This window comes from Streptomyces sp. 4F14 (assembly GCF_048159485.1).
Lineage (GTDB): Bacteria > Actinomycetota > Actinomycetes > Streptomycetales > Streptomycetaceae > Streptomyces.
This window is the reverse complement of the sequence record NZ_JBLRVY010000007.1, coordinates 170,148-226,177: the sequence shown is the minus strand read 5'-3', so window position 1 is coordinate 226,177 and position 56,030 is coordinate 170,148. Positions and strand designations below refer to the sequence as shown.

The window sequence follows — 56,030 nt, the reverse complement described above, 5'->3', positions numbered from 1 at the left end:
CTTGTTCCCCACCGCTCTGCTCACCGCTGTCGGACACGCCGGTCTCCGCGCCGGCACCCTGAACCCCAGCCACCTGCTCGCCGCTTCCCTCCACGCCCTGACCCCCCACGACCGCTCCCCCGAATCCCTCCGTACCGGCCCCGTGATACGCCCCGCTTTCAGGAACCCCCGCGTCCTGAACGCCAGGCACGCCCTGCGGGGAGTAGCCCGCGTGGACCGTCTCCACCACCGGCTCCGGCACCGGCGGTGCCACCTCGTTGCCCCAGGCGCTCTGCGCGCCCGGCATGAGGAGTTGGTCTTCGTCCTCGGCGGGGGTCTCGGAGAGGTAGGCGTACGCGGGGGGCGTGGGGACGCCCGGCTGCTCCACCGTGCCTGCGTTCTCCGGCAGCCCCTCGCCCGGGATCTGGCCGGTGTCGGTCATGCGTACCCCTCGCCCATCGGTTAGTGCTCCTTCGGCCGGCTCACCGGAACGGCGCGCCGTCCGCCCCGCTGTGAAGAACGAGCCTCGGCGCCCAGCGGCACGAACGACCCGCCCGAAAAAGCGACAAAGCCATTCAGTGGCATTGTCCCGGTCATGGTCGTGACGCGACAGGTCACCCCGCGACGCCCCGCTGTGGACTGCGCCACGTTGCGCGGCCCTCCGGTCCGTGTCGTACCGCACGTGTCCAAAGCGGACGCGCTTTCCGGACATTGGCTGATGAACTGCCGGGTGCCGGAAAGCGGTACGACGATCGGCCAGCCTACCGCGCGCAGTACGACAACAGGATCACAGCCCGCGATCCGGGAGGACCCCGCTGAGCAGGAACGCGACACTCCGGTGGCGCTCCGTCCAGGCCCGGGTGTCGAGTTGGACGGACTGCAGGAGGGCGCACTCGACGTGGTAGCCGTGCTCGGTCAGGTCACGGCCGACGCGTTCGGCGGCGTCGCGGGTGAGGGCGTGGGTGACGATGCGTTCGGGACGGCGGTCGGCGACGGCGGTGACGACGCCGGGGCCGCCCCCGCCGACGCGGACGACGTCGGGTTCCGGGAGGTTCTCCAGGACGTGGGGGGCGGTGCCCCGGACGATCTGGAGCTGGACGCCGAGGTGCCGGGCCGTCGCGTCGGTGCGGGCGCAGGCGTCGATGTCCTGGTCGACGGCGAGGACGGCGGCTCCGGTGCGGGCGGCCTCCGTGGCGAAGGCGCCGGTTCCGCAGCCGATGTCCCACACGAGGTCGCCCACCCGCGGGCCCAGGCGGGCGAGTTGGGCGGTGCGCAGCATCTGGGACTCGCCCTCGCCGCGGCCGTCGGCGTACGCGTGTCCGCGCGGCCCCGCGGCCGGGTCGCGGCCGGCGATCCACTCGCCCTGGCCGCCCGACGTGACGGGCCCGCCGATCGCGATCACGACGTTGGGGTCGCGCCAGCTGCGGTCGGCGGCCTTGTCGGACGACAGGACGCTCACGCGCTCGCGTTCGGTGCCGAGTTCCTCGCAGACGACGAACGTGCGGTGCACGCCCTCCAGGAGCAGGCCGAGTTCGGCGGGTCCGGCGCCGGGCGAGGTGAGGACGGCGACCTTGGTGTGGGCGCGGCAGACGTTCACCGCGCGGCGCAGGGTGCGGCGGTGGGCGACGACGACCTGGGCGTCGTCCCAGGGCATCCCAGCGCGCGCGAAGGCGGCGGCGACCGAGGAGACGGCGGGCACGACCTCGACCTCCAGGCCGAACTCCGGTGCGCGCAGGGTCCGTACGACGCCGAAGAAGCCGGGGTCGCCGTCGGCGAGGACGACGGCCGTGCCCCGGTGGTGGCCGGCGATGCGGCGGGCGGCGAGGGCGACGCTGCCGAGGCGGATGCGTTCGGCGCCGGGCGGCACCTCGGGGAGGGCCAGGTGGTGGGCGGCGCCCGCGACGAGGGTGGCACCGGCGAGAGCGGAACGCGCCGCCGAGTTCAGGGGCGAGCCGTCCCAGCCGATCACCGTGACGCGGTCGGCCATCGTCGTCAGTCTCCCGGGGATTCACGCAGGCAGCGGGCTCCGTGAGGGTACCTGGTCCCGCCTTGGCCGGGCGCCTGCCGGGATCAGTTCCAGTCCGCGTACGGCGCGTACCCGCCGCTCTCCGCGAGCTGCTCGCCCGCGCCCTCCAGGTCCTCGGGGAGGAGGCTCCAGACGATGTAGTCGGTGCGGGCCTCGGTCCAGGTGCCGTTCTCGGCGCGGACTCTGACTATGGAGGCGCCGCGCAGGACGCCCTCGCTGATGCAGCCGATCTTCTGGGCGACCTGCTGGGCGGCGGTGTTGTCGGCTGCGGTGCGCAGCTCGATGCGTTCGAGGCGCTGGTCGGTGAAGAGCCACTGGGCGGTGGCGAGGGCGGCTTCGGAGGCGTAGCCCTCACCGCGGGCCCAGGGGGCGATGATGTACGACATCTCCGTGGAGCGGACGTGCCAGTTCGTCTTCCTCAACTGGAGGACGCCGACGAGGCGTTGGGTGAGGAACTCGGTGACGGCGAAGTCGATGCCGTGTCCGGCGGCGCGTTCGGCGGGGGCTTGTTCGGTGATCCAGCGCAGGGCGTCGGCCTCGGCGAAGGGGTGGGCGACGGACGTCCAGGCCGTGACCTGCTCGTCGGCGGCCGTCTCGATCAGCGCGGGGACGTCGTCCTCGTCGAGGGGGCGCAGCACCAACCGCTCCGTGCTGATGGAGATGTTGGGGAAGGTGCTCGTCATTGCGCCGCTCCGTAACCTTCGGGAGAAACCTTGTGGGTTCCGCCGCTGAACTGCCCAGCATGCAGTATGCGGGCCGCGTGAAACACCACGGGGTCCGTACCCGTCAAGGTACGGACCCCCCGTGTCATCGACTCAGCCGGAGGTCACCGGCAGGACCGAGCCCTGGTACTTGTCCTTGAGGAACGTGTGCACTTCGGGTGAGGTCAGGAGCTTCGCGAGCTTCTGGACGCGCGGGTCCTTCTCGTTGCCGCGTTTCACGGCGAGGAGGTTGGCGTACGGGTTGTCCTGCGCGGACTCCAGGTACTTGGCGTCCCTGGCGGGGCTGAGGCCCGCGTCCTGGGCGTAGTTGTTGTTGATGACGGCGATGGTGACGTCGTCGAGGGAGCGCGGGAGCTGGGCGGGTTCCAGCTCCTTGATGACGAGTTTCCTCGGGTTCGCGGTGATGTCGGCCGGGGAGGCCGTCGTACCGGCGTCCGCCTTGAGGGTGATGAGCCCGGCGGAGGCGAGGAGTTTGAGGGCGCGGCCCTCGTTGGTGGTCTCGTTGGGGACGGCGACGGTGGCTCCGTCGGCGAGCTTCGAGATGTCCTGGATCTTCTTCGAGTAGACGCCCATGGGCGGCAGGTACGCCTTGACGACGGAGACCAGGTCGGTGCCCTTGGTCTTGTTGAACTCGTCCAGGAACGGCTGGTTCTGGTACAGGTTGGCGTCCAACGAGCCTTCCTGGAGCGCGGTGTTCGGCAGGACGTAGTCCGTGAACTCCCTGATCTCCAGCTTGAGGCCCGCCTTTTCGGCGAGGTTGTCCTTGATGTACGTCAGGACTTCCCCGGCGGGTACGGCGGTGGCGCCGACGACCAGACGATCGTCATCGGCGTCCGCCTTCTTGTCGGCACCACACGCCGTGAGGCCCAGCGCCAGGGCCGCCACCGTCACAACTGCCTTGCGCAGCATGTCTGTTCTCCCCTGATCGGGCTGGTCAGAAGGACGGGATGACGGAACCCTTGTACTTGTCCTCGATGAACTTCTTGACCTCGGGCGAGGTGAGCAGCTTGGCGAGCTTCTCGACCCGCGGGTCCTTCTCGTTGCCCTCCTTCACCGCGAGGAAGTTGCCGTACGGGCTGTCCTTGGCGGACTCCAGGACGATCGCGTCGGTGGCGGGCTTGAGGTCGGCGGCGATGGCGTAGTTGCCGTTGATGACGGCGGCGTCGACGTCGTCCAGGGAGCGCGCGGTCTGGGCGGCCTCGACCTCCTTGAACTTGAGGTTCTTGGGGTTCTTGGCGATGTCCTGCGGGGTCGCGTCGCTCGCCGCGCCGTCCTTGAGGGTGATGAGCCCGTTGGCGGCGAGGAGCTTGAGGGCACGCGCCTCGTTGACGGCGTCGTTGGGGACGGCGATCGTCGCACCGCTCTTCAGCTCGTCGGCCTTCTTGACCTTGTGGGAGTAGAGGCCGAGCGGCTCCAGGTGGACCGTGACGACGGGCACGATGTGGGTGCCGCGCTTCTTGTTGAAGTCGTCCAGGTACGGCTGGTTCTGGAAGTAGTTGGCGCCCACCGAGCCGTCCTCGGTCGCGGTGTTCGGGACGATGTAGTCCTGGAACTCCTTGACCTCCAGGTCGAGTCCGGCCTTCTTCGCGAGGTTGTCCTTGACGAAGTTGAGGATCTCGGCGTGGGGGACGGGGCTCGCGGCGACGACGAGCGGGCCGCTGTAGTCCTTGGACGAGGAGGCGTTGTCCTTGTCCGAACCGCAGGCGCTGAGCGCGAAGGTGAGCGCTCCGGCGGCGAGGACGGCGGTGGTGATTTTGGCGGTGTTACGCACGAAAAGTGCCTTTCCTGAGGGTGTGACGATCCCGCGAGGGGTGGTGCGGGAGGAATTGGGGGTGGGTCAGCCAGCCTTGCTCGGGGCCGGTGCCGCCTTCAGCAGCCGCAGCTTCGGCGCCGGTCCCGAGCGTCCGCCCCGCCGGTGCAGGGACCGCGCCGCGTAGTCGCCGGCGAACTGGATGAGGGAGATGACGACCGCGAGGATCGCGACGGTGAGCCACATCAGCTCGGTCTCGAAGCGCTGGTAGCCGTAGCGGATGGCGATGTCGCCGAGGCCGCCCGCGCCGACCGTCCCGGCCATCGCCGAGTACCCGATGAGGGCGACGATCGTGGTCGTCGTCGACGCGATCAGCGAGGGCAGCGACTCGGGCACGAGGACCTTGCGGACGATCGTCCAGGTGTTGCCGCCCATCGACTGCACGGCCTCCACGAGCCCGCCGTCCACCTCGCGGACGGCCGTCTCGACGAGGCGCGCGAAGAACGGGATGGCGCCGATCGCCAGGGGCACGATCGCCGCCTCGCGGCCGATCGTCGTACCCGTGATCGTGCGGGTGAAGTTCATCAGGGCGACCATCAGGATGATGAACGGCATCGAGCGGGCGACGTTCACGATCTGGCCGATGACCTTGTTCGCGACGACGTTCTGGAGGAGGCCGCCCCGGTCGGTGAGGACGAGGAGGATGCCGAGGGGGAGGCCGCCGACGACGGCGATGAGGGTGGACCAGCCGACCATGTAGAGGGTGTCCCAACACGCCTGCGACAGCAGGGGCTGCATCTCGGACCAGGTCACTGGGCACCGTCCTTCACCAGTACGGGCTCATCGCCCACCACGTCGATCTGAAGGCCCTGCTCGCGCAGGAACCCGATGGGCACCACGTTGTCCTCGTACCGGCCGGGCAGTTCGATGCGCATCCGGCCGACCTGGAGGCCGCCGACGGTGTCGATGGCCGCGCCCAGGATCGAGATGTCGATGTTGTAGGTCCGCGAGAGCTGCGAGATGACCGGCTGGGTGGCGGCCTCGCCCTGGAAGGTGACGTCGACGACGGTCCGCTCGTCGCCCGTCGGCTCGCCGCTCACCGGGAACAGCGCGGACGCCAGCTCCGAGCCCGGCGTCGCGAGGAGTTCGCTGACCGTGCCGGACTCGACGATCCGGCCGTTCTCCATCAGCGCGGCGGAGTCGCAGATCGACTTCACGACGTCCATCTCGTGCGTGATCAGCAGGACCGTCAGGCCGAGCTGGCGGTTCAGGTCGCGCAGGAGCTGGAGGATCGAGCGGGTCGTCTCCGGGTCGAGGGCGCTGGTCGCCTCGTCGGAGAGGAGCACCTTCGGGTCGCCGGCGAGGGCGCGGGCGATGCCGACGCGCTGCTTCTGGCCGCCGGAGAGCTGCGCCGGGTACGCCTTCGCCTTGTCGGCGAGCCCGACGAGGTCGAGGAGTTCGAGGGCCTTCGCCGCGCGCGCCCCGCCGCCCACGCCGAGGATCTCCAGCGGGAGTTCCACGTTGTCCTGGACGGTCCGCGAGGAGAGCAGGTTGAAGTGCTGGAACACCATGCCGATACGGCTGCGCGCCCGGCGCAGTTCCTTGCCGGCGCGGGGGCCGCGGCCCGCCAGCGCGGTGAGGTCCTGGCCGTCCACGGTGACCGTCCCGGCGGTGGGGCGCTCCAGGAGGTTCACGCAGCGGATCAGCGAGGACTTTCCGGCGCCGGACTGGCCGATGACGCCGTACACCTCGCCTTCGCGGACGTGCAGATCGACGCCGTCGAGGGCGGTGACCTCTCGGCCGCGGGTGCGGTAGACCTTGGTCAGGCCCGTTGTGGTGATCACTGGGGTTCCGTCACTGTCGAGTACGGGGCGTGGGTGTGCCCTCGTACGGGAGGGGGGCGGGCGCGCTCGGTCACGTACGGCTTGTTTCCGTACGGAGGTGGGGCGCGGCGGCGCGGCTCGCTTCAGGGGCGCGAGCGCAGGGGGATGGTGCGGGGGCCCTCTAGAAGGCGCGCATTCGACACAGACAACGAGCACCGGGCGTCATGGTCGCCTCGGTCGCAAGGGTGCGGCTGCTCGTCGTGGTCATGCGATCAGTAAAGCAGACGTATGGTGCCGACCGGGAGCGGGCTGTCCGGATGCTGGACGGACGTGGACACCTTGGGGGCAAGCCCGGCGTCCGGGGGCCGATACCGGCGTAATAGGGTCGCCGCATGCTTGTTGCCCTCACCGTGGTGACGTCCGTCGCCGCGCTGCTGCTCGCCGCGTGGTGCGGCTGGGCGGCGTACCGAGACCAGCCGACCAAGGACTGGCACTTCATCGGGATGGCCGTGGTGACGGTGCTGGCGGTCGTCCAGCTCGTCGTCGGGATCGTGCAGCTCGCGCGCGGGGACAAGCCGGATCAGGGGACGACGATCTTCGTCGCCTATCTGCTGGGGGCCTTCGCGTGTGTGCCCGCCGCCGCGTTCATGTCGCTGGCCGAGCGGACGCGGTGGGGATCGGTGACGGTCGCGGCGAGCGGCGTCGTGCTGGCGGTGCTGGAGGTGCGGCTCTATGACATCTGGGGAGGCTGAGGCGGTGGGCCGGCAGCGGTTGATCAGCGGGCCGGGGATGCTGCTCGTCTGGTTCTACGGGGTGATGGTCGTCGGCGCGGTGTCGCGGTCCGTGTACCAGATCGCCACGGAGTTCGACCGGGCGCCGCTCGCGTACTCGCTGTCCGCGCTCGCCGGGGTCGTGTACGGGTTCATCACGTACTCGCTCGTGCGGGGCGGGGAGACGGCCCGCAAGGCGGCGCAGGTGTGCTGCGCCGCCGAACTTGCGGGGGTGCTGATCGTGGGGACGTGGACGCTTCTGGATCAGGCCGCGTTTCCGGATTCGACCGTGTGGTCGGATTATGGGATGGGGTACGTGTTCATCCCGGTGCTGCTGCCGGTGTCCGCGCTGTACTGGCTGCGGAAAGCGCCATCTCAGAGGGGTGCTTGAGGTTTCGTCGCGAGTACCGGTTCGTTGTGGTTGCTCGCGCCCACGCGGCGGTAGCCGCAAATAGATACAGCCCCGCGCCCCTAAAAGACAAAAGACAACAGCATCCGCCCTCACGCCGTTTTGGCGTACTGGCCCGCCTGCTTCTCCAGCACGATCATCGGTACGCCGTCCGTGCCCTCTGACGTGCCTACCGTTTCGTAGCCCACCTTCCTGTACAGCCTCAGATTGCCCTCGCTGCGGTGGCCTGTGTGGAGGCGGAACTTCTTTGCGCCCCTCTCCTCTGCCAACGCTGCTTCCGCCGCTCGCAAGAGCCTCGCTCCGATGCCGTGGCCCTGGAGGCGGGGGTGGACGCAGAGTTTGCCGATCGAGGCCGCGCCGTCGTCCGTGATGTGGCCCCGGACGGAGCCGACCACCTCCTCGCCCAGGCGGGCTACGAAGACGCAGTCGGTGGTCAGCTCCTCGCGGACGGAGTCCAGGGACTGGACGAGCGGGTCGATGCGGTAGTTGCCGTACAGGGCGGCCTCACTCTGGAAACACAGGTACTGGAGCCGGAAGATCTGCTCGGCATCCTGCTCGGTCGCACCCGAGATGGTCACGCTCATGCCCATGTGCGCACGCCTCCCGCTCATCTGATCGTCGGTAGTTCTCCACTCCTATCCCCGCGCTCGCCGGGCCGCAACCTCCCGGACACTCAGTAGTCCTGTGACATACCCGACGTCACGCGTTGCGGAAGTCCTCGCGGGCGAGCAGGCCCGTGTCCGGGTTGTCGGTGAAGACGCCGTCGATGCCGGTCGCGAAGTACGTCCGGTACGCGCCGAAGACATCGCCGTACGCATCCGCGTCCGTGCCCTTGCGGTACTCCGCCGGGAGGAAGGGGTTCTCGTTGCGCATCGTGTAGGGGTGCAGGATCAGGCCGGCCTTGTGGGCGTCGCGCACCAGCGTCGTCGGCTTGGTCAGCCTGCCGTCCGCGTCCCTCGGGATGATCAGGTTGAGGGTCGGGCCGATGCCCTGCGCGTAGCCGGCGATCTCCTTGAGGCCCTTGGGGGTGATCAGGTCGTCGACCGTGCGCGGGTCGCCGGACTCGACGAAGTCCCACGGGCGGGTGCCCGCCGCGTCCAGAAGGACCACGAGGGGGTTGTCGACCAGCTTGTTCAGGCGCTGGATGCTGGTCGGCTCGAAGGACTGGAGGATCACCGGGGAGTCGCGGCGGTCCTTGCCGTGCTTGCGCAGGAGCTTCGCGACGCGCTCCTCCAGGCCGAGGCCCAGCTTGCGGAAGTACGTGGGGTGCTTGGTCTCCGGGTAGATCCAGACCTGCTTGCCGCGCTTACGGGTCTGCTCGTCCTGCCACCTGAGGACCTCCTCGAAGGTCGGGATCTCCCAGCGGCCGTCGTACAGCGTGTTGTGCGGGCGGTTGCCCGGGATGCGCTCGACCGCGCGCAGGCGCTTCAGCTCCGCCAGCGTGAAGTCCTCCGTGAACCAGCCGGTGACCGTGACGCCGTCCAGGACCTTCGTGCGCTTGCGGTCCTTGAACTCCGCGTGCGAGGCGACGTCCGTCGTGCCGCCGATCTCCGGCTCGTGGCGGCAGACGATGTGACCGTCCCTGGTGGGGACCAGGTCGCCCGCCTCGACGATGTCCGCGCCCAGGTCCAGGGCGAGCTGGTAGGAGCCGAAGGTGTGCTCCGGGCGGTAGCCGCTGGCACCCCGGTGACCGATGATCGTCGGGACGGGGAGGCTCTTGAGGCCGCCGCCGTGCCCCTTCGACCGGCCCTCGGCTCTCGCCGTACCCGCCGTGATGCCTACGACCGACCCCGTCGCGCCCAGTACCGCCGCGCCCAGCAGTGCGCGGCGGCCCGTTCCGCGTATGCCCTCGTCCTGCGTCGCCATGGACTCTCCCCTTGGTGTCGTCGGCTCGTGTGTGCGCGCTGATCGTAGGGGCGTGAACATGGCGACGGGGAGAACACGAACGGGTTTCGGAAGCGTCTCCCAGGTAAACCCGTGTCAACAGTGCGTAAGACCTCGGTGTCCCGATGTGCGTCACCCGGGTAGCCGAGAGTAACGTGCCTACCTGCACGGACTTATACACAATCCCTTGACATCGGAGGGCCCGTTGTCCCGCTTCTCGCTCCTCAAGGCAGTCCTCGGACCGGTCATGCGTCTGTGGTTCCGGCCGCAGGTGGAAGGAGTCGAGAACATCCCGGGGGACGGGCCTGTCATCCTCGCGGGGAATCACCTCACGTTCATCGACTCCATGATTCTGCCGCTGGTGTGCGACCGGCAGGTGTTCTTCATCGGGAAGGACGAGTACGTGACGGGGACGTCCCTCAAGGGGCGGCTCATGGCCTGGTTCTTCACCGGGGTCGGGATGATCCCCGTCGACCGGGACGGGGGGCGTGGGGGTGTCGCCGCGCTCATGACCGGGCGGCGGGTGCTGGAAGAGGGCAAGGTGTTCGGGATCTACCCCGAGGGGACCCGTTCTCCCGACGGGCGGTTGTACCGGGGGCGGACCGGGATCGCCCGGCTGACGCTGATGACCGGGGCGCCTGTCGTGCCGTTCGCGATGATCGGGACGGACAAGTTGCAGCCGGGGGGTGCGGGGATTCCTCGGCCGGGGAAGGTGACCGTGCGGTTCGGGGAGGCGATGGAGTTCTCCCGGTACGACGGGATGGGGCGGGATCGGTATGTGCTGCGGGCGGTGACGGATTCGGTGATGGCTGAGGTCATGCGGTTGTCGGGGCAGGAGTATGTGGACATGTACGCGACCAAGGCGAAAGCCGCTTGAGGTTGTTTGTCGGGCGCGGGTGCGTTGTGGTTGTTCGCGCCCGCGCGGCGGAGCCGCACATCGATACAGCCCCGCGCCCCTTAGGGACGGACAGGCACCCGCGTTTTTATGCGCCGTCCAGTTTTCTGCCCCTCAGCAACACCCACGCCGCTGCCGATGCCGCCAAGAGCACGGCTGCGCCCACTCCCGCCGCGATCGACAAGCCGTCGATGAACGCTTCCCTCGCTGACGTCAGGAGGGCCTGCGCCGTGTGCTCCGGGAGTGCTGCCGCCGTTTCCACCGCGCCTCCCAGGGATTCGTGTGCTGCCGCCGGGGTGCCTGCCGGGGCGTCGAAGCCTCTGTAGACGCCCGTCACGATCGAGCCCAACGCCGCGATGCCCAGGGCCGCGCCCAGTTCGTACGCCGTTTCCGAGACCGCCGATGCCGAGCCCGCTCGCTCCTTCGGGACCGAGGAGAGGATCACGTCCGCCGTCACCGTGAACGAGAAGCCCGCTCCTACGCCTACCACCAGCAGGGCTGCGCCCAGGAGGGGGTAGCCCGTGGACGTGTGCAGCTGGGTCAGGGCCGCCAAGCCCACCCCTATCGCCGCCAGGCCGCCCGAGACCACCGCGCGTACCGAGAAGCGGCGGGCCGCTCGGCCGGCGATCAGGCCCGCTGCCACCGCGCCGATCGCTGCGGGGAGTTCGGCGAGGCCCGCTTCCAACGGGCGGCGTTCCTGGACCAGTTGGAGGTACTGGGAGAGGAAGAAGACCACGCCCGAGAGGCCGAGGATCGTGAGGAGGTCGGCGAGGACCGCTCCGCTGAAGCCCCGGTCGCGGAACAGGTGCATGTCCAGCAGGGGGGTGGGGAGGGCGAGTTGGCGGCGTACGAAGGCGTACAGGGCCGCCGCGCCGAGGATGCCGACCGTCAGGGTCACCGGCGTCACGCCGTGGACCGCCGCCTCCTTCACGCCGTACACCACCGCGACCATGCCGACCAGGGAGAGCAGGACGCTCGGGAGGTCCCAGGGGCCGGGGTCGGGGTTGCGGGACTCGGGGAGAAGCTTTGCGCCGATGAGGACCAGGGCGGCCATCACGGGGAGGTTGATGAGGAAGACCGAGCCCCACCAGAAGTGTTCGAGGAGGAAGCCGCCGACGATCGGGCCGACCGCCGTACCGGCGGAGGCGGTTGCTCCCCAGATGCCGACCGCGAGGCTGCGTTCGCGGGGGTCGGGGAAGAGGTTGCGGATCAGCGCGAGGGTCGCGGGCATGAGGGTCGCGCCGGCGACGCCGAGGAGCGCGCGGGCCGCGATCATCAACTCCGGTGTCGTGGCATAGGCGTTGAGGATCGAGATCAGGCCGAACGCGGTCGCGCCGACGAGCAGGATGCGCTTGCGGCCGATGCGGTCGCCGAGGCTGCCCATCGAGACGAGCAGACCGGCGATGACGAAGGAGTAGACGTCGCCGATCCACAGCAGTTGGGTGCCGGACGGCTTGAGGTCCTCGCTGATGTACGGGGTCGCGAGGCCGAGGACGGTGGCGTCCACGGCCACCAGCAGCACGGCGAGTACGAGGACGGCGAGGCCGAGCCAGCGGCCCGGGCGGTTCACCGCCTCCGTCGTACCCGTCGTCTGCACGGTGCTGGTCATGATTCCTCTCTCCTTAGCGCGCCGCCGAGCAGCAGCTCGACGGTCATGTGGTGGAAGTCCTTGGGGGCGCCCTTTCCGCACTGGACGAGCCAGGCGGCGGACGCGAGCAGGCCGTACAGGGCCTCGGTGAGCCATACCGGGGTCAGGTCGATCCTGAACTCGCCGGCGAGCTGACCGCGTCTGAACAGCGCCGCGATCCGTTCGTCGAGCCGCGCCCAGCCCTCGTTGAGGCCCTCGGCCTCGAAGAGCTGGTTCTCCGTGTAGAGGAAGGCGATCAGCGCGGCGGCCGGTTCGAGTTCGCGGACCAGCCGGCGTACGGCGTCCTGTGCCGTGCCCTCGTCGAGGCGGGCCGCGTCGAGCGCGGTCTCGCACTCCTCGATGCCGAGCGCCTCCAGGGCGCGGATCAGCGCGTCCCGGCCCGCGAAGTGGCGGTGCAGGGTCGCTCTGCTGATGCCGGCCGCTTTCGCCACCTCGTCCATCGTGGCGGTGGATTTGCGGGTCAGGAGGGCTGCGGCGGTGCGCAGCACGTGGTCACGATCTACGGCCATGAGACGACCATAACCCATGTGAGACATCTTTGTCTCATCACGGGCGTGGGCGTCTTAGGACTCCCTGCTCGGGGAGAGTGTGGGTGCTAGTGCCAGGGCAGGGCGCTGCGGGTCGCCCAGTACGTCGCCGGGGTCTCCGCGAGGGTCGCCAGGGTCGCCTTCCGATCCTCGTCCAGGGTGATCGTCTCGGCCTTCAGGTTGGCCGTGAGCTGGGCGGTCGTCGCCGCGCCCGAGAGGGCGAAGCCGGTCCAGGGCTGGGCGAGGATCCAGGCCAGGGCGACCGCGTCCGGGCCCGTGCCGGTCTCCTCGGCGATCTTCCGTACGGCCGGTGGGGCCGTGTCGCCCGCGAGGCGGCCGTTCGCCATGCCCTCCTTCACGATCACCGTCAGGCCGGCGGCGTGCGCCTCCGCGAGGGCCGGGGCCGCCGAGGTCTCCAGGGCGTTGTACGTCGACTGGACCGTGCTGAACAGGGGGTTTCCGTCGACCGTGATGGCCAGGGCCGCCCTGATCGCGTCCGCCTGGGCGGGGCCGCTCGTCGAGAAGCCGACGGGGGTGCCGGACTCCGCGAGCCTCGCGTGCAGGGCCTTGTCCGTCAGCGCCGGGCTGTCCGGGGTGACCGAGTGGATCTGGTAGAGGTCCAGACGGTCGCCGAGCAGGGCCGCCGTCTCCGCGCGCTGGCGGTCGTACGTCGGGAGGGTGTGGTCCTTGACCTCGTGCTTCTCGGCGTTCGTCGTCCAGGCGGCGGTGTAGGTGTAGCCCCACTTGCTGCCTACCGCCACGTCGTCGATCGCCGGGTTCCTTCGCAGCCAGTCCGCGAGGAACTCCTCCGACCTGCCGTACGAGCGGGCCGCGTCCAGGTAGCGGATGCCCGCTGTGTGCGCTGCGGTGAGGAGTTCGTGGGTGCGGGTGCGCAGGGCGTCCACGCTCCGGTCCTCTCCCAGGTCGCGGTCCCGGCCGAGGTTGATGTAACCGGGGCGGCCCACTGCGGCCAGGCCGAGGCCCAGGCGGGGGGTGGGGAGGGCGGTGAGACGCATCAGGGGTCCTGTTCGCAGGGGGTCGCTTACCCCGCCAACGTAACCCGGGCCGTTACGAAGCGACCTCCCGGCTGTCGTCCAGGGCCTTGCGGGCGTACGCCACGTACCGCGCGAAAACCTCCGGGTGGGCGGCCCGGGTGATGTCCAGAACCGGGGAGTCGGCTCGGCGGACGCCCGGGAGGTAGGGCGAGGTACGGCAGCGGCCCGTCGTGCCGTCGGGGTCGACCAGCGCGAGGTATCCCGTGGGCAACTGCCGGGTGTGCCGGACCGTCATCCGTCCCAGGTGCCCCTCCGCCGCGAAGTCCGCCGCGACCCGGGAGAGTTGACGTGCCGCCTCGGCCGCGCGGGCGGGGAGAGCGGGGTCGCCGAGGCTGTCCGCGTATGCGGTGAGCAGCGGGGAGTCGGGGTCGGCGATGAGGTAGGTGATGTGCACGCCTCGGCGTAGCAACTGGCGTACGGGGTCGGTGAAGTCGCGTTCGGGGCGGGAGACGAAGTAGCCAGTGAGGCTGCGGAGGGTGACGCCCACTTCGATGATCTCGGTGCGGGCCTCGGCGATGAACGCGGTCTTCTCGGCGGGCGCCGGACGGCCGTGGGCGTGGACGCGCAGGCCGCCGGTGCCGCCCCGGGCGTCCAGGGCTGCTGTCAACTCCCGGAGGAATCCCTCGCGTTCGGCGTCCCTGAGGAACAGCTCGTAGTAGAAGGGAACGGCCACGCCCGCCGCCGCGAAGAGGGCGAGTTCGTTGAGGACGGACCAGCCGAAGCCGTCGCGACCGTTGGAGAGCAGGGCGAGGGAGAGGCCGGCGAGCAGGACGCAGAGAGCCAGGGCGACGCGGAATCTGCGGAGCAGGCCGCGCGTGCCGGGTGTGCTGGTGTCCATGAATCCCCCCGCCTCCCTGTCTGCCCGGGGAGGCGGGGGTTCATGTGATGCGGCTACTGCTTCTTGGCGTCGGCCCAGGTGTGCTGTTCCGCCACGTCCGTCTTCAGTTCCGCCAGCTGGATCGCCACCGCGCTGGGGGCCGTGCCGCCTCGGCCGTTGCGGGAGGAGAGGGCGCCGGGGACGTTGAGGACCGTGCGGACCTCGGGAGTGAGGTGGGGGGAGATCTTGGTGAATTCTTCGTCCGTGAGGTCGTCGAGTTCCTTCGACTGGGACTCGGCCACCTTGACGCATTCGCCCGCTACCTCGTGGGCCACGCGGAAGGGGACGCCCTGTTTGACCAGCCACTCGGCGATGTCCGTGGCCAAGGAGAAGCCTGCGGGGGCCAGGGCCTCCATGCGGTCGCGGTGGATGGTGAGGGTGGCGATCATGCCTGTGAATGCGGGGAGGAGGATCTCCAGTTGGTCGCAGGAGTCGAAGACCGGTTCCTTGTCTTCCTGGAGGTCGCGGTTGTAGGCCAACGGGAGGGCCTTCAGGGTGGCCAGGAGGCCCGTCAGGTTGCCGATCAGGCGGCCCGACTTGCCTCGTGCCAACTCCGCGATGTCGGGGTTCTTCTTCTGCGGCATGATCGACGAGCCTGTGGAGAACGCGTCGTGGAGGGTGACGAAGGAGAACTCCTTCGTGTTCCAGATGATGATCTCCTCGGCGATGCGGGAGAGGTTGACGCCGATCATCGCGGTGATGAAGGCGAACTCGGCGACGAAGTCGCGGGACGCCGTGCCGTCGATGGAGTTGCCGGCGCTGCCGTGCTCGAAGCCCAGGTCGGCGGCGACCGCCTCGGGGTCGAGGCCGAGGCTGCTGCCGGCGAGCGCGCCGGAGCCGTACGGGGAGACGGCCGTACGGGCATCCCACTGGCGGAGGCGTTCCGCGTCGCGGGTCAGGGGCTGGACGTGGGCCAGCAAGTGGTGGGCGAACAGGACGGGTTGGGCGTGCTGGAGGTGCGTACGGCCGGGCATCGCGACGTCCGGGTGGGCCTCCGCGAGGCCGATCAGCGCGTCCTGGAGGTCGGCGATGAGGCCGCCGAGGATGCGGGCGTGGTCGCGGAGGTACATGCGGAAGAGGGTCGCGACCTGGTCGTTGCGGGAGCGGCCCGCGCGGAGCTTGCCGCCGAGGTCGGGGCCGAGCCGCTCCAACAGGCCGCGCTCCAGGGCGGTGTGGACGTCCTCGTCGGCGATGGTGCCGACGAACTCACCGGACGCCACGTCGGCCTCCAGCTGGTCCAACCCGGCGATCATGCGCGTGAGTTCGTCCGCCGTGAGGAGGCCCGCCTTGTGCAGGACGCGCGCGTGGGCGCGGGAGCCGGCGATGTCGTAGGGCGCCAGACGCCAGTCGAAGTGGACCGACGCGGACAGCTTCGCCAGGGCCTCGGCGGGGCCGTCCGCGAAACGGCCGCCCCAGAGCCGTACGTCACCGCTGTTGCTGCTCACTGCACTTGCTCCTCAGAAGTCCGGATGTACGACCGCCTCCCCCACCGGACACCGGTCGGGGAGGCGGTCGCTGTCACGCTATCGGTTACGCGAGGTCGCGCTTGGCCGCGATCTTCGACGACAGGCTGTAGATGTCGATGAAGCCCTTCGCGGCGGCCTGGTCGAACGAGTCGCCGGTGTCGTACGTCGCCAGGTTGAAGTCGTAGAGCGAGGTGTCGGAGCGCCGGCCCGTGACGACCGCGCGGCCGCCGTGGAGGGTCATCCGGATGTCGCCGTTGACGTGCTGGCTGGCCTCGTCGATGAAGCCGTCGAGGGCGCGCTTGAGCGGGGAGAACCACTGGCCGTCGTAGACCAGTTCGCCCCAGCGCTGCTCGACCTGCCGCTTGTAGCGGGCGAGTTCGCGCTCGACGGTGACGTTCTCCAGCTCCTGGTGGGCCGTGATGAGGGCGATCGCGCCCGGGGCCTCGTACACCTCGCGGGACTTGATGCCGACGAGACGGTCCTCGACCATGTCGATCCGGCCGATGCCCTGGGCGCCGGCGCGCTCGTTGAGCTGCTGGATGGCCTGGAGGACGGTGACGGGCTTGCCGTCGATGGCGACCGGGACGCCCGCCTTGAACGAGATGATCACCTCGTCGGCGTCGCGGGCGACGGCCGGGTTCTGGGTGTACTCGTAGATGTCCTCGATCGGGGCGTTCCAGATGTCCTCCAGGAAGCCCGTCTCGACCGCGCGCCCGAAGACGTTCTGGTCGATGGAGTAGGGGGACTTCTTGGTGGTCGCGATCGGGAGGTTCTTCTCCTCGCAGAACGCGATGGCCTTGTCACGGGTCATCGCGTAGTCGCGGACCGGGGCGATGCACTTGAGGTCGGGGGCGAGGGCGACGATGCCGGCCTCGAAGCGGACCTGGTCGTTGCCCTTGCCGGTGCAGCCGTGGGCGACGGTCGTGGCGCCGTGCTTCTGGGCGGCGGCGACGAGGTGCTTGACGATCGTCGGCCGGGAGAGCGCGGAGACCAGCGGGTAGCGGTCCATGTAGAGGGCGTTGGCCTTGATCGCGGGGAGGCAGTACTCCTCGGCGAACTCGTCCTTCGCGTCGGCCACTTCGGCCTCGACGGCGCCGCACGCGAGGGCGCGCTTGCGGATGACGTCCAGGTCCTCGCCGCCCTGGCCGACGTCGACCGCGACGGCGATGACCTCGGCGCCCGTCTCCTCGGCGATCCAGCCGATGGCGACGGAGGTGTCCAATCCGCCTGAGTAGGCGAGTACGACGCGCTCGGTCACGGGTTTCTCCTCACAGTGCATTCGCTGACATGCATGAGTATGCAGAACTCTGCATGGTTCGTCAATCTGGGGTCCGGGACGGGGTGCGGGGAGGACTCACGGCGTTCACTTCGCCGACCCGGCTGTGAAGATCCCTTGAGCCGCGTTTTAGGAGACGTTGAACAACGGCAACCGCTTGCTCGTACTTCCCGACGAACGCAGGCGCCGCGTTGAACACCCACTTCCTGACCCAAGTGAGGCATCTCCATGTCCAGGGCTCTCCCCAAGTACAACAAGCGTCGCGTCGGCCTCATCGGCGGCGCCGCCGCGGTCGTGCTGTCCGGTGCCGTCATCGCCGGTACGGCCCTCGCCGGGCAGGACTCGAACAACAGCAACGCGACGAACGCCAAGACCCTCGCCGCGAGCCCGGGCACGATCACCTGCCCCGACGTCGCCTCGCAGCTCCCCGCGGTCCCCGCGAGCGCGCAGGCCGAGATCGACCGCAACCTCGCGCTGCTCCAGACGCAGATCAACGAGGCCAACCAGCGGCTCGTCAGCACCGTCGGGCAGGGCGGCGCCAACTTCGTCCAGAACGCGATCCTCGGCCCCCTGGAGGACAAGCGCGTCGCGACCATCAACCGGATGGCCACCGCGATCGGGCGTACGGCCGAGAAGCCGGTGGGGCTGGACGCGCTGGCGCCGTGTGCGCTCAACGCGGGTGGCGGTAACGCCGGTGGTGAGGCGGCGGGCAACGGGGCCGGGAACGCCGGTGAGGGCGCGGGCGAGGCCGCGGGCAACGGCGCCGAGAACGGTGCCGGTGAGGCTGCCGGGAACGGCGGCGAGAACAACATGGGCAACGGGAACGCCGGTAACGAGAACAATGCCGGCAACGAGGGTGCGGGCAATGAGGGCGCGGGCAACGCCGCCGGTGCCGGGGCGATCTCCTGCCCCGACGTCGCCTCGCAGCTCCCCGCGATCCCCGCGTCCGCGCAGGCCGAGGTCACGCGCAACCTCGCGCTCCTCCAGACCCAGATCGACGAGGCCAACACGCGGATCGTGAACACGGTCGGGCAGGGTGGGCCCAACTTCGTCCAGAACGCGATCGTCGGCCCGCTGGAGGACAAGCGCGTCGCCACGATCAACCGCATCGCCACCGCGATCGGGCGTACGGCCGAGAAGCCGGTCGGACTGGACGCGCTCGCGCCCTGCACGGTCAACCAGTGACGTGACAGGACGCAGTGGCCGCCCCGCGGAAACGCCGGCCGGGGTGGCCACTGCGGTGTTCGAGGCCGCAGCCTTTCGGGCTGCGGCCTTTGTTGTCGGGGCTGCGGCCTTTGTTGTCGGGGCTGCGGTGTTCAGGGCTGCGGTGTTCGCGTAACAGCGCCTCGCTCGGTGCCGTCATGTTCCTCTGTCCGGGGAGGGGACGGGGACATGGCACAGGCGCGCAGGGCTCTGCTCATCGGGGTGCCGGAGCCGCTGGAGGACGCGGTCAGTGCTGATCTGCGGCTGCTGGACGCGACGTTGCGGGCTTCGGGGTACGCGGTCGAGGTGCTGCCCGACGCCGGGCGCAGTCGGATCAGACGGCTCGTCAAGTCCCGGCGGGCGGGACGCTGTTGGTGTACTTCAGCGGGCACGGTGTGCGGGTCGGGGCGCCGACTGTCTCGGGTTCGAGCTGCCTCAACTACCCGATCGCCTAAGGGGATTCCGCACCAACGGGCCCATGTTGTGCGCCCTGGTCACCTACTCGGACATCCCTCAGGCTCTCGCGACCTACGCCGAAACCCTCACCCTGCGAGGCATCTGTCCCCGCTGCCAAGGCCCCACCACCTCCCAGTACACCTACGGCATCCCCGGCTCCGGCACGAAGGGCCTCTTCAGCAGCTCCGTCGCCAGGCGGAGGGCTGGCGGGCAGGGCTGACCGGCCTCACCGCACTCCTCGCGATCCTCGTCACCCTCAAAGGCAGGGACGACCTCCAAGACCCCGGACTGGTCCCGCTACACGGCCGGCACCCTGACAGCCACGGCGTTCGGCCTGCTCCTCACCGGCTCGATCCTCGCGGAGATCAAGCGAGTCACCCGATATCTCCGTTACGCGACCCTTTGCTGTCTGGCCGGAATCACCCTGGCGTCAGCCGCAGTGATCGTCGTATGGACGACGACGGAGACGGACCCCGCCCCCACCCACCTGATCCGGGTCACGACGACGACCGGCGAGCGGTGCGGCGAGATGCTGGGCGCGGGCCCAGGCGGCGTACGTATCAAGACGCACAAGAGCCGGAAGACGCTCCTGCCGGCAGCACAGGTGACCTCGGTGGCACCGGTCGCGAGCTGCCCCCCCCCCCCCCCCGTAACACCACCCGTACAGAAGGATTGCGTAGAAATCTCGGAGCCGATATCCGCCACCGGCTGAACACTCTCCGCCTCCGCCGCGTATCTGTGGGCCAAGGGTCAAGTCCCACGGAGGAACCGTGACCACCACGATCGCAGGCGGACGTGCCGCCCGCCGCCAGACGATGCGCCGCATCCGCCCGCGCCGATCCCCGGCAGTCCCGCTGCTGCTCGCCGTGTGGGCGGGTGCGGTGGGTGTGCTGTGGCTGTGGTGGGACAACACGCCGAACGTCGCGAACACCGACAGCATGATTCTCAACGCGGGCCGTATCACCGGCCTGTTGGCGGGATATCTGATGGCGCTCGTGGTGTTGCAGATGGCCCGGGTGCCCGTGCTGGAGCGCTGGGTCGGCTCCGACCGGGTCGCGCGATGGCACGCGATGAGCGGCCGGTACACGCTGTGTCTGACGTTCGCGCACGTGTTCCTGATCGTGTGGGGCTACGCGCTCCAGGCGGGCAAGACGCTCGGCGACTTCGTGCAGCAGACCATCGACCTGGTCAACCAGCTGCCGGACATGGGCAAGGCGGCGATCGGCACGGGCCTGCTGGTGCTGATCGGCGTGGCCTCGGTGGGCGGCGTCCGCAAGCGGATGCCGTACGACACCTGGTACCACATCCACCTGATGACGTACGCGGCCGTGTTCCTGACGTTCTGGCACCAGCTGACCACCGGCAACGAGTTCGTCGTCAACTCGACGGCGAAGACGGTCTGGTACGGCCTGTACGGCACGGTCACCGCGCTGGTGGTCTGGTACCGGGTGCTGACGCCGATCCGCCTGAACCTGCGCCACCGCATGTACGTCGAGGCGGTCGTCGAGGAGGCACCCGGCGTCGTGTCGGTGCTGATCGGCGGGCGCAAGCTGCACCGGATGGGCGCGGAGGCGGGCCAGTTCTTCCGCTGGCGGTTCCTCGCGCCCGGCATGCGGTTCAGCTCGCACCCGTACTCCCTGTCCGCCGCGCCGCGCCCCGGCATGCTGCGGATCACGGTGAAGGCGAACGGCGACCACAGCGCGGCCCTGCGCGGCCTGGCCCCCGGCACGAAGGTGTGGGCCGAGGGCCCGTACGGCGCGATGACCGCGTCGCGCCGCAGCCGGGGCAAGGTCCTGCTGGTGGCCGGCGGGGTCGGCATCACGCCGATGCGCGCCCTGTTCGAGACGCTGCCCGGCGCCCCCGGTGACCTGACCCTCCTCTACCGCGCCAACAGCACCCAGGACCTCGCCCTGTGGGACGAGCTCGCGAAGATCGCCGACGAGCGCGGCGCGCGGCTCATGTACGCCGTGAACAGCCCCGACGGCGAGCGTCCCGACATCTCCGCGGAGTCCCTGGAGCGGAAGATCCCGGACATCGCCGAACACGACGTCTTCATGTGCGGTCCTGGCGGGTTCGCGCAGTCGGTGTACGAGTCGCTGCGCGGCGCCGGGGTCCCGGCCCGCCGTATCCACCACGAGTCGTTCGAGATGTAGCGCCGGCGCTCCCCAGGCGCCCCCAGACCTCTCCTTCCACGGATATCAGGAGCCCAGAAACAGATGAGGAAGAGCCACCCGCTGCGGCGCGTCGTGCTGGCCAGCGCAGCCACCGTGTCCGGGATCGTGCTGCTGCTGACGCTGAAGCCGTCCTCCGACCCCGGTTCGTCCACGCAGGCGTCCGGCAGTGGCGCGGCGGCGCAGGAGGCGGCCCAGGGCGGCGCCGGTGCGCCGGTCACGGGCACGGTCACCGGGGACGCCGTCCAGACGCAGTACGGCAACGTCCAGGTCAAGCTCACCATCGACAACAACCGGATCACCAAGGCGGAGGCCGTCCAGGCGCCGTCCGGGGGCCAGAGCACGCAGAAGACCGCGGACGCGGTGCCCAAGCTCAACGCGGACGTCGTCGCCAAGCAGTCGCCGGACATCGACACGGTGTCGGGGGCGACGTACACGTCCGAGGGCTACAAGAAGTCGTTGCAGTCGGCCATCGACAAGGCCAACTCCGGTGGCGCGCAGGGCGGTTCCGGGAACGGCGGCGGTCAGGCGCAGGCGTCCGGGACCTTCACCGGTGACGTGGCGCAGACACAGTACGGGGACGTCCAGGTCCGTATCACCGTCGCCGGCGGGAAGATCACCAAGTCCGAGGCGGTCAAGGCGCCTTCGGGCGGGACCAGCACCCAGAAGACCGAGCAGTCCGTCCCCAAGCTGAACTCCGAGGTCGTCGCCAAGCAGTCGGCCGCCGTCGACACGGTGTCGGGGGCGACCTCCACGTCCGAGGGGTACAAGAAGTCCCTCCAGTCGGCCATCGACAAGGCCAACGCCGGTTCCGCGCAAGGTGGTTCGCAGCAGAACCAGGGGCAGAACCAGGGTTCGGGCGGCGGTCAGGCGCAGGCGTCCGGCTCCTTCACGGGCGAGGTCGCGCAGACACAGTACGGCGACGTCCAGGTCCGCATCACCGTCGCCGGGGGCAAGGTCACCAAGGCCGAGGCCGTCAAGGCGCCCTCGGGCGGCACGAGCACCCAGAAGACCGAGCAGTCCGTACCCAAGCTCAACTCCGAGGTCCTCACCAAGCAGAGCGCCGACATCGACACGGTGTCCGGGGCGACCTCCACCTCCGAGGGCTACAAGAAGTCCCTCCAGTCCGCCCTGGACCAGGCCGGAGTCTGACCCGGTGACCCCCGAAGCTCCCGCCGCGGTACGTCATGTGGAAGAAGTCATGGGGACTGTCTTCTCCTTCGACGTCCGCGGCGGGGACCCCGCCCGGATCAGCGCGGCACTCGAAGACGCGGTGGCCTCTCTCCACCGCGTCGACGAGATCTTCAGCACCTACCGCGAGGACAGCGAGATCTCCCGGATGGCGCGGGGCGAACTCAGCACGTCCGACTGCTCCCCCGAGGTCACCGAGATCCTCGAACTGGGCACAAAGGCCGAGCAGTTGAGCGGGGGGTGGTTCAGCATGCGCTACGAGGGCCGCCTGGACCCCACGGGGATCGTGAAGGGCTGGTCCACGGAACGCGCGGCCCGCATGCTCGCGGAGGCGGGAGCGACGGGCGTGAGCGTCAACGGGGGCGGAGACGTACAGCTGTTGGGGGTACCGGGCACTGAACGCCCGTGGCGGGTAGGGGTGTCGGACCCGCTGCGGCCGGGGGGTCTGGCGGCGGTGGTATCGGCGGCGGGAGCCCCGGAGTTGGCGGTGGCGACATCGGGCACAGCTGAACGGGGCGCACACATAGTCGACCCGAGGACAGGCCACTCGGCAGTAACTGACCTAGTAGCGGTAACAGTTGTGGCCCCCACCCTCACCTGGGCGGACTGCTGGGCAACGGCAGCATTCGCGATGGGTTCGAGGGAGGCGCTGGAGTGGCTGGAGGACCTGCCGGACGTGGAGGCTTTACTGATCACGGCGGGAGACGAGGTCAGATGCACAGGCGGCCTGGCAGCAAGACTGGGCTGACTGTTCAACCAAGGGGGCGCTGACGTTTTCAGGGGCGCGGGGCTGTATCAATTCGCGGCTACCGCCGCGCGGGCGCGACCAGTCACACACAACCCGCAGTCGGCCGCCAGCAGTTCCCCCCTCTTCAGTTGCCGTTCTGAGCCAACCGCAACAGATGATCCGCGAGCGCCTGCCCCCCACTGGGCTCCCGACTGATCAACAGCAACGTGTCATCCCCGGCAATGGTCCCCAGAATGTCGTGCAGCTCGGCCTGATCGATGGCGGAGGCCAAGAACTGAGCGGCCCCCGGCGGCGTACGCAGCACGACCAGGTTCGCCGAAGCCTCCGCAGAGATCAGCAACTCGGACGACAACCGCCGCATCCGCTCCTCTTTAGCGGACTCCCCGAGGGGAGCGCGAGGCGTACGGAACCCCCCCTCGCTGGGCACGGCGTAGATCAGGTCCCCGTCGGTGTTGCGGATCTTGACGGCGTTCAGCTCGTCGAGGTCACGCGACAGCGTCGCCTGCGTGACACTCAGCCCGTCGTCGGACAGCAGCTTCGCCAGTTGGCTCTGCGACCGAACCGGTTCCCGGTTCAGAATGTCCACGATCCTCCGATGACGCGCGGTGCGCGTCTGGGGAACGGCCGGCCCAGCGGCAGCATCACTCATCGTCGTCTCACTCCGGCTCAGTCCCCGTTCACGGCATCGAGGATGCCGGGCAGCGCCCGGAGGAACGCGGCCACCTCGTCGTCGCTCAGATTGAGCGGCGGCATGAGCCGGACGACGTCGGCGGCGGGCGCGTTCACCAGGATCCCGGCCTCCTGGGCCGCCTGCTGCACCTGCGCGGCGTACGGCCCGGTGAGCACGATACCGAGGAGAAGCCCCGCGCCCCGGACATAATCGATCATCGGATGCCCGAGACCTTCGATCCCGTCGCGCAGTTTCTCGCTCTGCGCCTTGACGTTCTCCAGCAGCCCTTCGTTCTCGATGGTGTCGAGGACGGCGATGCCGGCGGCGCAGGCGACGGGGTTGCTGCCGAAGGTGGTCCCGTGCTGACCGGGCCCCAGCAGGTCCGCGGCCCGCCCGAAGGCGACGGTCGCGCCGAGCGGCAGCCCCCCGCCGAGCCCCTTGGCCAGCGTGACGACGTCAGGCAGCACACCTTCGTGCGCCTGGTACTCGAACCAGTGCCCGGTACGCCCGATGCCGGTCTGCACCTCGTCGAGGACGAGCAGCGCGCCGGTCGCGGCGGTGATGGCGCGGGCGGCCTTGAGGTATCCGGCGGGGGGTACGACGACACCGTTCTCGCCCTGCACGGGTTCGATGATGACGAGCGCGGTCTGATCGGTGACGGCGGCGGCGAGGGCCTGCGCGTCGCCGTAGGGGACGTGGGTGACGTCGCCGGGCAGCGGGTGGAACCCGTCCTGCTTGCCGGGCTGTCCGGTGAGCGCGAGGGCGCCCATGGTCCGCCCGTGGAAGCCGCCGATCGTGGCGACCATGTGCGTACGGCCGGTGAGGCGCCCGATCTTGAACGCGCCCTCGTTGGCCTCGGCGCCGGAGTTGCAGAAGAACACCTTGCCGTCGCGCCCGAAGCGGGCGAGGAGGCGTTCGGCGAGGGCGACGGGCGGCTCGGCGACGAAGAGGTTGGAGACGTGGCCGAGGGACGCGATCTGGGCGGAGACGGCCTCGACGATCGCCGGGTGGGCGTGGCCGAGCGCGTTGACGGCGATACCGCCGACGAGGTCGAGGTACTCGTTGCCGTCGGCGTCCCACACCGTGGTGCCCGCGCCACGCACGAGCGGGAGCCGGGGGGTGCCGTAGTTGTTCATGAGCGCGCCCTGCCAGCGGGCGGTCAGCTCCTGGTTGCCGGTCATTCCGAGTCCCCCTCCTGTTCGTCGGGCACGACCATCGTGCCGATGCCGTCGTTCGTGAAGATCTCCAGCAGGATGGAGTGCTGGACGCGGCCGTCGATGACGCGCGCGGTCTGGACGCCGCCGCGCACCGCGTGCAGGCAGCCCTCCATCTTGGGGACCATCCCGGCGCTCAACTCCGGGAGCAGCTTCTCCAGTTGGGAGGCGGTGAGGCGGCTGATCACCTCGTCGGAGTTCGGCCAGTCCTCGTAGAGTCCCTCGACGTCCGTGAGGACCATGAGGGTCTCGGCTCCCAGTGCCGCAGCGAGTGCCGCAGCAGCCGTATCAGCATTGACGTTGTAGACATGTCCGTCGTCCTGGCTGCGCGCGATCGACGAGACGACCGGGATACGGCCGTCCGCGAGGAGCGCCTCGATGGCGCCGGTGTCGATCTCGGTGATCTCGCCGACGCGTCCGATGTCGACCAGCTCGCCGTCGATCTCCGGCCGGTGCTTGGTCGCGGTGATGGTGTGGGCGTCCTCGCCGGTCAACCCGACGGCGAGGGGCCCGTGTTGGTTGAGGAGGCCGACCAGCTCGCGCTGGACCTGCCCGGCGAGGACCATCCGGACGACGTCCATGGCCTCCTCGGTGGTGACGCGCAGGCCGGCCTTGAACTCGCTGACGATGCCGTGCTTCTCGAAGGCGGCGTTGATCTGCGGACCGCCGCCGTGCACGACGACCGGCCTGAGCCCGGCGTGGTGGAGGAAGACGACGTCCTGGGCGAACGCGGCCTTCAACTCCTCGTCGACCATGGCGTTTCCGCCGAACTTGATGACGACGGTCTTGCCGTTGTGCCGGGTCAGCCAGGGCAGCGCCTCGATGAGGATCTGCGCTTTCGGCAGCGCCTTGTGCTTGCGTGTCTCGCTCATGAGGAGTACGCGCTGTTCTCGTGGACGTAGTCGGCGGTGAGGTCGTTGGTCCAGATGGTCGCGGTCTCGGTGCCGGCGGCGAGGTCGGCGACGATGTGGACCTCGCGGTAGCGCATGTCGACCTTCTCGCGGTCCTCGCCGACGCCGCCGTTCTTGCAGACCCAGACGCCGTTGATGGCGACGTTCAACTCGTCGGCCTCGAAGGCGGCTTGCGTGGTGCCGATGGCGGACAGGACGCGGCCCCAGTTGGGGTCCTCGCCGTGGATGGCGCACTTGAGGAGGTTGTTGCGGGCGATGGACCGGCCGACCTCGACGGCGTCGTCCTCGGTGGCCGCGTTGATGACCTCGATCTTGATGTCCTTGCTGGCGCCCTCGGCGTCCCTGATGAGCTGCTGCCCGAGGTCGTCGCAGACCTGGCGGACGGCTTCCGCGAACTCGGCGTACTCCGGCGTGACTTCGGAGGCGCCGGAGGCGAGCAGCAGCACGGTGTCGTTGGTCGACATGCAGCCGTCGGAGTCGACGCGGTCGAAGGTGGTCCGAGTCGCGTCGCGAAGTGCCTTGTCCAGCAGGTCGCTTGAGACATCGGCGTCGGTGGTGACGACGACCAGCATGGTGGCGAGGCCCGGCGCGAGCATCCCGGCGCCCTTGGCCATGCCGCCGACGGTCCAGCCGTCCTTCGTCACGACGGCCGTCTTGTGGACGGTGTCGGTGGTCTTGATGGCGATGGCGGCCTTCTCGCCGCCGTGCTCGGACAGTTGAGCAGCCGCTGCCTCGACTCCCGGGAGCAGCTTGTCCATCGGGAGCAGGACGCCGATAAGTCCAGTGGAGCAGACGGCCACTTCGCCCGCGCCGACGTTCAGGACCTCGGCGACCTTCTCGGCGGTCGCGTGCGTGTCCTGGAAGCCCTTCGGGCCCGTACAGGCGTTGGCGCCCCCGGAGTTGAGGACGACGGCCGTCAACTCGCCGCTCGTCAGCACCTGCTGGGACCACAGCACCGGCGCGGCCTTCACGCGGTTGGAGGTGAAGACACCGGCGGCGGCGCGTCGCGGCCCGGTGTTGACCACGAGGGCCAGGTCCGGATTGCCGCTCTCCTTGATCCCGGCGGCGATGCCCGCCGCCGTGAATCCCTTTGCTGCCGTCACGCTCACGGTGCGACTCCGATCGTGGAAAGACCCAGCTCCTCGGGGAGACCGAGGGCGATGTTCATGCTCTGTACGGCACCGCCGGCGGTGCCCTTGGTGAGGTTGTCGATGGCGCTGATCGCGATGATCCGGCCCACGGCCTCGTCGTAGGCGACTTGGATCTGCACGGCGTTGGAACCCTGGACGGACGCCGTCGCCGGCCACTGCCCCTCGGGGAGGAGGTGGACGAACGGCTCGTCGGCGAGGGCCTTCTCGTAGGCGGCGCGGACCGTCTCGGCGGTGACGCCGGGCCTGGCCTGGGCGCTGCACGTGGCGAGGATGCCCCGGGACATGGGCGCGAGGGTCGGCGTGAACGAGACGGTGACCGGCTCGCCCGCCGCCGCGCTGAGGTTCTGGATCATCTCGGGGGTGTGGCGGTGGCCGCCGCCGACGCCGTACGGGGACATGGAGCCCATGACCTCGCTGCCCAGCAGGTTGGCCTTGGGGGCCTTGCCCGCGCCGGAGGTGCCGGAGGCGGCGACGATGATCGCCTGGTTCTCGGCGATCCCGGCCGCGTACGCCGGGAAGAGGGCGAGGGAGACGGCGGTGGGGTAGCAACCGGGGACCGCGATGCGCTTGGACCCCTCCAGCGCGGCGCGGCCACCCGGAAGTTCGGGGAGGCCGTAGGGCCAGGTGCCGGCGTGCGGGGAGCCGTAGAACCGCTCCCAGTCGCCCGCGTCCTTCAGGCGGAAGTCGGCGCCCATGTCGACGACGAGGACGTCCGGGCCGAGCTGCCGCGCGACGGCGGCGGACTGGCCGTGCGGCAGCGCGAGGAAGACGACGTCGTGCCCGGCGAGGGTCTCGGGCGTGGTCTCGGCGAGGATCCGGTCGGCCAGCGGCAGCAGGTGCGGCTGGAGTGAGCCGAGGCGCTGGCCCGCGTTGGAGTTCCCGGTCAGCGTGCCGATCTCGACCTCGGGGTGCGCGAGGAGCAGGCGCAGCACCTCTCCGCCCGCGTACCCGCTCGCTCCGGCGACTGCCGCACGTACCACCATGGACTCCTCCTCCTGAATGGCATGACTATACGTCTCGCTGCACGTTTATGCAATCGATCGCATACGTCGACGCGCGGCGGCCCGGGGAACTACTCCCCCGGTCAGGGGCGGGGAAATCGTGGCGTACCTCTCGTCGGGAGCGCTCAGGACACCATGACCAGCTCCTCGCCCGGCTCGGCGCGCGCCCGCGTACGCCGTCGCCGGCCGGCCGCGCTCCAGGCCCCCAGCAGCAGCGTCCCCGCCAGCGCGAGGGCCCCGACGCCGAGCCCCAGCCGGAGGCCCGGCGTGTGGAACGTGCAGGTCAGAGTGGACGAGGAGGGGTCCAGCGGGGCGGCGACCAGGCCGTGGAAGTCCTGCGCGGGTACGGCGGGGGCGTCGCCGACCGCGCAGCGCCAGCCCGCGATGCGCGGTGCCGCGACGACCGCGATGCCCTTGCTGCCCTGGGGGAGTTCGGCGCGGATCGTGCCGTCGTCGACGGTCACCTTCGTCGCGCCGGTCGCCTTGAGGTGGTCGGCCGCTGCGCGCAGCCTGCCCGTGTCGAGGCAGCCGACCGAGCCCTCGCCCGGCATGCGGCTCGCCTTCTTCGGGGCCAGGGTGACGCGGACCTCGCCCGACGCCGGGACCCGGCCGAGCCTCGCCATCGCCGCGATCTTCTTGCGCAGGTCCGAGCGGGAGCGGCCGGTGAGGTCGCTGCCCTCCAGGCGGGCGGTGCCCGCGTAGCGGGGTGCGTAGAGGTACGCCTCGCTGCCCGCCGGGCACCGCGCGGTGAGGGTCGTACCGCGCAGGGTGGCCCTCGGGACCGTATAGACCTGTGTCCCCAGCAGCAGTTCCTGGTTGCGGTAGGGCGACGTACCGAAGGCCGGGCGCTCGCTCACCTTCGGCCGGACCGTCACCAGCGGCGGTACGTCCTGCCTGGTCACCGTCTCGCCGGTGCCGTCCTGCGGGAACCAGTCCTGGTGCGGGTCCGGCGGGGAGTGCACGCGCGCGCCGACCGAGAAGACCGTGTCCGTGACGGCGTTGTCGAGGCTCTGGAGGCTGCGCCCGCCGGAGGTCCAGCCGTCGCCGAGCGCGGTGAGCGTGCGGTAGAGGACGTCGGAGGTGTGGCTGCTGTAGTACTGCGCGCCCTGGCCGCCGACCATCATCGGGTCGTTCCCGACGGTCTGTTCCCGGCCGGGGTCGGTACGGTAGGCGGGCCAGCCGTCGGCCGAGCGGACCGCCTCGGCCTGCGCGGTCTGCCGGGCACCCCAGGGGGCGTAGTTGTCGAAGTGGGCGAGGCGCAGCCGGGTGGTGACGGCGGAGGTACCGGCGGCTTCACCGAGCTGGAGGGTGAGGAGGAGGGCGACGGCGAGGGTTGCGGGGAGGGGGCGGGGGAACTTCTTGCGGGGCTTCGGTGCGGGCGCGACAGCGTTGTCGGTACGACTATCGGCTTCTACTTCTGTATGACCCACCGCACTCCCTTCCCGCTCTCCCCTCGCCCCTCGCTCCGCCCGCCCCAGCAGCCACAACCCCACCAGCACCCCCGCTGCCGCCACCCCCGCGATCGGCAGCACGAACGGCCGGACCAGGTGGCTCCCGCTCGCCCCCGCCCCGATCACCACGAGGATCCCGCCCGCGATCCCCAGCGCCCGCCTCTCCGGCACCCCGTACGACAGCCCGTACCAGGCCGCCAGCACCAGGAACCCGCACAGCACGAACGCCTCGCGGTACCCGGAGCCCTGGGGGGTCGTGAAGCCGTGCCAGGCGAGCTGGGTCGGTTCCCACTGCATCGACGCGAACATGAGGACGGCCAGCCCGGACCAGGCCCACCGCACCCGGGACGGCACCGCACGGTGGAACGGCAGGGCGAGCGCGAGGAGCAGCGCGGTCGTGCCGACGTACAGGCTCGGTGTGCCGAAGCCGTACGTCGTGGGCAGCAGGCGGGCCAGGACGTCTTCGGTTCCGGAGGGGACGAAGCCGCTGAAGTGGCCCGGGGAGGCGTGCTCGCTGCCGAAGTAGACGACGGTGACCAGAGGCGCGGCGAGGCCGATGCCGAGGGCCGTGGTGAGGGCGGCGCGGCCCAGGACGGCGAGGGTCTCGCGGCGCGGCGGGGCGAGGAGGACCAGCCGGACGGCCAGGACCAGGGCGGCGCCGAGGGTCGCCATGTACGCCGTGTAGAAGTTCGCGGTCCAGGCGAGCGCCACCACCAGGACGCCCACGACGCGCCGGTGCCCGGCGAGCAGCCACTCCCCCACCAGGCACAGCACCGGCAGCGCGACCAGCCCGTCGAGCCACATGAGGTTGTACGACGCGTCGGCGAGGCTCCAGCCGCACAGCGCGTACGAGACGCCGAGGAGTACGGCGGCCCAGCGTGGGCCCGGCCGCAGCGTGAGCAGGAGCCAGGTCATGGCCGCCGCCGCGCACGCCGTCTTCGTCGCGGTGATGACGTACACCGCGAGGTCGATCTCGTCGCGCGGGAACACGCCGACGAGGAGCGCGAAGGGGCTGCTGACGTACGTCGCGAAGTCGGGCAGGAAGCTCGCGCCGAACCCGGACTGCCAGTTCATGACGAGGCCGCCGTCGGCGCGGCCGTGCAGCAGGTCCCAGAGGTGCGCGTGGTACGGCAGGTACTGGTTGCCGAGGTCGTTGACGCTGCGCGTGCGCGGGCCGAAGGGGTAGCTGCGGGCGATGGCGTCGGCGGCGCAGAACACGGCGAGCGTGAGGAGCGCGGCGAGTCCCGCGGCGGTGCGCCGGGTCCGGAGGGTGGGTTCCACGCAGGCTCAGAGCCCGGCGGCGGCCCGGGGGTTGTGCGCGCCCCGGAAGGTTAACCGGCTTGTCGACCGCTGTTCCCCTTGGCTAGGGTCGCCTCCGTGAACACCGGACCGGCGCGCACGCGCCACCCACGGATCGGCTACCCGGTGGCCGACTGATCCTCGGGCGGGGTCGAGCCCCGCCGACTGCTCGGAGACGACGACGCGTTCCGCGGTTTCCGTTCCGAGTGAAGAGGTTCACCACCACATGCCCGCTTCTTTCAACCACACGATCATCGCGTCCAAGGACCGCGAGGAGTCCGCCCGGTTCTTCCGGGAGCTTCTCGAAGTCGGCGCTGCCCCGTCCTGGGGTCCCTTCACCAACATCCAGCTCGCCGACGGCACACTGCTCCAGTTCGCGGAGCCGCCGGTCGAGATCCAGATGCAGCACTACGCGTTCCTGGTGGACGACGAGCTGTTCGACCGCGCCTATCAGCGCCTGTGCGAGGCCGGCGTCACGCACTGGGCCGACCCGCAGATGCAGCGCCCCGGTGAGACGAACACCGGGCACGGCGGCCGGGGCGTGTACTTCAAGGACCCGGCGGGCCACGCGATCGAACTGCTCACCCGGCCGTATCTGTAGACCCGGTCCGACCTGCGAGGATGACCGGCGTGAACATAGCTGACACGCCGGTCACCGGGCTCGACCTCACCGGCTTCGAGGAGGTCGGGCCCGGCCTCTGGCAGGACGGGGCGGGGCTCCTGCTGTCCGTGCACTTCTTCCCGCTCGTCCCCGATCTGCCGGCCCCGCTGCACGACTCCGAACGTCTGCGTGCCGGGGCCGCGCAGGGGGTCGCCGAGCACGGGGGCGGGCTGATCGAGGCCGAGTTCGGGGCCCTCGACGGGGTGCCGGCGGTGTGGCAGCTCGTGAAGATGCCGCTGGGGTCACGGCCCGGCCAGGCGTTCCTGGCGTCGTGGACCGTGCCGAGGGACCGGAGCAGCGTCGTGGTCAAGGTCCAGGCCGCCGAGGGGGCGGTGACCGGGATGCGGGAAGCGCTGATCCTCGCGGAGGTGGGGCCCGAGGAGTACTTCCGGCCGCATCCGTACGGGGCTCGGGGCGGACTCCCCTACCACGTGGGCGACTTGGAGCGGTGGGACGCGCGCTTCCCGGACCATCCGCTGACGCGGGTACGGGCGGCGCTGCGGCGGGTGGCGCCCACGGTGACGCTGGACGAGGAGTTCAAGGGGCTGCCGGGGTTCGGGGAGGCGCGGCGGCGGGGGTGGTTCCGGCGCAGGAGTGCTTGAACTCCGCGTCCCTTCGGCTCGCTCTCTCCTTCAGGCCCCGCGTCCCCTCGGCTCCCGCTCTCCTTCACGCCCCGCGTCCCCTCGGCTCCCGCTCTCCTTCAGGCCCCGCGCCCCCTCGGCTCCCGCTCTCCTTCACGCCCCGCGTTCCTTCCTCGCCGCGTACGCGCGTGCGGCCCTGACCCGGTTGCCGCAGGTCGTCGAGCACCAGCGGCGGGCGCCGTGGGAGCGCAGGAACCAGCGTTCGCACTTTCCCGCCGCGCACCGGGTGAGCTGTTCCGGCTCGCCGGTCAGCAGGTCCACGGCGTCCTCGGCGAGGAGGGAGAAGAGGGCGGCGGCGGGGTCGGAGGTGTCGGGGTCGGCGACGCGGTGCGGACCCTGCGGGCCCCAGGCGAGCCGTGGGGTGGACGGGGCGGCGGCGAGCGCGGAGTTGAGGGTGCCGAGGCTGTCCCGGGGCGGGGCGCCGGGTCCCGTGTACGCGGCGAAGAGGTCCTGGAGCGCGCCCCTCAGCTCGCGCAGTCGGCGGAGCCGGTCCGCGTCCAGCTCCACCCGGTCGGGCAGCAGTCCACGCCGGACCAGCCACAGGCGGGCGGCATCGGTGCCGTCGAGGAGTTCGACCTCCCTGCCGCCGAGGGGGAAACGGGTGTTGGCCAGCGCCAGCGACACGTATCGGTCCTCGCCTGGCGCAGGCAGCCGGTACAGATGCACGGGGGCCTCGCGATCCACGGTTGTCATGGTAACCGTCAGGTACGCTCTCTCACGGAGAACGAACTCCGAAACCGTGAGAGGTGGCCGACCGTGAGCTTCGACGTGGACGTGGTGCGCGAGGACTTCCCGATCCTGCGCCGGACACTGGACTCGGGCGCCCCGCTGGTCTACCTGGACTCGGGCGCGACCACCCAGAAGCCGCTCCAGGTCCTGGACGCGGAGCGGGAGTTCTACCTCACCCGCAACGCCGCCCCGCACCGCGGCGCGCACCAGCTCTCGGTGGAGGCGACGGAGGGTTACGAGGACGCGCGGCACACCGTCGCGACCTTCATCGGCGCCGAGGACGACGAGATCGTGTTCACGAAGAACACCACCGAGGGCATCAACCTCGTCGCGTACGCCCTCGGCAACGCCGGCCGCCTCGGCCCCGGCGACCGGATCGTCGTCACGGAGATGGAGCACCATGCGAACCTGGTCCCCTGGCAGCAGCTCGCCCAGCGGACGGGCGCCACGCTGGACTGGTTCGGCCTCACGGACGACGGCCGCCTCGACCTGAGCCGCGTCGACGAACTCCTCGACGAGCGCACGAAGGTCCTCGCGCTGACCCACCAGTCGAACGTCCTCGGCACGATCAACCCGGTCCGTGAACTCGCCGACCGCGCGCACCGCTTCGGCACGGTGGTCGTCGTCGACGGCGCCCAGTCGGTGCCCCACCGCCCGGTGGACGTACGGGAGCTGGGCGCGGACTTCCTCGCCTTCTCGGGCCACAAGATGCTCGCCCCGAACGGCATCGGCGTCCTGTGGGGGCGGGCCGAACTCCTCGCGGAACTCCCGCCGTTCCTCACCGGCGGTTCGATGATCGAGATCGTCGAGATGGACCGCTCGACGTTCCTGCCGCCGCCGCAGCGCTTCGAGGCGGGCGTCCCGATGACGTCCCAGGCGGTCGCCCTCGCGGCGGCCATCGACTACCTCACGACCCTGGACATGCGGGAAGTCGCCGCGCACGAGGACCAGTTGACGGCGTACGCCCTCCAGGAACTCCAGCAGGTCGACGGCGTACGGATCGTCGGCCCGACCGACCTCGCCGACCGGGGCGCGACGCTCTCCTTCACCGTGGAGGGCGTCCACCCGCACGACGTCGGGCAGATCCTCGACGAGCGCGGGGTCGCCGTCCGGGTCGGGCACCACTGCGCGCGGCCGATCGTGAAGCGGTACGGGATCCCGGCGACGACCCGGGCGAGCTTCTACGTGTACAACACGGCGGCGGAGGTCGACGCGCTGGTGGCGGGCGTGCGGGCGGCTCAGAAGTACTTCGGGGCATAGGAGTTGCGTTGGAGCACGCTCCAACTTCTACGGTCTCTCCCATGACGAACAACGAGAGCACCACCCGCGACGAGCGTTTCGCCCACGGCCTCGAAGTCCTGCGCGCGGTGGACGGCGAGGCCGGCCAGCGGGTCATCGACTCGCTGGCCGACATCAGCCCCGAGCTGGGCCACCAGATCGTCGCCTGGGGCTTCGGCGAGATCTACTCCCGGCCCGAACTCCAGCCCCGCGACCGCCAGTTGGTGACGCTCGGCATGCTCACCGCGCTCGGCGGCTGCGAACCCCAGCTGGAGGTGCACATCAACGCCGCCCTGAACGTCGGCCTCACCCCGGCCGAGATCACGGAGGCGCTGCTGCACTCGGCCGGGTACTGCGGCTTCCCGAAGGCCCTCAACGCGACGTTCGTCGCGAAGAAGGTCTTCACGGAGCGCGGGATCCTCCCCGCTACCTCTGCTTGATCCGCAGGAAGGTCACCGAGTTCGCCGGGAAGGTGTACGTGAACTTCCTGGCGACCCCGTCGACGGTGGACGTCACGGGCGCGACCGGCGTCGCCGTCTCCGTGTTCACCGCGTCGGCGGCAGCGGCCAGCGTGGTGACCCGCGCCTTCGAGGAGACCCGGGAGGTGCCGAGGTCGATCGCCGTACGGGCCTCCACCGCCTGCGCGTTGACGACCTTCACGATCAGCTCGCCGGTCTTCGCGTCGCGGGTGACGACCTGGCGGAACGGCTCGGCCGGCTTGTCGTCGGTGAAGCTGCCCCACTCCTTGCCGTCGATGGAGAGGGTGACCTGACGGCCCCTGACCTTGACGTCGACGTCGTAGGCGCGGCCGGTCTCGACGCTGCCCGATCTCGAGATCAGCGTGGACTTGCCGCCGTCCACGGCCTGTTCGACGGCGGTCTGGGTGTTGTTCCAGCCGCCGATGTTGAACCAGTAGAAGTTCCCGGTGTCCTTGACGCCGAACGCGACCAGGAACCCTTCCTTCCCGGACTTCTTGGTGGCCTTCACGTGCAGGTCGTAGTCGTGCCAGCTCGGGTCACCGGCGCTGACCATGGTGTTCTCGGCGGCCGTGTCGCTCTGGACGTACTGCCCGTCCTGGACGCTCCAGCTCCCGCCGCCCGAGTGGGTCCACTTCGACGCGTCGCCGGAGAAGTCGTCGCTCAGCAGGGCCGTTCCGTCGGCGCCGGTGACCTTGACGTCGTCGTAGGCGGCGCTCGTCGCCCAGGTCGAGAGGCCGACCGCGCCCGTGATCGGGCCCTGGAGGGAGGGCGTGCCGGTGGCCTTCGAGGGGACGACGCGGTCGCCGACGTTGGTCATGAAGAGTTTCTGGACCTCGTAGTTGGCCGAGTTCCAGGAGGCGTGGTTGTTGAACCAGACCAGGTCGGGGCGCCACTGGACGTAGTCCTCGTTGGCGAACAGCGGCGCGTACGAGGCGAGTTTCACGACGTCCGCGTTGCGCTCCAGGCCGGTCATGAAGGCGGCTTCACTGAGGCCGTTCTTGAACGCGTTGCCCTGGGAGGCGTATTCGCCGAGGAAGACCTTCGGGCCGGTGCGGTCGTACGTGTCGTAGCGGTCGTTGTTCTGCAGGAACCACTGGGGGCTGTTGTAGTAGTGCTCGTCGACCATGTCGACCTTGGCGTCCTTGTTGAGCTGCCAGGCCGTGTCGAAGGTCGAACCGGAGTCGTCGGGGCCGGAGTTGGAGATCACCGTCATGTACGGGTACTTGGCCTCGATGGCCGCCCGGAACTGCTTGAAGCGGTCGAAGAACTCGACGGGGAGGTTCTCCTCGTTGCCGACCTCGATGTGGGTGAGGTGGAACGACCTCGGGTGGCCCATCCGGGCGCGGAGCTTGCCCCACTTGGAGGTGACGGGCCCGTTCGCGAACTCGATGAGGTCCAGGGTGTCCTGGATGTGCCGCTGGAGGAGCGCCGGGTCGTCGACGGCCTTGTTCTGGCCGCAGCCGGTGACGAGGGCCGGGACGACGGGCAGCGGCATCGCGCCGATGTCCTCGGAGAAGCGGAAGTACTCGTAGTAGCCGAGGCCGTAACTCTGGTTGTAGCCCCAGAAGTTGGAGTTCACGGCGCGGGTCTCGACCGGGCCGACGGTGTCCTTCCACTGGTACGAGCGGGCCCGCTGCCAGTTCGACGCCTCGCTGTAGTCCTGCATGGAGCCGGTGTTGACGAGGCAGCCGCCGGGGAAACGCACGAAGCCGGGCTTCAGGGCGGCGACCTTCTCGGCCAGGTCCTTGCGCAGGCCGTTGGACTGACCCTTGTAGGTGTCCCGGGGGAACAGCGAGACCATGTCGAGCGCGGCGGCCCCGGTGGAGGCGACGCTCAGCCGACCGGCGCTGCTGGTGCGGGTCGCGGTGAGCGTCACCTTGTACTGCCGCCAGCCGCCCGCGCGTACGGCGACCTGGCGGGCGGTCGCGAGGGTGCCGTCCGCGTCCTGGAGGGTGACCGTCAGCACGGTGCCCGACTCGGCGCGGGCCCAGACGGAGAAGTCGTACTTCTTGCCCTGGTCGACGTGGATCCCGGTGTTGTAGCCGGAGTTCGTGACCGTCGAACCGGCGGCCAGGGAAAGGTAGTTGCGGTTTCTTTCATTCAGCCGGCCCGCGTCGTCGACGACGTTCGCCGAGCCCGTGACCGTCCACGCGGTGAGCGGGGTGTACGAGCGGTTGTCGACGGCCGAGTACTCGAAGGACCGGTTCTGGACGAGTTCGGCGTACAGGCCGCCGTCCGCGGCCCGGTTGATGTCCTCGAAGAAGACGCCGTACATGGTGTCGTCGATCTTCGCGCCCTTGGTGGCGGGGTCGACGGTGATCGCGTAGTCGGTGGGGTCGGCGTGCGCGGTGGCGGGGAGTGCGGCGGTGGCCAGCAGGAGGACGGTGGCGCCGAGACCTAGTCTCAGGCGGGTGCGTGACATGGGGGCTCCGCGGCTCGATGTGCGAAATATCGGACGATGATCAGCACTTCGAACGGCAAGATAGGGAGGGGGCGCGTGAGCGTCAATGAGTCGGGCGGTACCGAAAGTGTCGGAGGCGGGGTCGGGTGAGCGGGTTGTGGCCGGTTCCGGATGTTCTGGGGTTCCTCGCCGGGGAGTGGGACGTCTCGCGTTCCGTGCGGGATCTCGCGAGCGGGGAGGGCGGTTCCTTCACCGGTACGACGGTCTTCCAGCGCCTCGACCCCGCCGGGCTGCTGCACCTGGAGTCCGGGACGTTCACCTGGCAGGGGGTTGCCCGCCCGGCCTCACGCACCCTGCGGTTCCTGCCGGGGCCGGCGCCGGGCACGGCCGACGTCCGCTTCTCCGACGGGCGGCCCTTCCACGCCCTCGACCTCACCACCGGCCACCACCTCGCCGAGCACCCTTGCGCCGCCGACCTCTACCGGGGCGAGTTCAGCGTCCTGGACCCGGAACGCTGGCGGACGGCGTGGCGGGTGAGCGGCCCGGCGAAAACCCTTCTCCTGACGACCGCTTACACCCGCCGGCCCTGAACTCACCCGAAGTACAACGCCATCCACTGGTCCGGCTTCTCCAGCGGCGCGAACCCGAGCTTCTCGTACACGCCGTGCGCGTCGTGGGTCGCGAGCAGGATCCGCCGGATCCCGAACCGCCCGAGGTGATCCCGGACCTGCCCCACCAGCGACGTCCCGATCCCCTTCCCCCGCACGCCCGGATCGACGTACACGTCACACAGCCACGCGAAGGTCGCCCGGTCGGTGACGACCCGCGCGTACGCCACCTGATCTCCCGAACCCGCCTCGTACACCCCGAAGTTGAGCGAACCGGCGATGGCCGCGCCCTGCTTCTCACGCTCTCTGCCGAGCGCCCAGTACGCATCGCCGGCCAGCCACTGGTGCACACGCTCGGCATCGATCCGGCCGGTGTCGTGCGAGAACTCGTACCCCTCGGCGAGGGGGAAGGTGTCGGTCATGGGAGGAGGGTCGCAGGTGGGGGCAGGGGGAGTCGAAGGGGTTTACCGCGTGAGCACCTCCTCGCACGCCGCCCCCAGCCTCCGCACCCCCTCCGTGATCTCCTCCGCCCCCGCGACCGCCGCGAAGCTCAACCGCAGGAAGGGGGCCGGGGGTTCGGCGCTGAAGTAGGGCTGGCCCGGGGTGAGGGCGACGCCCGCGCGCAGGGCGGCGGCGGTCAGCGCGGACTCGTCCGTGGCGTCCGGCAGGCGCAGCCACAGGTGGTAGCCGCCGGAGGGGATGTGCGGGAGGGCGAGGGCGGGCAGACGGGCGGTCAGCGCGGTGGTCAGCGTGTCCCGGCGGGCCTTCAACTCCGTGGCCAGCGTGCGCAGATGGCGGGGCCAGGCGGGCGAGCCGACCAGTTCGAGGGCCGCCTCCTGGAGGGGCCGGGGGACGAAGAACGCGTCCACGATCTGGATCGCGCGGAGACGGTTGAGGGCCGGGCCCCGGGCGATCAGCGCGCTCACCCGGAAACTCGGTGACGTGGCCTTCGTGAGGGAGCTGACGTGCACGACCACGCCGTCCTGGTCGTCCGCGATCAGCGGCCTCGGCAGCGGGCCCGCGTCGGCGTGCGCGAGGCGCCGTACGTAGTCGTCCTCGACGACGAACGCGCCCGCGTCCCGCGCGATCCGCAGCATCTGCACGCGCCGCTCGGGCGCGAGCACCGCGCCGGTCGGGTTCTGGAACAGCGGCTGGCAGACGAACACGCGCGCGCCGGTCGCCCGGAACGCGTCCGCGAGGAGCGCGGGGCGCACGCCGTCCCGGTCCACCGGCACGGGGACGGGGCGCAGGCCCGCCGAGCGGGCGATGGCCAGCATGCCGGGGTACGTCGGCGACTCCACGAGCACCGGGGCGCCCGGCGGGGCGAGGGCGCGCAGCGCGGTCGTGAGCCCGGCCTGACCGCCCCCGCCGACCAGGACCTCGGCGGCGGTGACCGTGCCGCCGACGGTGCGCGCGAACCACTCCCGCAGCTCCGGAAGCCCCTCCAGCGGGGGCCGCCCCCACGCCCCGGGGCGCCGGCCCGCCCGCGCCAGCGCCTCCGACATCGCGCGCTCGGGCTGGAGGGAGGGGTGCAGGTAGCCGCCGTTGAACTCGATCACGCCGGGCGGGGGGACGGCCAGCGAGACGGTGACGCCGGTCGCGTCCACGGAGCGCGGGACGAGGTCGGCGGCGCCGTCCGCGCTGAGCGCGACCTCCTGCCACGAGGTGTCGCCGGCGGGCGCCGGGGCCGTACGCGGCGGCCGGGTCCGGAACGCGCCCGCGCCCGGCCTGGTCTCGACGAGGCCCTCCGCGACGAGCTGCCCGACGGCCCGGGAGACGGTCACGGGGCTGACCTTGAACCGCTCGACGAGGGCCCGGCTGGAAGGGAGCTTTCCACCGGGCGGGTAGCGGTCGAGTTCGTTCTTCAGTGTTCCGGCAAGTTCGGCGACACTGCTACGCTCATGCATGAGGCATGAGAGTAGCGCTACCACGCGGATACCGATAGCGGTCGGGACGACGGGAACAGCGCCGCCCCGGCAGCTGGGCACCCTGCAAGCCGCCCTCGGTGTCGTCGCCTTCTCGCTGACCTTCCCCGCGACCGCCTGGGGCCTGGAGAGCTTCGGCCCCTGGTCGCTCGTCGCGATCCGGTGCGTGCTCGCGGCGGTCGTCGCGGGCGGGTGTCTCGCCGCCCTGCGGATCCCGGTCCCGGCGCGTCGGCACTGGGCGGGGCTCGCGGTCGTGGCCGGGGGCGTGGTGATCGGGTTCCCGCTGCTGACGACGCTCGCGCTGCGGACGTCGTCCACCGCGCACGCGGCCGTCGTCGTGGGGCTCCTGCCGCTCACCACCGCCCTGCTGGGCGCGCTGCGGATGGGGGCGCGGCCCTCGCGGACGTTCTGGGCCGCCGCGTCCGCCGGGGCGCTCGCGGTGGCCGCGTTCACCGTGCGGCAGAGCGGCGGGACGCTGAGCGGGGCCGACCTGTACCTGTTCGGGGCGCTGCTGGTGTGCGCCGCCGGGTACGTCGAGGGCGGGCGGCTGGCCCGGGTCATGCCGGGGTGGCAGGTGATCGGGTGGGCGCTGGTGCTGTGCCTGCCGTTCGCGGCGCTCGCGGCGGGGGTGGCGCTGTCGTACGAGCCGGTCGAGCCGTCCGTGCGCGGGGTCGCCGGGCTCCTGTGGGTCGCCGTCGGCTCCCAGTTCCTGGGGCTGGTCGTCTGGTACCGGGGCATGGCCGCGATCGGCGTCCCCCGGGCCAGCCAGCTCCAGCTCGCCCAGCCGCTTCTCACGCTGGCCTGGTCGGTGCTCCTCCTGGGCGAGCACCTGACACCGGCCGCGCCCCTGACCGCCGCCGCCGTCCTGGTGTGCATAGCCGTCACCCAGCGCACACGGAGCTGACCGCCTACCCGTACCGCCGTAGACTCAACGATGAGATGAGGAGGCCCAGATGCACGCATCCGTGGGCGACCAGCTCGTCCAGCACGGCAGAGTGGTCGGCCGGCACGACCAGATCAGCGAAGTGGTGGAGGTACTCGGCCCGGAGGGCCGGCCCCCGTACCGGGTCCGCTTCCCCGACGGTCACGAGGCCCTGATGTCCCCGGGCCCGGACTGCGAGGTCCGCCACCCCGAGAGCGGGGGCTGACGGCCCTGGGGTGGGCCCCCGGGCTCACCCCACCGCCCCCTTCTTCTGGTAGTGGTCCTTCACCACCCGCGCGAACGCCCCGATCGTGTCCGTCCGCACCTCGCGCGCCGCGAAGAACACATGCCCCCGCACCTGCGGCAGGGCGTCCGCGAGCGTGAGGTGCTTCGACAGCTCGGCGGCGTCCTGCCAGGCCGCGGGCTGGGCCGGGTCGCCCGCCTTGTAGAGGGCCTCCCCGATGTAGAGCTGCGTACGGCTGCCCTTGGCGACCTCCGCCCACCAGGGGACGAGCTTCGCGTAGTCGGCCGCGGGGAAGCCGATGTTCCAGTACACCTGCGGGACGATGTAGTCGAGCCAGCCCTCCGTCACCCACTTCCGGGTGTCCGCGAAGGTGTCGTCGTAGGACTGGGCGGCGCGGGTGTCGGAGCCCAGGGGGTCGGCGGACTTGTTGCGCCAGACCCCGAAGGGGCTGATGCCGAAGCGGGTGGCGGGGCGGGTCTTCCTGATCCGGGCGGCCATGTCGAGGACGAACGTGTCGATGTTGGCGCGGCGCCAGGCGGCCCGGTCGGGGAATCCGGCGCCGTACGCGGCGTACGCGGCGTCGTCGTCGAAGGTCTGCCCGGCGACCGGGTAGGGGTAGAAGTAGTCGTCGAAGTGGACGGCGTCGAGGGGATAGCGGCGGACGGCGTCGAGGATCGCGGTGCGCACGAACGTCCGGACCGCGGGGAGCCCGGGGTTGTAGTACATGCGTCCGCCGTAGGTGACGACCCACTCGGGGTGGACGCGCGCGGGGTGCGTGGCGGCCAGCTTCGCCGGGTCCGCGTGGTTGGCGATCCGGAACGGGTTGAACCAGGCGTGCAGTTGGAGCCCGCGCCTGCGGGCCTCGGCGACGGCCGTGCCCAGCGGGTCCCAGCCGGGGTTCTTGCCCTGGGTCCCGGTGAGGACGCCCGACCAGGGCTCGTACGGCGAGGGCCACAGCGCGTCGGCGGTCGGCCGCACCTGGAGGATCACGGTGTTGAGGCGGGAGCGGACGGCGAGGTCGAGCCAGGAGACCAGCTCGGCGCGCTGCTGGGCGGCGGTGAGGCCGGCCCGGGAGGGGAAGTCCCGGTTGGCGACGGTGGCGAGCCACAGGCCGCGCATCTCGCGGGAGCGCCGGACGCCCTCCTGAGCCGGGGCCGCCGAAGCCGTCGCCGTGCTCCCCGCCACCGAGAGAGCCGCCAGCGCGAACGCCCGCCGGGTCAGTCGCCCCATAACAGAACCCCTTTGAAACTCGGTGTGCGGATTGTCTCGGGCCTCAGCATGCCCGACCCCGGCGATCGATCATCGATACTTGCTAGTAACGTGCACGTTCGGAGCAGGAACAGCACCGTGAGAGGAGCGATGTGACCGACATCGAACGCGTCGGAGTGGTCGGCTGCGGACAGATGGGCGCCGGTATCGCCGAGGTCTGCGCCCGCGCCGGACTCGACGTCAAGGTCGCCGAGACGACCGGCGAGGCCCTGGAGTTCGGCCGGACCCGGCTGCTCACCTCGCTGACGAAGGCCGCCGAGCGCGGCAAGATCACCGAGGAGGAGCGGGACGCCACCCTCGCGCGCCTCAGCTTCACCACCGACCTCGGCGAGTTCGCCGACCGGGACCTCGTCATCGAGGCGGTCGTGGAGAACGAGCAGGTGAAGACGGAGATCTTCCAGGTCCTGGACCAGGTCGTGACCCGCCCGGACGCGATCCTCGCCTCCAACACCTCCTCGATCCCCCTGGTGAAGCTCGCGGTCGCGACCTCCCGCCCGGACCACGTGATCGGCATCCACTTCTTCAACCCGGCCCCGGTCCAGAAGCTCGTCGAGCTGATCCCGGCGCTGACCACCTCCGAGGGCACCCTCTCGCGCGCCCAGCTCTTCGCCGAGAAGCTCCTCGGCAAGCACGCGATCCGCGCCCAGGACCGCTCCGGCTTCGTCGTCAACGCGCTGCTGATCCCCTACCTCCTCTCCGCGATCCGGATGTTCGAGACCGGCATCGCGAGCCGCGAGGACATCGACAACGGCATGGAGCTGGGCTGCGCCCACCCGATGGGCCCGCTGAAGCTGTCGGACCTGATCGGCCTGGACACGGTCGCGTCGGTCGCGCACTCCATGTACGAGGAGTACAAGGAGCCCCTGTACGCCGCTCCCCCGCTGCTCGCGCGCATGGTCGACGCGGGCCGGCTGGGCCGGAAGTCCGGCGCGGGCTTCTACACCTACGGCTGACTACGGGCTGTCACCCGGAACGGGCCCGGCGCTCTTCGGAGCGCCGGGCCCGCGGCATTCACACACCGTGTGCGCGGCGGGCCCGCATATGCCCTCCGCACACTCTCCCGCCGCGCCCACCAGGGAGGTTCACTCTTCATGCGCATGCAAGGGATGGCGTTCCGTTACGGACCATCACGGATCATCGCGGAGAGGAGCGGAGAGGTGACCGGCGATCCGGAACATCCCACCAGGACCATGAAGACCGAGGAACTCGCAGAGTTACGGCGCCGACTCGACGTGGCCTACGCCCGCGTCGAGGGCGGCCTCGCTCTGCTGACCCATCGCACCGAGGAGACCGCCAAGGAACTCGACGAGCTGAACAGCCGGATCGTCACCCTGGAACACCGCCGCTGGCCACTTCCGTCGCTGGCGGCGGTGACGTCCATCGGCGCCCTGGTGGCCACCCTGTGGGAGAGGATGGGGCGCTAGAGATCACCCCAGCCTGAGGTGGTGCAGGAGCATCAGGGCGGCGGCCATGTTCGCGGCCGGGACCTCCCCACGGGCGACCATGTCGGGGACGAGCTTGAGCGAGACCCACTCCCTGCGGTCCGACTCGAAATCGTCGACGGGATGTCCGACGTACTCCCCCTCGTCCGACCAGTAGATGTGGTGCCGGGCGTCGGTGAGGCCGTTGGACGGCTCGACGGTCATCAGGTGGTGGAGAGGCCCCGGCCGCCAGCCGGTCTCCTCCTCCAGCTCCCGCGCCGCCGCCTGCGCGACGTCCTCCCCGTCCTCCACGACGCCCGCCGCGAGCTCCCACCCCCAGCTGTCCGTGATGAAGCGGTGCCGCCACAGCAGCAGCACCTCGTTCGCCTCGTTGACCACCGTCGCGACCGCGACCGGGCGCAGCCGGATCAGGAAGTGGTCCAGGTGCCGTCCGTCGGGCAGTTCGACGTCCGCGAGATTGACGCTGAACCACCGGTTGGCGTACACGGCCTGTTCGTTTTTTTTCGTCCACTGCACGGTTCTGCCACCTTCCGTCGGGTAAGGGGCAATATCGCAGCAGGGGATGGGCGGCGGAGATGTGCGGAGGTGGGAGCGGGAGCACACAGGGGGCGGATCGGGGGCGCTCACCTGAACACGGGCAGGGCTCGGTGTCACGGCTAGTGTTGCGGCTTCCCCGTCCGCCGCGTCTCAGTCGTACGGGTACGAGTACGGGTCTCCCTACAGCGGCACCCGCAGCGCCCCGTCGATCAGTTCGGCCGCCTCGGCCGTGCCGGCGCCGCCGCTGCGGGCCAGGTGTTCGCGGACCTCGCGCAGCCGGTCCCGCAGCCGCTGGGACTCCATCCCCCGCGCCTGCTCGGCCATTTCGACGGCCGTGACGACCGCCTTGTCCGCGTTGCCCTGCCGCAGCTCGATCGTGCTGAGCATCGCCAGGCGGTGGACGCGGCCCCGGTCGTGCGCCGGGGTCCCGACGGCCGCGGCGGCGTGCTCGGCGGCGGCCGTGATGTCGCCGAGGCTGAGCAGGGCCTCCGCGATCTGGACGTTGACCAGGCCCGGCTGGACATAGCCCGTCTCGTCCGGTTCGTAGCCGCGCCGGATGCGGTCGGCCGCCGTCTCCGCACGCCGGATGCAGGAGATCGCGCTCGTGCTGTCACCGAGGTGCGCGTACGCCTTCGCCTGCATCGCGTACAGGTCCGAGGCGAGAGCGGGCGTGATGTGCTTGCCGGCCGTCCGCAGGGCCGCCTCCGCGAACGCGACCGCCTGCCGGAACTCCCGCATGAACAACGCCTGGTTGACGAGGAGCGCGATCACGTACGCGCCGAGTCCCGTGTCCCCGCTGGCCTTCGCCAGGCGCAGCGCCTGGTGGAAGTAGCGCTGCGCGAGGCCGTGCGCGTCCGAGTCGTACGCGCAGATGCCCGCGATCGCCACCAAGCCGCCGGTCGCGCGGTGCAGTTGGCGGCCCGTCGCGTCCGTGTAGCCGCCCCTCAGCAGCGGGGCCGCCTCCGCGTTCAGGAAACCCACGATCCGCGCGCGCGTCGCCACGCCGCCGGCCTTGCGGTACATCTGCTCGTAGTGCGCCCGCGCCGCCCTCAGCATCTCGATGTCCCCGGCGGTGACGCGGTGCCGGCCGCCCCGGCTCACATCCACGTCCTCCGGGGGGTTCTCCCACTCCCACACGGGCATCACCGCCGGAGTGCCGGTCACCGCCGGGGCGCCCAGGATGTGCGGGCGCTGCTGTTCGTCCGAGCGCCACAGCGCCGTCGCGCGCTCCACGAAGCCGGAGAGTGTGCCCGAGTGGGGGACGCCGGGTTCGCCCGGTACGCCGAGCCCGATGTCGTCCAGCGTCACCGGGCGGTGCAGGCGGGTCGCCAGGACCTCGCAGATCAGGTCCGGGACCTGGCCTCTCGGGCGCTGGCCCTTCAACCAGCGGGCCACGGCGGTGTGTTCGTAGCGGAGGGTCAACCCCCGTCTGCGGCCCACCTCGTTGACGTGGGCCGCCAGGCCCGCGTGGGAGATGCCGGCTTCGTCGAGGATCGCGTCGAGGAGGGTGTTGGGCTGCATGGGTGCCCCCGTTGTGGCTCGCCTGGGACCAGGGTAGTGGGGGTGGGTTCACACGGGGTGTGAAGGGAGCGCCCGCGGTTGTGGGGCGCGCTCGGTTTCGGGCGGGGGGTCTGTGCGGGTTCACTGGAGTGCCTCCGGCCGGGATATCGGCTCCCCCTCGAAAGCGACGTTCCGGCCGGAGGGTGGGGACTAAGGATGTGGCGCTAGAGGTGAGTTGTCGGGTGCGGACCGGATGTGGCTGGTCGCGCCCCGCGGCGGAGCCGCTGATAGATACGGCCCCGCGCCCCTAAGGGCGTTGCCCGAACGCCCGTTTCGCAGTGCGAGCAAGGCTGCGTCATCCCCTGGCTTCCCCGCCGTGTGACGCAACAAGTCCGTCAAGACCGCCGTCACCAACTCCTTTGGGGAACCGCCATGTTCCGCCGCCGCCCTCTCCAGCATGTACGGCAACGGGAAGAAGCGGCCCCTTCTGTCCCTCGCGTCCTCCGCTCCGTCCGTGAAGAGGATCATCGACTCGCCGGGGAGCAGGAAACCGTGCTCCACTGCCAGGTCGGCCGGCAGGGGGAACGGGCCCAGGGGTGGGAGGGGGTCGGCCCGGGACAGAGGCAACACCCGGCTGCCCGTGATCACGTACGGCCACGGGTGGCCGCAGTTCAACGCCAGTACGCCGCCGTCCGCGCCGATCTCCAGCAGCAGGACGGTGACGAACTCCTCGCCCACCGGGCCCGTCTGGTGTTCGGCGCGGTCCCGTAGGTGCCGGGCGAGGGTGCGGTCCAACCGGCGTAACACTCCCCCGAGTTCGGGCTCGTCGTGCACGGCCTCGCGGAAACCCCCGAGCAGCGCCGCGACCGTACCCAGCGCGGCGAGCCCGTGCCCCCGTACGTCCCCCATCACGACCCGCACCCCGAACTCGGTGCCGACGACGTCGTACAGATCCCCGCCGACCGAGGCCCCCCGCTCGGCGGAGACCTGAACGGCGGCGACACCGAGGCCCTCGATGCGGGCGGGCAGGGGCCGCAGCACCACGCTCTGGGCGACCCCGGCGACGTACCGGGCCTGCTTCAACTCCCGTCGCAGATGCAGCGCGACGGCACAGAACACCGCTCCCCCGACGAACGGACAGACCAACTGATACGAGGTGACCGCCACGGCCCCCCACATCACGGGCGTGACCACCCACCCCAACGACCGCCTGACGCTGAACATCCCCGACGGCCCCCCATCTAGGCCAGGAACGAAAACAGACCGGCCCCGAAAGGCCGGTCTGCATTCTGTCGAGGGATGGCTCAAGGAGACCAGGAGGGCCGCCAATGTCACCCGGACGAGTGAAGGTCTTTTAGGGGCGCGGAGAACTGCGCGAACGGCCACAGATCACCCGCACCCGGCAACGAAACATCAGCCCCGCAGGACAGCCCCCGTACGCTCCCCAGCAAGCGCAACAGCCGCATCGCGCGCAGCCGAAGCCTCATCGACCGTCAGTGTCCGATCACCGGCCCGGAAGCGCAGGGCATAAGCCAACGACTTCCGCCCCTCCCCCAGTTGCTCGGCGTTCTCGTACACGTCGAACAGCCGAACCGCCTCCAGCAGCTCCCCGGCACCTTCCCGAAGCGCGGCCTCGACCACGGCAGCCGGCACCGACTTCTCCACCACCAGCGCGACATCCTGCGTGGCGACGGGGAACGACGAGATCCGGGGCGCATCGAGGAACCCGGCCCCGGCCGACTCGACCGCGTCGAGGTCGATCTCCATCGCGGCGGTCCGCGCCGGCAGCCCGAACGCCTTGACGACACGGGGGTGCAGCTCACCGGCGTACCCGACGACGGTCTCGCCGATCACGAACTCGGCGCACCGGCCGGGGTGCCAGGGCCCGTACTGCCCTTGACGGACGACCAGTTCGACCCCGGCCTCACGCGCGACCGCGCGCCCCGCCTCGACGGCGTCGGCCCAGTCGGCGGGACGGCCCTTGCCCCACCAGCCGGCCTGCTCGCGGGCACCGGCGAGCACGGCACCCACGTGCCGGGGCTGGACCGGCAACGCGGCGTCGAGGGAGGCGAGTTCCTCGTCGGTGGGACGACGGTCGACCGGCAGCACCGCGGCGACGGCCTGTTCGTCGCGGGGGTGGAACACCAACCCCGTCTCGAACAGGGCGAGATCATGCGACCCCCGCCCGTCGTTGCGACGCAGCGCACCCAGCAGCCCCGGCAGCAGCGACGTCCGGAGCGCGGGCTCCTCGTCGTTGAGGGGGTTGGTGAGCTTGACGACCCGGCGGTTCAAGTCGCCCGCGTCCAGCAGGAGTTGGTCGAAGACCTGTTCCCCGATGAACGGGTAGGACGGCGCCTCGACGTACCCGGCCCCGGCCAGCGACCGCCCGACCCGGCGGTGCAGCCGCTGCCGTCCGGTGAGCCCCCGCCCGGCGGGCGGCTTGGGCAGGGTGGAGGGCAGGTTCTCGTACCCCTCAAGCCGGATGACCTCTTCGGCGAGGTCGTTGGGCGCGACGAGGTCGGGCCGCCAGGACGGCACGGTGACGATCAGCTCGTCCTGCCCGTACACGTCGCAGCCGATCTGCTGGAGCCGGCGTACGACGGTCTCGCGCCCGTAGGTGACGCCCGCGACCTTGTCGGGGTGGTCGGCCGGGATGGCGATCGTGTGCGGCGCGGACGGCGCGATGACCTCGGTGACCCCGGCCTCGGCGGTACCGCCGGCGAGGAGGACGAGGAGGTCGACGGCGCGCTGCGCGGCGGCGGACGCGGCCTGCGGGTCGACGCCGCGCTCGAAGCGGCGGGACGCCTCGGAGGACAGCTTGTGGCGGCGGGCGGTGCGCGCGACGGTGACCGCGTCGAAGTGGGCGGCCTCGATGACGACGTCCCCGGTGGCGCCGTCGTCATCGATCTCCGTGTTGGCGCCGCCCATGACGCCGGCGAGGCCGATGGGCCCGCGCTCGTCGGTGATGACGAGGTCCTCGGCGTGCAGGGTGCGCTCGACGGCGTCGAGGGTGACGAGCTTCTCGCCCTCGGCGGCGCGGCGGACGCCGATCGTGCCCTGGACCAGGGAGCGGTCGTAGGCGTGCAGGGGCTGGCCCAGCTCGGTCATCACGTAGTTCGTGACGTCGACGGCGAGGGAGATCGGGCGGATGCCGACCTTCTGGAGGCGGCGGGTCAGCCAGATCGGGGAGCGTGCCTCGGGGCTGAGTCCGGTGACGGTGCGGGCGGTGAAGCGGTCGCAGCCGAAGGGGTCGGAGACCTGGACCGGGTAGCCGTACGCGTTCGGTCCCGGCACGTCGAGGAGCGCCGGGTCGCTGAGCGGGAGGCCGTAGGCGATGGCGGTCTCGCGGGCGACGCCGCGGACGGACAGCCAGTCGCCGCGGTTGGCGGTGACGGCGATGTCGAGGACCTCGTCGACGAGCTGGAGCAGCTCGATGGCGTCCTTGCCGACCTCGGTCTCGGGCGGCAGGACGATGATGCCCTTGGTGCCGTCGTCGCCCATGCCCAGCTCGTCGCTGGAGCAGATCATGCCGTGGGAGGTCTTGCCGTAGGTCTTGCGGGCGGCGATCGCGAAGTCGCCGGGCAGGACCGCGCCGGGCAGGACGACGACGACCTTGTCGCCAACGGCGAAGTTGCGGGCGCCGCAGACGATCTCCTGCGGCTCACCCGTGCCGTTGGCGGTGCCGACGTCGACGGTGCAGAAGCGGATCGGCTTCTTGAACTCCGTCAGCTCCTCGATGGTGAGGACCTGACCGACGACGAGGGGGCCCTTGAGGCCGTCGCCGAGCTGCTCGACGGTCTCGACCTCAAGTCCTGCGGAGACGAGCTTGGCCTGCACGTCGCGGCCGGTCTCGGTGGCGGGGAGATCGACGTACTCCCGCAGCCAGGAAAGCGGGATACGCATCAGATCTCACTCCCGAACGGCCGGGTGAAGCGCACGTCACCCTCGACCATGTCTCGCATGTCTTCGACGTTGTGGCGGAACATCAGCAGGCGCTCGATGCCGAACCCGAAGGCGAACCCGCTGTACTTCTCGGGGTCGACGCCGCAGGCGGTCAGCACCTTGGGGTTGACCATGCCGCAGCCGCCCAGCTCGATCCAGCCCTCGGAGGAGCAGGTACGGCAGGGGCGGTCGGGGTTGCCGACGGACTCGCCCTTGCAGACGTAGCAGACCATGTCCATCTCGGCGGACGGCTCGGTGAACGGGAAGAAGTTCGGCCGCAGCCGGGTCTTCATGTCCGGGCCGAACAGGGAGCGGACCATGTGGTCCAGGGTGCCCTTGAGGTCGGCCATGGTGAGGCCCTCGTCGACCGCGAGCAGCTCGACCTGGCGGAAGACCGGGGTGTGCGTGGCGTCCAGCTCGTCCGTGCGGTAGACGACGCCGGGGCAGATCACGTACACCGGCAGGTCGCGGTCCATGAGGGAGCGGATCTGCACGGGCGAGGTGTGGGTGCGCAGCACCTGTCCCGAGTCGGCGGTGCCGTCGGCGGCCTCGACGAAGAAGGTGTCCTGCTCGCCGCGCGCCGGGTGGTCGGGGCCGATGTTGAGGGCGTCGAAGTTGAACCACTCGGCCTCGACCTGCGGGCCCTCGGCGACCTCGTAGCCCATCGCGACGAAGACGTCCTCGATGCGCTCGGAGAGGGTCGTCAGCGGGTGGCGGGCGCCGGCCGGGATCCGGTCGTACGGCAGGGTGACGTCGACGGCCTCCTCGACGAGGACACGCGCGTCGCGCTCGGCCTCCAGCTCGGTCTGGCGGGCGGCGAGGGCCTTGTTGACGGCACCCCGGGCCTGGCCGACGAGCTTGCCCGCGGCGGCCTTGGCCTGCGGGGGCAGCGCGCCGATCTCGCGGTTGGCGAGCGCCAGCGGGGAGGTGCCGCCGGTGTGGGCGACCTTCGCCTCCTGGAGCGCGTCCAGGGAGTCGGCGGCGGTGAACGCGGCGAGCGCCTCGTCCCGCATGCGCTCGACTTCTTCCGGTTTCAACGCCTCGACCTCTACTGGGTCGTACGACTTATTCGGTGCCGACATCTCTTCCCGTGCTTCCGGTTGGCTGGCTGGAGAACCCCCGTGACCGGCTCGCTGAGCGCTCTGTGGGACACAAAGGTGCCAAAGGCCGAGTCTAACGGGGTGCGGATGTTCGAACGCGCCCGCAGTGACCTAGCTCAGATAAGCAGGGGCCGCCACGGGCAACGTAAATCGGAACTGTGCGCCGCCCTGGGGGGCGCGGCCGACCGTGATGACTCCGCCGTGGGCCTCGACGATGCCCTTGACGATGTAGAGCCCGAGGCCCGTGCCGCCGCGCTTGCTGCCCCGCCAGAAGCGGGTGAAGACGCGGTTCATGGACTCCTCCGGGATACCCGCCCCCTCGTCGCTCACGGTGACCGACGTGCCCGTGTCCTCCCCCTCGCGGGGGGACGCGGCGGACGTGACGTCTATCGTGACGGTTCCCTCGCCGTGGCGCACGGCGTTTTCGATGAGGTTGCTCAGCACCTGGTCGACCTTGTCGGGGTCGGCCCACAGGGCGGGCAGCGGCTGCCCTATGCGCAGCAGGAAGCGGTCGGCGGGCAGTCCCGCGGCGACGTACGCCTGGATGTGGCGGCCGACGGCGGCGCCCATGTCGACGGGCTGGCGGCGGACCTCAAGGCGGCCCGAGTCGATCCGGGAGATGTCGAGGAGCTCGGCGATGAGGCGGGTGACGCGGTCCGCGTCGGCGTCGACGGTCTCCAGCATCAGGCGCTTCTGGTCGTCGGTGAAGCGCTCCCACTTGGCGAGGAGGGTCGCGGTGAAGCCCTTGACGGAGGTGAGGGGGGAGCGCAGTTCGTGGGCGACCGTGGCGATCAGCTCGGCGTGGGAGCGCTCGGTGCGGCGCCGGGCCTCGGTGTCGCGCAGACAGACGACGACACGCTGTACGGGGCCGGTGGGGCGGTCGCGGACGTAGCGGGCGGAGACGAGGAACTCGCGTCCGCCGGGCAGCAGGAGGTTGCGTTCGGGCTGGCGCACCCGGGTGGCGAGGCCGCCGTACGGATCGGTGAGCTGCCACCAGCGGCGGCCCTCCAGGTCCTCTAACGGCAGTGCCTTGTCCAGCGGCCTGCCGAGGACGTCGGCCGCGGCGGTGGCGGTCATCCGTTCGGCCGCGGCGTTGAAACAGACGACCCGGCCGTGCTCGTCGGCGACCACCAGGCCGTCCGGCAGCTCGTCCGGCCCCATCCCGGGCGGCCACCAGACCCTGCGGGCTTCCGGTGTGCCGCTCGTGACCGCACTCATCCTCGTACCCCACCTCCCGCGACGAGGACCCCCGAGCACGCCACCCTACTGGCTGGCGGTGACGCTGCGGCACCCTCCTGAGGCGCGCTGTGCACGGGCTGACGCATAGAGACATACGGCGGCGGCCGTGGCAAGGTTCAGACTTTCAGCCTTTCCGTGGATAGGGACGCGTACGACCGCGTCCGCGAGCCCCCTGGTCTCCTCCGGGAGCCCCCACGCCTCGTTCCCGAACACCCACGCCGTGGGACCGCCCATGGTCCCCTTGTCCAGCTCGTCGTCAAGACCGTCCTGACCTGCGCCGTCGGCGGCGAGGATGCGTACGCCGGCCGCCTTGAGCCCCGCCACGGCCTGTTCGACCGGCACCCCGACGGCGACGGGCAGATGGAACAGAGAGCCGACGGAGGCCCGGACAGCCTTCGGGTTGTACAGGTCGACGGAGGCATCGGTGAGGACGACGGCCTCGGCACCGGCCGCGTCCGCGCACCGCAGGACCGTCCCGGCGTTCCCGGGGTCGCGTACGTGCGCGAGGACGGCGACCAGCTTCGGGCGGGCGGCGAGGATCTCCTCGAACGGGGTGTCGAGGAACCGGCAGATCCCAACGAGCCCCTGCGGGGTGACGGTGGTGGAGATGTCGGCGACGACCTGCTCGTCGGCGAGATGCACCCGCGCGCCCGCGTCCCGCGCCTCCCCGACGACGTCGGCGTACCGCTCGGCCGCCTCCACGGTCGCGAACAGCTCGACCAGCGTCCCCCTGGCCGCCTCCCGCACGGCCTGCGGCCCCTCGGCGAGAAACAGCCGCTCCTTGCTCCGGAAGTTCCGCTTGGCGAGCCGCCGGGCGGCGGAGACGCGGGGGGAACGGGGGGAGATGAGGTCGGGGGGCAGGGGGGACATGTACGGGTCTCGCCTTCTGGTCAGCAGAACGGACCCGCAGGTAGTCCCACGGGTCCGTGCAGTCAAAGCTCTAGCCCGGGATTCAGGCGGCCTTGGGGGCGTTGACGTCCGCCGGAAGCGCCTTCTGGGCGACCTCGACGAGCGCGGCGAACGCGTTCGCGTCGTTCACGGCCAGCTCGGCGAGGATCTTGCGGTCGACCTCGACGTTCGCGGCCTTCAGACCCTGGATGAAGCGGTTGTAGGTGATGCCGTTGGCGCGGGCAGCGGCGTTGATGCGCTGGATCCACAGCTGACGGAAGTCGCCCTTGCGCTTCTTGCGGTCGTTGTAGTTGTAGACCAGCGAGTGGGTGACCTGCTCCTTGGCCTTGCGGTACAGGCGCGAACGCTGACCACGGTAGCCGGAGGCCGCCTCGAGGATCGCCCGGCGCTTCTTGTGGGCGTTGACTGCCCGCTTGACGCGTGCCACTTTTTAACTCCTTGTAGCGGGGCCGTGGTTGGACTCACACGACCCGGTATCGAATAGGTCCCGGTGGAGACGTGAGGCGCTTGTTCGGAAAGCGCCGTACGTCACTTGCCGAGAAGCTTCTTGATCTTCTTGGCGTCGCCCGGGGCCATCTCGGCGTTGCCGGTGAGGCGACGCGTCACGCGGGACGACTTGTGCTCAAGCAGGTGGCGCTTGCCGGCGCGCTCGCGGAGCACCTTGCCGGAGCCGGTGATCTTGAAGCGCTTGCTGGAACCGCTGTGCGACTTGTTCTTCGGCATAGCGCCGTACTCTCCTCGTCGGTGGCGCTCCGGTGCCCGGTCGTGAAACCGGGCACGGGGTGGAGCGTCGCTCTTCTATCGGTTGGATCCGGGGACTCGCGTCCCGTGGATCACGCCTCGGCGGAAGCCTCGGCAGGGGCCTCGACGGCCTCGGCGGTCTCCGGCACCTCGGCGTTGACGGCGTCGGCGTCCGCGGCGTTCTGCGAGCGGCCGGGGTTGGCCTTCGCCTCGGCCTTGCGGGCCTCCTGCGCCTGGCGTGCCTCGGCCATCGCCTCGGTCTTCTTCTTGTGCGGACCGAGAACCATGATCATGTTGCGGCCGTCCTGCTTCGGGTTCGACTCGACGAACCCCAGCTCCTGGACGTCCTCCGCGAGGCGCTGGAGCAGGCGGTAGCCCAGCTCCGGGCGCGACTGCTCACGGCCGCGGAACATGATCGTGATCTTGACCTTGTCGCCCTGCTTGAGGAACCGGACGACGTGACCCTTCTTGGTGTCGTAGTCGTGCGGGTCGATCTTCGGCCGGAGCTTCATCTCCTTGATGACCGTGTGCGCCTGGTTCTTGCGCGCCTCACGGGCCTTCATGGCCGACTCGTACTTGAACTTCCCGTAGTCCATGAGCTTGCAGACCGGCGGGCGGGCGTTCGCCGCGACCTCGACCAGGTCCAGGTCGTACTCCTGCGCAAGCTCCAGTGCCTTGGCCAGCGGGACGATGCCCACCTGCTCGCCACTGGGACCGACAAGTCGCACCTCGGGAACGCGAATCCGGTCGTTGATGCGGGGCTCGGCGCTGATGAGTCCTCCTCGGTTGCACCACGCGACTCCCTGGTTCGAGCGCCGCGTAACGTCTGTCTCTTAAGACCTTCAACCATGTCGAGGCAGAAAAAATGCCCCGAACGATCACATGCGGGGTTCCTCGAACTACCGGAACACCGCCGCGGGGATCGCGGGGCGTACTCATCGGACGGCGGCGCCCCCACGAGGGGCGGCCGTCTGACCGGTGACCCGCCGCCCCGGAGGGTGGTCGGGTGGGAGTTCGAAGCCTCCACTTGTGGGCCGGGCACAGTCATGCCCAGCCGGTCGTTCAATGAGGTTAACAGGCGGTGCCGATACTGGCCAATCCGGGCTGCGTGGTGGACCCTGTCCCCCCGCCACCTATCGTGTCCCCCATGAGTGACACCCCCGACTTCAACGAAATGACCCGCGACATCGCCGAGGTCCCCGCCGTCGAGGTCATCGTGACGGTCGCCGTCAACCTCATGAGCGCCGCGGCCGTCAAGCTCGGCCTCACGGAGGAGGGCGAGAAGTTCAAGGACCTGGACGAGGCGCGGAAGCTGATCACCGCGTTGGCGGGGCTGCTGGACGCGTCCGCCACGGAGATCAGTTCCTTCCACGCGGCACCGCTGCGGGACGGGCTGAAGTCGTTGCAGCTCGCGTTCCGTGAGGCGTCCATCGTGCCGGACGCGGTGGGGCAGGGGCCGGGCGAGAAGTACACGGGGCCGGTTTACGGCTGAAGACGGTTGAGTTTCGGCTGCGGGCCGGTGGGGGTTGTTCGCGCCCACGCGGCGGAGCCGCAAATCGATACAGCCCCGCGCCCCTGAAAGACTCGCAGCCGCCGGTGGTCAGCCGTCACGCTCGCACGAGCAAGGGCTCTCCCGGGGGGTTCGCCTCTGGCGGCAGCAGTGCCAGGTCCAGGCCGCGCACCAGCCTTGCCCTCAGTGTTTCGTCCGCCGCCAGGCGTTCGGCCACCGCTTGCGCCGCCTTCGCCGGTACCGCGCCGTCCGCCAGGACGAGGGCCAATGTGCCGTCCGACTTCCCCGGGCCCAGATACGCGCGCTGGACGTCCGGTTCGGCAGCGACCGCCTTGCGTACCGCCTCCACCACCGCCGGGTCCTCCAGCGGGTCCGTCGTCGTGCGGCCCTCCGCTAGGGCCAGCAGGGTCTGGCCCGTCAGTTCGAAGGGGACCGGGCCCGCCAGGTCCAGGACCACCGTGTCCGCCTTCTCGTGGGCCGCCGCCTCCAGTGCCTGGTGGAGGCGGACCGCTACCGGGCGGGCCTCGGGGTCCCAGCGGGTCAGGGCGGCGGTGGAGGTGAAGGCGGGGAGCGCCTTGCGGGGGCCCGCCTTGAGGGTGGGGACCGCCATGTCGCTGGTCTTCTCGCGGCGCAGTCCGTTCTCGTCCTCCTCGACCTCGCCCAGGACCGCCACGACGGGGACCAGGAGGCGGGCGTCCCGCAGGGCCGTCAGCACCGGGGGGACGGCCGTGCGGTCCTGCGACCACGCGGTGAGCGCCGCCGCGAGCGCGGGGTCGGCGGTGCCGTCGTCGTCGGGGAAGCCGGGGTCGGGAATGTTCTTGTTCGCCACGGTCACCGACCCTATCGGGGGGATGCTGCTGCGGTTGTGCGGGGCCGGTAACCGCGCGGTCACCGGTCTCACGGTTTTCTCAGGAATCCCTGACGTGGTTCTAACGTCCGTCTCACATAGGACACAGTCGCCGCCCCCACCATCGCGGGATGGAGTCCTCCAGAGCCGCCCGACGCCATCGCGCCCGCCCCGCCTCCCGGCGCCGGCCGGTCCTCCTGGCCGTGCTCGCCGTCGTCGTGACGGCCTGCGGGGCGGCGTACGTGAAGACCCATGACGACGCACGCGCGAGCCCCGTATCGTCGGCCCCGGCGGCGACCTCCTCGCCGGCCGCGCACACCCAGGAGGAGCCCGTGCCGGAACCGGAAGTCGACCTCACCGCACTGCTGAAGACGGCGATGGACGCGGTGGACGTCCCCGGTGACGCCGCCGTGTCCGTGGGGGTGCTCGATCCGGCCTCCGGGGACAGTGCCGTGTACGGGGAGGCCGCGTTCGACACGGCCAGCGTCGTCAAGGTGGACATCCTCGCGGCACTGCTGCTCCAGGCGCAGGAC

The 56,030-nt window shown here is 70.5% G+C and carries 55 protein-coding genes (1 of these 55 only partly in view); 19 read left to right on the top strand and 36 right to left on the bottom strand.

From position 1 onward, the window contains the following. Positions 1–766: 766 nt before the first annotated feature. From cbiE to ACLZOT_RS14355, 6 genes are all read right to left on the bottom strand, one after another. Complete coding sequence (cbiE, locus tag ACLZOT_RS14380; RefSeq protein WP_416969257.1) at positions 767–1,966, bottom strand: precorrin-6y C5,15-methyltransferase (decarboxylating) subunit CbiE; 1,200 nt, start codon at positions 1,964–1,966, stop codon at positions 767–769. Positions 1,967–2,049: 83 nt separating this feature from the next. Continuing rightward, positions 2,050–2,688: a GNAT family N-acetyltransferase gene (locus ACLZOT_RS14375; RefSeq protein WP_416969256.1), complete on the bottom strand. Its 639-nt coding sequence runs from the start codon at positions 2,686–2,688 to the stop codon at positions 2,050–2,052. Between the two features lie 132 nt (positions 2,689–2,820). Beyond that, positions 2,821–3,636, bottom strand: coding sequence for a MetQ/NlpA family ABC transporter substrate-binding protein (locus ACLZOT_RS14370; protein ID WP_416969255.1), 816 nt, complete (start codon positions 3,634–3,636; stop codon positions 2,821–2,823). A gap of 25 nt (positions 3,637–3,661) precedes the next feature. Continuing rightward, positions 3,662–4,498, bottom strand: a complete 837-nt coding sequence (locus ACLZOT_RS14365; protein WP_416969254.1) for a MetQ/NlpA family ABC transporter substrate-binding protein — start codon at positions 4,496–4,498, stop codon at positions 3,662–3,664. A 66-nt stretch (positions 4,499–4,564) separates the two neighbouring features. Continuing rightward, positions 4,565–5,290 (bottom strand): methionine ABC transporter permease, encoded by a 726-nt coding sequence (locus ACLZOT_RS14360; protein ID WP_416969253.1) that lies wholly within the window; start codon positions 5,288–5,290, stop codon positions 4,565–4,567. Next, on the bottom strand, positions 5,287–6,321 hold the full coding sequence (locus ACLZOT_RS14355; protein WP_416969252.1) for a methionine ABC transporter ATP-binding protein: 1,035 nt from the start codon (positions 6,319–6,321) through the stop codon (positions 5,287–5,289). The genes ACLZOT_RS14360 and ACLZOT_RS14355 overlap by 4 nt, the downstream gene beginning before the upstream one ends. A 371-nt stretch (positions 6,322–6,692) precedes the next feature. On the opposite strand from ACLZOT_RS14355, the gene ACLZOT_RS14350 reads away from it, so the two are divergent. Together ACLZOT_RS14350 and ACLZOT_RS14345 are read left to right on the top strand one after the other, a co-directional pair. Beyond that, complete coding sequence (locus ACLZOT_RS14350; RefSeq protein ID WP_112472430.1) at positions 6,693–7,052, top strand: hypothetical protein; 360 nt, start codon at positions 6,693–6,695, stop codon at positions 7,050–7,052. Beyond that, on the top strand, positions 7,033–7,461 hold the full coding sequence (locus ACLZOT_RS14345) for a hypothetical protein (RefSeq protein ID WP_416969251.1): 429 nt from the start codon (positions 7,033–7,035) through the stop codon (positions 7,459–7,461). Before ACLZOT_RS14350 ends, ACLZOT_RS14345 begins: the two co-directional genes overlap by 20 nt. 110 nt (positions 7,462–7,571) lie before the next feature. Here ACLZOT_RS14345 and ACLZOT_RS14340 read toward each other — a convergent pair whose 3' ends face one another. Together ACLZOT_RS14340 and ACLZOT_RS14335 are read right to left on the bottom strand one after the other, a co-directional pair. After that, positions 7,572–8,069 (bottom strand): GNAT family N-acetyltransferase, encoded by a 498-nt coding sequence (locus ACLZOT_RS14340; protein WP_416969430.1) that lies wholly within the window; start codon positions 8,067–8,069, stop codon positions 7,572–7,574. 109 nt (positions 8,070–8,178) lie between these two features. Further along, positions 8,179–9,345, bottom strand: a complete 1,167-nt coding sequence (locus ACLZOT_RS14335; protein ID WP_416969250.1) for a glycerophosphodiester phosphodiesterase — start codon at positions 9,343–9,345, stop codon at positions 8,179–8,181. Between the two features lie 205 nt (positions 9,346–9,550). Here ACLZOT_RS14335 and ACLZOT_RS14330 point away from each other — a divergent pair, with 205 nt between their 5' ends. Further along, complete coding sequence (locus ACLZOT_RS14330) at positions 9,551–10,240, top strand: lysophospholipid acyltransferase family protein (RefSeq protein WP_416969249.1); 690 nt, start codon at positions 9,551–9,553, stop codon at positions 10,238–10,240. Between the two features lie 106 nt (positions 10,241–10,346). On the opposite strand, the gene ACLZOT_RS14325 is transcribed toward ACLZOT_RS14330, so the two are convergent. From ACLZOT_RS14325 to ACLZOT_RS14300, 6 genes are all read right to left on the bottom strand, one after another. Next, positions 10,347–11,867, bottom strand: coding sequence for an MFS transporter (locus tag ACLZOT_RS14325; protein WP_416969248.1), 1,521 nt, complete (start codon positions 11,865–11,867; stop codon positions 10,347–10,349). Further along, on the bottom strand, positions 11,864–12,415 hold the full coding sequence (locus ACLZOT_RS14320) for a TetR/AcrR family transcriptional regulator (protein WP_416969247.1): 552 nt from the start codon (positions 12,413–12,415) through the stop codon (positions 11,864–11,866). Before ACLZOT_RS14320 ends, ACLZOT_RS14325 begins: the two co-directional genes overlap by 4 nt. A gap of 86 nt (positions 12,416–12,501) precedes the next feature. Next, positions 12,502–13,449, bottom strand: a complete 948-nt coding sequence (locus tag ACLZOT_RS14315) for an aldo/keto reductase (RefSeq protein ID WP_416969246.1) — start codon at positions 13,447–13,449, stop codon at positions 12,502–12,504. Between the two features lie 52 nt (positions 13,450–13,501). Beyond that, positions 13,502–14,326 carry a hypothetical protein gene (locus ACLZOT_RS14310; protein WP_416969245.1) on the bottom strand — a complete coding sequence of 275 codons (825 nt, stop codon included), beginning with the start codon at positions 14,324–14,326 and terminating at the stop codon, positions 13,502–13,504. 53 nt (positions 14,327–14,379) lie between these two features. Further along, positions 14,380–15,810: an argininosuccinate lyase gene (gene argH / locus ACLZOT_RS14305; protein WP_416969244.1), complete on the bottom strand. Its 1,431-nt coding sequence runs from the start codon at positions 15,808–15,810 to the stop codon at positions 14,380–14,382. An 85-nt stretch (positions 15,811–15,895) separates the two neighbouring features. After that, on the bottom strand, positions 15,896–17,089 hold the full coding sequence (locus ACLZOT_RS14300) for an argininosuccinate synthase (protein ID WP_319725954.1): 1,194 nt from the start codon (positions 17,087–17,089) through the stop codon (positions 15,896–15,898). Positions 17,090–17,335: 246 nt separating this feature from the next. Between ACLZOT_RS14300 and ACLZOT_RS14295 the strand changes: the two genes are divergently transcribed. The 5 genes from ACLZOT_RS14295 (at position 17,336) to ACLZOT_RS14275 (ending at position 22,876) form a co-directional block, all read left to right on the top strand. Further along, positions 17,336–18,292 (top strand): hypothetical protein, encoded by a 957-nt coding sequence (locus tag ACLZOT_RS14295; RefSeq protein WP_416969243.1) that lies wholly within the window; start codon positions 17,336–17,338, stop codon positions 18,290–18,292. A gap of 496 nt (positions 18,293–18,788) precedes the next feature. Then, complete coding sequence (locus ACLZOT_RS14290) at positions 18,789–18,986, top strand: hypothetical protein (protein ID WP_416969242.1); 198 nt, start codon at positions 18,789–18,791, stop codon at positions 18,984–18,986. Between the two features lie 550 nt (positions 18,987–19,536). Further along, the gene (locus ACLZOT_RS14285) at positions 19,537–20,919 is read left to right on the top strand and encodes a ferric reductase-like transmembrane domain-containing protein (protein WP_416969241.1); all 1,383 of its coding nucleotides are present in this window, start codon (positions 19,537–19,539) and stop codon (positions 20,917–20,919) included. 63 nt (positions 20,920–20,982) lie between these two features. Continuing rightward, on the top strand, positions 20,983–22,089 hold the full coding sequence (locus tag ACLZOT_RS14280; protein WP_416969240.1) for an FMN-binding protein: 1,107 nt from the start codon (positions 20,983–20,985) through the stop codon (positions 22,087–22,089). 49 nt (positions 22,090–22,138) lie between these two features. Continuing rightward, positions 22,139–22,876, top strand: coding sequence for an FAD:protein FMN transferase (locus ACLZOT_RS14275; protein WP_416969239.1), 738 nt, complete (start codon positions 22,139–22,141; stop codon positions 22,874–22,876). Between the two features lie 124 nt (positions 22,877–23,000). Here ACLZOT_RS14275 and ACLZOT_RS14270 read toward each other — a convergent pair whose 3' ends face one another. The 6 genes from ACLZOT_RS14270 to ACLZOT_RS14245 form a co-directional block, all read right to left on the bottom strand. Beyond that, entirely contained in the window at positions 23,001–23,525 is a 525-nt protein-coding gene (locus tag ACLZOT_RS14270; RefSeq protein ID WP_010350234.1) for an arginine repressor, read from the bottom strand. Positions 23,526–23,542: 17 nt separating this feature from the next. Then, the gene (locus ACLZOT_RS14265; RefSeq protein ID WP_416969238.1) at positions 23,543–24,727 is read right to left on the bottom strand and encodes an acetylornithine transaminase; all 1,185 of its coding nucleotides are present in this window, start codon (positions 24,725–24,727) and stop codon (positions 23,543–23,545) included. Continuing rightward, complete coding sequence (gene argB, locus ACLZOT_RS14260) at positions 24,724–25,632, bottom strand: acetylglutamate kinase (protein WP_416969237.1); 909 nt, start codon at positions 25,630–25,632, stop codon at positions 24,724–24,726. Before argB ends, ACLZOT_RS14265 begins: the two co-directional genes overlap by 4 nt. Further along, positions 25,629–26,780: a bifunctional glutamate N-acetyltransferase/amino-acid acetyltransferase ArgJ gene (argJ, locus tag ACLZOT_RS14255; protein ID WP_416969236.1), complete on the bottom strand. Its 1,152-nt coding sequence runs from the start codon at positions 26,778–26,780 to the stop codon at positions 25,629–25,631. Before argJ ends, argB begins: the two co-directional genes overlap by 4 nt. Further along, positions 26,777–27,805, bottom strand: coding sequence for an N-acetyl-gamma-glutamyl-phosphate reductase (gene argC, locus ACLZOT_RS14250; RefSeq protein WP_416969235.1), 1,029 nt, complete (start codon positions 27,803–27,805; stop codon positions 26,777–26,779). Before argC ends, argJ begins: the two co-directional genes overlap by 4 nt. Before the next feature lie 143 nt (positions 27,806–27,948). Then, positions 27,949–30,555 (bottom strand): YfhO family protein, encoded by a 2,607-nt coding sequence (locus tag ACLZOT_RS14245; RefSeq protein ID WP_416969234.1) that lies wholly within the window; start codon positions 30,553–30,555, stop codon positions 27,949–27,951. A gap of 244 nt (positions 30,556–30,799) precedes the next feature. Here ACLZOT_RS14245 and ACLZOT_RS14240 point away from each other — a divergent pair, with 244 nt between their 5' ends. Then, positions 30,800–31,174: a VOC family protein gene (locus tag ACLZOT_RS14240; protein WP_416969233.1), complete on the top strand. Its 375-nt coding sequence runs from the start codon at positions 30,800–30,802 to the stop codon at positions 31,172–31,174. 29 nt (positions 31,175–31,203) lie between these two features. Further along, positions 31,204–31,836 (top strand): hypothetical protein, encoded by a 633-nt coding sequence (locus tag ACLZOT_RS14235; protein ID WP_416969232.1) that lies wholly within the window; start codon positions 31,204–31,206, stop codon positions 31,834–31,836. 132 nt (positions 31,837–31,968) lie between these two features. Here ACLZOT_RS14235 and ACLZOT_RS14230 read toward each other — a convergent pair whose 3' ends face one another. Beyond that, positions 31,969–32,568: a CGNR zinc finger domain-containing protein gene (locus tag ACLZOT_RS14230; RefSeq protein ID WP_416969231.1), complete on the bottom strand. Its 600-nt coding sequence runs from the start codon at positions 32,566–32,568 to the stop codon at positions 31,969–31,971. 63 nt (positions 32,569–32,631) lie between these two features. On the opposite strand from ACLZOT_RS14230, the gene ACLZOT_RS14225 reads away from it, so the two are divergent. Together ACLZOT_RS14225 and ACLZOT_RS14220 are read left to right on the top strand one after the other, a co-directional pair. Then, positions 32,632–33,864 (top strand): cysteine desulfurase, encoded by a 1,233-nt coding sequence (locus ACLZOT_RS14225; protein WP_416969230.1) that lies wholly within the window; start codon positions 32,632–32,634, stop codon positions 33,862–33,864. A gap of 41 nt (positions 33,865–33,905) precedes the next feature. Next, positions 33,906–34,322: a carboxymuconolactone decarboxylase family protein gene (locus ACLZOT_RS14220; RefSeq protein WP_416969229.1), complete on the top strand. Its 417-nt coding sequence runs from the start codon at positions 33,906–33,908 to the stop codon at positions 34,320–34,322. Here the strand turns inward: ACLZOT_RS14220 and ACLZOT_RS14215 are convergent. After that, positions 34,309–36,783: an alpha-L-arabinofuranosidase C-terminal domain-containing protein gene (locus ACLZOT_RS14215; RefSeq protein ID WP_416969228.1), complete on the bottom strand. Its 2,475-nt coding sequence runs from the start codon at positions 36,781–36,783 to the stop codon at positions 34,309–34,311. The genes ACLZOT_RS14220 and ACLZOT_RS14215 overlap by 14 nt on opposite strands. Positions 36,784–36,908: 125 nt before the next feature. Here ACLZOT_RS14215 and ACLZOT_RS14210 point away from each other — a divergent pair, with 125 nt between their 5' ends. Continuing rightward, a complete protein-coding gene (locus ACLZOT_RS14210; protein ID WP_416969227.1) occupies positions 36,909–37,352 on the top strand; it encodes a DUF6314 family protein in 444 nt (147 codons plus the stop codon). A gap of 2 nt (positions 37,353–37,354) precedes the next feature. On the opposite strand, the gene ACLZOT_RS14205 is transcribed toward ACLZOT_RS14210, so the two are convergent. Next, positions 37,355–37,792, bottom strand: coding sequence for a GNAT family N-acetyltransferase (locus ACLZOT_RS14205; protein ID WP_416969226.1), 438 nt, complete (start codon positions 37,790–37,792; stop codon positions 37,355–37,357). 42 nt (positions 37,793–37,834) lie between these two features. Continuing rightward, complete coding sequence (locus ACLZOT_RS14200) at positions 37,835–39,277, bottom strand: PLP-dependent aminotransferase family protein (protein ID WP_416969225.1); 1,443 nt, start codon at positions 39,275–39,277, stop codon at positions 37,835–37,837. Here ACLZOT_RS14200 and ACLZOT_RS14195 point away from each other — a divergent pair. Then, the gene (locus tag ACLZOT_RS14195) at positions 39,276–40,199 is read left to right on the top strand and encodes a DMT family transporter (protein ID WP_416969224.1); all 924 of its coding nucleotides are present in this window, start codon (positions 39,276–39,278) and stop codon (positions 40,197–40,199) included. The genes ACLZOT_RS14200 and ACLZOT_RS14195 overlap by 2 nt on opposite strands. 49 nt (positions 40,200–40,248) lie before the next feature. Beyond that, a complete protein-coding gene (locus ACLZOT_RS14190) occupies positions 40,249–40,443 on the top strand; it encodes a DUF1918 domain-containing protein (protein ID WP_416969223.1) in 195 nt (64 codons plus the stop codon). Positions 40,444–40,467: 24 nt separating this feature from the next. Here ACLZOT_RS14190 and ACLZOT_RS14185 read toward each other — a convergent pair whose 3' ends face one another. Then, the gene (locus ACLZOT_RS14185) at positions 40,468–41,691 is read right to left on the bottom strand and encodes a glycoside hydrolase family 10 protein (RefSeq protein ID WP_416969222.1); all 1,224 of its coding nucleotides are present in this window, start codon (positions 41,689–41,691) and stop codon (positions 40,468–40,470) included. 131 nt (positions 41,692–41,822) lie between these two features. Here ACLZOT_RS14185 and ACLZOT_RS14180 point away from each other — a divergent pair, with 131 nt between their 5' ends. Continuing rightward, a complete protein-coding gene (locus ACLZOT_RS14180; RefSeq protein ID WP_416969221.1) occupies positions 41,823–42,683 on the top strand; it encodes a 3-hydroxybutyryl-CoA dehydrogenase in 861 nt (286 codons plus the stop codon). A 204-nt stretch (positions 42,684–42,887) separates the two neighbouring features. Further along, positions 42,888–43,154 (top strand): hypothetical protein, encoded by a 267-nt coding sequence (locus ACLZOT_RS14175; RefSeq protein WP_055718612.1) that lies wholly within the window; start codon positions 42,888–42,890, stop codon positions 43,152–43,154. A 3-nt stretch (positions 43,155–43,157) separates the two neighbouring features. Here ACLZOT_RS14175 and ACLZOT_RS14170 read toward each other — a convergent pair whose 3' ends face one another. The 10 genes from ACLZOT_RS14170 to infC form a co-directional block, all read right to left on the bottom strand. Continuing rightward, positions 43,158–43,688 (bottom strand): NUDIX hydrolase, encoded by a 531-nt coding sequence (locus tag ACLZOT_RS14170; protein WP_416969220.1) that lies wholly within the window; start codon positions 43,686–43,688, stop codon positions 43,158–43,160. Between the two features lie 201 nt (positions 43,689–43,889). Beyond that, complete coding sequence (locus ACLZOT_RS14165; RefSeq protein ID WP_416969219.1) at positions 43,890–45,230, bottom strand: transcriptional regulator; 1,341 nt, start codon at positions 45,228–45,230, stop codon at positions 43,890–43,892. Between the two features lie 189 nt (positions 45,231–45,419). Beyond that, positions 45,420–46,376, bottom strand: a complete 957-nt coding sequence (locus ACLZOT_RS14160) for a PP2C family protein-serine/threonine phosphatase (RefSeq protein WP_416969218.1) — start codon at positions 46,374–46,376, stop codon at positions 45,420–45,422. 246 nt (positions 46,377–46,622) lie between these two features. Then, complete coding sequence (gene pheT / locus ACLZOT_RS14155; protein ID WP_416969217.1) at positions 46,623–49,112, bottom strand: phenylalanine--tRNA ligase subunit beta; 2,490 nt, start codon at positions 49,110–49,112, stop codon at positions 46,623–46,625. Further along, positions 49,112–50,233: a phenylalanine--tRNA ligase subunit alpha gene (gene pheS, locus ACLZOT_RS14150; protein WP_416969216.1), complete on the bottom strand. Its 1,122-nt coding sequence runs from the start codon at positions 50,231–50,233 to the stop codon at positions 49,112–49,114. The genes pheT and pheS overlap by 1 nt, the downstream gene beginning before the upstream one ends. A 129-nt stretch (positions 50,234–50,362) precedes the next feature. Then, on the bottom strand, positions 50,363–51,469 hold the full coding sequence (locus tag ACLZOT_RS14145) for an ATP-binding protein (RefSeq protein WP_416969215.1): 1,107 nt from the start codon (positions 51,467–51,469) through the stop codon (positions 50,363–50,365). Between the two features lie 45 nt (positions 51,470–51,514). Continuing rightward, positions 51,515–52,360, bottom strand: a complete 846-nt coding sequence (locus ACLZOT_RS14140; protein WP_416969214.1) for a TrmH family RNA methyltransferase — start codon at positions 52,358–52,360, stop codon at positions 51,515–51,517. An 82-nt stretch (positions 52,361–52,442) separates the two neighbouring features. Next, the gene (rplT, locus tag ACLZOT_RS14135; RefSeq protein WP_010350261.1) at positions 52,443–52,826 is read right to left on the bottom strand and encodes a 50S ribosomal protein L20; all 384 of its coding nucleotides are present in this window, start codon (positions 52,824–52,826) and stop codon (positions 52,443–52,445) included. A gap of 101 nt (positions 52,827–52,927) precedes the next feature. Continuing rightward, complete coding sequence (rpmI, locus tag ACLZOT_RS14130) at positions 52,928–53,122, bottom strand: 50S ribosomal protein L35 (protein WP_059419477.1); 195 nt, start codon at positions 53,120–53,122, stop codon at positions 52,928–52,930. A gap of 110 nt (positions 53,123–53,232) precedes the next feature. Continuing rightward, positions 53,233–53,913, bottom strand: coding sequence for a translation initiation factor IF-3 (gene infC / locus ACLZOT_RS14125; RefSeq protein WP_416969429.1), 681 nt, complete (start codon positions 53,911–53,913; stop codon positions 53,233–53,235). A 374-nt stretch (positions 53,914–54,287) separates the two neighbouring features. Between infC and ACLZOT_RS14120 the strand changes: the two genes are divergently transcribed. Then, entirely contained in the window at positions 54,288–54,632 is a 345-nt protein-coding gene (locus ACLZOT_RS14120; protein WP_416969213.1) for a DUF1844 domain-containing protein, read from the top strand. Positions 54,633–54,747: 115 nt separating this feature from the next. Here the strand turns inward: ACLZOT_RS14120 and ACLZOT_RS14115 are convergent, their stop codons facing one another. After that, positions 54,748–55,479 carry an SseB family protein gene (locus tag ACLZOT_RS14115; protein WP_416969212.1) on the bottom strand — a complete coding sequence of 244 codons (732 nt, stop codon included), beginning with the start codon at positions 55,477–55,479 and terminating at the stop codon, positions 54,748–54,750. Between the two features lie 149 nt (positions 55,480–55,628). Here ACLZOT_RS14115 and ACLZOT_RS14110 point away from each other — a divergent pair, with 149 nt between their 5' ends. Next, a protein-coding gene (locus ACLZOT_RS14110) for a serine hydrolase (RefSeq protein ID WP_416969211.1) crosses the window boundary here: on the top strand, positions 55,629–56,030 show its start. Its footprint extends 537 nt past the window's final position; only the first 402 of its 939 coding nucleotides appear in the window; the start codon lies at positions 55,629–55,631; its stop codon lies beyond the right edge, outside the window.

Bases quoted from the DNA above. Each gene is read 5' to 3' on its own strand.
- cbiE (WP_416969257.1), bottom strand. From the start codon at position 1,966: ATGGCCGACCGCGTCACGGTGATCGGCTGGGACGGCTCGCCCCTGAAC.
- ACLZOT_RS14375 (WP_416969256.1), bottom strand. From the start codon at position 2,688: ATGACGAGCACCTTCCCCAACATCTCCATCAGCACGGAGCGGTTGGTG.
- ACLZOT_RS14370 (WP_416969255.1), bottom strand. From the start codon at position 3,636: ATGCTGCGCAAGGCAGTTGTGACGGTGGCGGCCCTGGCGCTGGGCCTC.
- ACLZOT_RS14350 (WP_112472430.1), top strand. From the start codon at position 6,693: ATGCTTGTTGCCCTCACCGTGGTGACGTCCGTCGCCGCGCTGCTGCTC.
- ACLZOT_RS14345 (WP_416969251.1), top strand. From the start codon at position 7,033: ATGACATCTGGGGAGGCTGAGGCGGTGGGCCGGCAGCGGTTGATCAGC.
- ACLZOT_RS14340 (WP_416969430.1), bottom strand. From the start codon at position 8,069: ATGGGCATGAGCGTGACCATCTCGGGTGCGACCGAGCAGGATGCCGAG.
- ACLZOT_RS14335 (WP_416969250.1), bottom strand. From the start codon at position 9,345: ATGGCGACGCAGGACGAGGGCATACGCGGAACGGGCCGCCGCGCACTG.
- ACLZOT_RS14325 (WP_416969248.1), bottom strand. From the start codon at position 11,867: ATGACCAGCACCGTGCAGACGACGGGTACGACGGAGGCGGTGAACCGC.
- ACLZOT_RS14320 (WP_416969247.1), bottom strand. From the start codon at position 12,415: ATGGCCGTAGATCGTGACCACGTGCTGCGCACCGCCGCAGCCCTCCTG.
- ACLZOT_RS14315 (WP_416969246.1), bottom strand. From the start codon at position 13,449: ATGCGTCTCACCGCCCTCCCCACCCCCCGCCTGGGCCTCGGCCTGGCC.
- ACLZOT_RS14310 (WP_416969245.1), bottom strand. From the start codon at position 14,326: ATGGACACCAGCACACCCGGCACGCGCGGCCTGCTCCGCAGATTCCGC.
- ACLZOT_RS14295 (WP_416969243.1), top strand. From the start codon at position 17,336: ATGTCCAGGGCTCTCCCCAAGTACAACAAGCGTCGCGTCGGCCTCATC.
- ACLZOT_RS14290 (WP_416969242.1), top strand. From the start codon at position 18,789: ATGTTGTGCGCCCTGGTCACCTACTCGGACATCCCTCAGGCTCTCGCG.
- ACLZOT_RS14280 (WP_416969240.1), top strand. From the start codon at position 20,983: ATGAGGAAGAGCCACCCGCTGCGGCGCGTCGTGCTGGCCAGCGCAGCC.
- ACLZOT_RS14275 (WP_416969239.1), top strand. From the start codon at position 22,139: ATGGGGACTGTCTTCTCCTTCGACGTCCGCGGCGGGGACCCCGCCCGG.
- ACLZOT_RS14270 (WP_010350234.1), bottom strand. From the start codon at position 23,525: ATGAGTGATGCTGCCGCTGGGCCGGCCGTTCCCCAGACGCGCACCGCG.
- ACLZOT_RS14265 (WP_416969238.1), bottom strand. From the start codon at position 24,727: ATGACCGGCAACCAGGAGCTGACCGCCCGCTGGCAGGGCGCGCTCATG.
- argB (WP_416969237.1), bottom strand. From the start codon at position 25,632: ATGAGCGAGACACGCAAGCACAAGGCGCTGCCGAAAGCGCAGATCCTC.
- argC (WP_416969235.1), bottom strand. From the start codon at position 27,805: ATGGTGGTACGTGCGGCAGTCGCCGGAGCGAGCGGGTACGCGGGCGGA.
- ACLZOT_RS14240 (WP_416969233.1), top strand. From the start codon at position 30,800: ATGCCCGCTTCTTTCAACCACACGATCATCGCGTCCAAGGACCGCGAG.
- ACLZOT_RS14230 (WP_416969231.1), bottom strand. From the start codon at position 32,568: ATGACAACCGTGGATCGCGAGGCCCCCGTGCATCTGTACCGGCTGCCT.
- ACLZOT_RS14220 (WP_416969229.1), top strand. From the start codon at position 33,906: ATGACGAACAACGAGAGCACCACCCGCGACGAGCGTTTCGCCCACGGC.
- ACLZOT_RS14215 (WP_416969228.1), bottom strand. From the start codon at position 36,783: ATGTCACGCACCCGCCTGAGACTAGGTCTCGGCGCCACCGTCCTCCTG.
- ACLZOT_RS14205 (WP_416969226.1), bottom strand. From the start codon at position 37,792: ATGACCGACACCTTCCCCCTCGCCGAGGGGTACGAGTTCTCGCACGAC.
- ACLZOT_RS14195 (WP_416969224.1), top strand. From the start codon at position 39,276: ATGAGGCATGAGAGTAGCGCTACCACGCGGATACCGATAGCGGTCGGG.
- ACLZOT_RS14200 (WP_416969225.1), bottom strand. From the start codon at position 39,277: ATGCATGAGCGTAGCAGTGTCGCCGAACTTGCCGGAACACTGAAGAAC.
- ACLZOT_RS14190 (WP_416969223.1), top strand. From the start codon at position 40,249: ATGCACGCATCCGTGGGCGACCAGCTCGTCCAGCACGGCAGAGTGGTC.
- ACLZOT_RS14185 (WP_416969222.1), bottom strand. From the start codon at position 41,691: ATGGGGCGACTGACCCGGCGGGCGTTCGCGCTGGCGGCTCTCTCGGTG.
- ACLZOT_RS14165 (WP_416969219.1), bottom strand. From the start codon at position 45,230: ATGCAGCCCAACACCCTCCTCGACGCGATCCTCGACGAAGCCGGCATC.
- pheT (WP_416969217.1), bottom strand. From the start codon at position 49,112: ATGCGTATCCCGCTTTCCTGGCTGCGGGAGTACGTCGATCTCCCCGCC.
- pheS (WP_416969216.1), bottom strand. From the start codon at position 50,233: ATGTCGGCACCGAATAAGTCGTACGACCCAGTAGAGGTCGAGGCGTTG.
- ACLZOT_RS14145 (WP_416969215.1), bottom strand. From the start codon at position 51,469: ATGAGTGCGGTCACGAGCGGCACACCGGAAGCCCGCAGGGTCTGGTGG.
- ACLZOT_RS14140 (WP_416969214.1), bottom strand. From the start codon at position 52,360: ATGTCCCCCCTGCCCCCCGACCTCATCTCCCCCCGTTCCCCCCGCGTC.
- rpmI (WP_059419477.1), bottom strand. From the start codon at position 53,122: ATGCCGAAGAACAAGTCGCACAGCGGTTCCAGCAAGCGCTTCAAGATC.
- ACLZOT_RS14120 (WP_416969213.1), top strand. From the start codon at position 54,288: ATGAGTGACACCCCCGACTTCAACGAAATGACCCGCGACATCGCCGAG.